Origin of the sequence: Burkholderia sp. SRS-W-2-2016, from assembly GCF_001931485.1 — a bacterium.
GTDB lineage: Bacteria > Pseudomonadota > Gammaproteobacteria > Burkholderiales > Burkholderiaceae > Paraburkholderia.
Map to the genome: position 1 here is coordinate 1 of NZ_MSDV01000002.1, position 40,592 is coordinate 40,592.

The 40,592-nt window shown below is 63.0% G+C and carries 35 protein-coding genes and 1 tRNA gene; 24 read left to right on the forward strand and 12 right to left on the reverse strand.

All coding sequences use genetic code 11. The annotated features are described in order from the left end of the window. Positions 1-164: 164 nt before the first annotated feature. Both BTH42_RS00350 and eutC read left to right on the forward strand, forming a co-directional pair. Positions 165-1,559, forward strand: coding sequence for an ethanolamine ammonia-lyase subunit EutB (locus BTH42_RS00350; RefSeq protein ID WP_075294742.1), 1,395 nt, complete (start codon positions 165-167; stop codon positions 1,557-1,559). Next, positions 1,556-2,380: an ethanolamine ammonia-lyase subunit EutC gene (gene eutC / locus BTH42_RS00355; protein WP_075294743.1), complete on the forward strand. Its 825-nt coding sequence runs from the start codon at positions 1,556-1,558 to the stop codon at positions 2,378-2,380. The genes BTH42_RS00350 and eutC overlap by 4 nt, the downstream gene beginning before the upstream one ends. Before the next feature lie 14 nt (positions 2,381-2,394). Here eutC and BTH42_RS00360 read toward each other — a convergent pair whose 3' ends face one another. Next, entirely contained in the window at positions 2,395-4,488 is a 2,094-nt protein-coding gene (locus BTH42_RS00360) for a heavy metal translocating P-type ATPase (protein WP_075294773.1), read from the reverse strand. 108 nt (positions 4,489-4,596) lie between these two features. Between BTH42_RS00360 and BTH42_RS34585 the strand changes: the two genes are divergently transcribed. From BTH42_RS34585 to BTH42_RS00395, 7 genes are all read left to right on the forward strand, one after another. Continuing rightward, the gene (locus BTH42_RS34585) at positions 4,597-4,926 is read left to right on the forward strand and encodes a hypothetical protein (RefSeq protein ID WP_075294744.1); all 330 of its coding nucleotides are present in this window, start codon (positions 4,597-4,599) and stop codon (positions 4,924-4,926) included. A gap of 50 nt (positions 4,927-4,976) precedes the next feature. Next, a complete protein-coding gene (gene cadR, locus BTH42_RS00370; protein ID WP_075294745.1) occupies positions 4,977-5,408 on the forward strand; it encodes a Cd(II)/Pb(II)-responsive transcriptional regulator in 432 nt (143 codons plus the stop codon). Positions 5,409-5,588: 180 nt separating this feature from the next. Further along, complete coding sequence (locus BTH42_RS00375; protein ID WP_075294746.1) at positions 5,589-5,789, forward strand: hypothetical protein; 201 nt, start codon at positions 5,589-5,591, stop codon at positions 5,787-5,789. A gap of 23 nt (positions 5,790-5,812) precedes the next feature. Beyond that, positions 5,813-7,228, forward strand: a complete 1,416-nt coding sequence (gene dbpA / locus BTH42_RS00380; protein WP_075294747.1) for an ATP-dependent RNA helicase DbpA — start codon at positions 5,813-5,815, stop codon at positions 7,226-7,228. A 351-nt stretch (positions 7,229-7,579) separates the two neighbouring features. Continuing rightward, positions 7,580-8,734 (forward strand): pyridoxal phosphate-dependent aminotransferase, encoded by a 1,155-nt coding sequence (locus BTH42_RS00385; protein ID WP_075294748.1) that lies wholly within the window; start codon positions 7,580-7,582, stop codon positions 8,732-8,734. A gap of 161 nt (positions 8,735-8,895) precedes the next feature. Beyond that, entirely contained in the window at positions 8,896-9,690 is a 795-nt protein-coding gene (locus BTH42_RS00390; RefSeq protein WP_075294749.1) for an ABC transporter substrate-binding protein, read from the forward strand. A gap of 153 nt (positions 9,691-9,843) precedes the next feature. Continuing rightward, on the forward strand, positions 9,844-10,731 hold the full coding sequence (locus BTH42_RS00395) for an AraC family transcriptional regulator (RefSeq protein WP_075294750.1): 888 nt from the start codon (positions 9,844-9,846) through the stop codon (positions 10,729-10,731). Here the strand turns inward: BTH42_RS00395 and BTH42_RS00400 are convergent. Beyond that, on the reverse strand, positions 10,728-11,315 hold the full coding sequence (locus BTH42_RS00400; RefSeq protein ID WP_075294774.1) for a LysE family translocator: 588 nt from the start codon (positions 11,313-11,315) through the stop codon (positions 10,728-10,730). The genes BTH42_RS00395 and BTH42_RS00400 overlap by 4 nt on opposite strands. 349 nt (positions 11,316-11,664) lie before the next feature. Here BTH42_RS00400 and BTH42_RS00405 point away from each other — a divergent pair, with 349 nt between their 5' ends. Continuing rightward, positions 11,665-13,176: a sensor domain-containing diguanylate cyclase gene (locus BTH42_RS00405; protein ID WP_083654633.1), complete on the forward strand. Its 1,512-nt coding sequence runs from the start codon at positions 11,665-11,667 to the stop codon at positions 13,174-13,176. A gap of 3 nt (positions 13,177-13,179) precedes the next feature. Here BTH42_RS00405 and BTH42_RS00410 read toward each other — a convergent pair whose 3' ends face one another. From BTH42_RS00410 to BTH42_RS00420, 3 genes are all read right to left on the reverse strand, one after another. Next, the gene (locus BTH42_RS00410; protein WP_075294751.1) at positions 13,180-13,488 is read right to left on the reverse strand and encodes a helix-turn-helix domain-containing protein; all 309 of its coding nucleotides are present in this window, start codon (positions 13,486-13,488) and stop codon (positions 13,180-13,182) included. 1 nt (position 13,489) lies between these two features. Further along, a complete protein-coding gene (locus BTH42_RS00415; protein WP_075294752.1) occupies positions 13,490-14,767 on the reverse strand; it encodes a type II toxin-antitoxin system HipA family toxin in 1,278 nt (425 codons plus the stop codon). A gap of 203 nt (positions 14,768-14,970) precedes the next feature. After that, positions 14,971-15,046, reverse strand: a tRNA-Lys gene (locus BTH42_RS00420). 204 nt (positions 15,047-15,250) lie between these two features. On the opposite strand from BTH42_RS00420, the gene BTH42_RS00425 reads away from it, so the two are divergent. After that, positions 15,251-15,655, forward strand: a complete 405-nt coding sequence (locus BTH42_RS00425; protein ID WP_075294753.1) for a PaaI family thioesterase — start codon at positions 15,251-15,253, stop codon at positions 15,653-15,655. A gap of 111 nt (positions 15,656-15,766) precedes the next feature. Further along, on the forward strand, positions 15,767-16,642 hold the full coding sequence (locus BTH42_RS00430) for a patatin-like phospholipase family protein (protein WP_075294754.1): 876 nt from the start codon (positions 15,767-15,769) through the stop codon (positions 16,640-16,642). Positions 16,643-16,768: 126 nt separating this feature from the next. Here the strand turns inward: BTH42_RS00430 and BTH42_RS00435 are convergent, their stop codons facing one another. Beyond that, positions 16,769-17,782: a D-2-hydroxyacid dehydrogenase family protein gene (locus BTH42_RS00435; protein ID WP_075294776.1), complete on the reverse strand. Its 1,014-nt coding sequence runs from the start codon at positions 17,780-17,782 to the stop codon at positions 16,769-16,771. A gap of 394 nt (positions 17,783-18,176) precedes the next feature. Here BTH42_RS00435 and BTH42_RS00440 point away from each other — a divergent pair, with 394 nt between their 5' ends. Next, on the forward strand, positions 18,177-20,033 hold the full coding sequence (locus BTH42_RS00440) for a phosphoenolpyruvate carboxykinase (GTP) (RefSeq protein ID WP_075294755.1): 1,857 nt from the start codon (positions 18,177-18,179) through the stop codon (positions 20,031-20,033). A gap of 342 nt (positions 20,034-20,375) precedes the next feature. Further along, positions 20,376-21,476 (forward strand): LysR family transcriptional regulator, encoded by a 1,101-nt coding sequence (locus tag BTH42_RS00445; protein WP_075294756.1) that lies wholly within the window; start codon positions 20,376-20,378, stop codon positions 21,474-21,476. Positions 21,477-21,597: 121 nt separating this feature from the next. Here the strand turns inward: BTH42_RS00445 and BTH42_RS00450 are convergent, their stop codons facing one another. From BTH42_RS00450 to dprA, 3 genes are all read right to left on the reverse strand, one after another. Next, complete coding sequence (locus BTH42_RS00450; protein WP_075294757.1) at positions 21,598-24,276, reverse strand: DNA topoisomerase III; 2,679 nt, start codon at positions 24,274-24,276, stop codon at positions 21,598-21,600. A gap of 301 nt (positions 24,277-24,577) precedes the next feature. Further along, positions 24,578-24,955, reverse strand: a complete 378-nt coding sequence (locus BTH42_RS00455; RefSeq protein WP_075294758.1) for a thioredoxin family protein — start codon at positions 24,953-24,955, stop codon at positions 24,578-24,580. A 101-nt stretch (positions 24,956-25,056) separates the two neighbouring features. Beyond that, the gene (dprA, locus tag BTH42_RS00460; protein ID WP_075294759.1) at positions 25,057-26,409 is read right to left on the reverse strand and encodes a DNA-processing protein DprA; all 1,353 of its coding nucleotides are present in this window, start codon (positions 26,407-26,409) and stop codon (positions 25,057-25,059) included. A gap of 247 nt (positions 26,410-26,656) precedes the next feature. Between dprA and def the strand changes: the two genes are divergently transcribed. From def to BTH42_RS00510, 10 genes are all read left to right on the forward strand, one after another. Next, positions 26,657-27,160 (forward strand): peptide deformylase, encoded by a 504-nt coding sequence (def, locus tag BTH42_RS00465; RefSeq protein ID WP_075294760.1) that lies wholly within the window; start codon positions 26,657-26,659, stop codon positions 27,158-27,160. 32 nt (positions 27,161-27,192) lie between these two features. Beyond that, positions 27,193-28,188: a methionyl-tRNA formyltransferase gene (fmt, locus tag BTH42_RS00470; protein WP_075294761.1), complete on the forward strand. Its 996-nt coding sequence runs from the start codon at positions 27,193-27,195 to the stop codon at positions 28,186-28,188. Positions 28,189-28,303: 115 nt separating this feature from the next. After that, on the forward strand, positions 28,304-28,951 hold the full coding sequence (locus BTH42_RS00475) for a LysE family translocator (protein WP_075294762.1): 648 nt from the start codon (positions 28,304-28,306) through the stop codon (positions 28,949-28,951). A gap of 107 nt (positions 28,952-29,058) precedes the next feature. Next, positions 29,059-29,916 carry a zinc metalloprotease HtpX gene (gene htpX / locus BTH42_RS00480; RefSeq protein WP_075294763.1) on the forward strand — a complete coding sequence of 286 codons (858 nt, stop codon included), beginning with the start codon at positions 29,059-29,061 and terminating at the stop codon, positions 29,914-29,916. Between the two features lie 177 nt (positions 29,917-30,093). Then, a complete protein-coding gene (locus tag BTH42_RS00485) occupies positions 30,094-31,674 on the forward strand; it encodes an integrase arm-type DNA-binding domain-containing protein (RefSeq protein WP_075294764.1) in 1,581 nt (526 codons plus the stop codon). A gap of 377 nt (positions 31,675-32,051) precedes the next feature. Continuing rightward, positions 32,052-32,705: a hypothetical protein gene (locus tag BTH42_RS00490; protein ID WP_075294765.1), complete on the forward strand. Its 654-nt coding sequence runs from the start codon at positions 32,052-32,054 to the stop codon at positions 32,703-32,705. Between the two features lie 58 nt (positions 32,706-32,763). Further along, positions 32,764-33,135 carry a hypothetical protein gene (locus BTH42_RS00495; protein ID WP_075294766.1) on the forward strand — a complete coding sequence of 124 codons (372 nt, stop codon included), beginning with the start codon at positions 32,764-32,766 and terminating at the stop codon, positions 33,133-33,135. Between the two features lie 13 nt (positions 33,136-33,148). Next, the gene (locus BTH42_RS00500) at positions 33,149-33,463 is read left to right on the forward strand and encodes a hypothetical protein (protein WP_075294767.1); all 315 of its coding nucleotides are present in this window, start codon (positions 33,149-33,151) and stop codon (positions 33,461-33,463) included. After that, a complete protein-coding gene (locus BTH42_RS00505) occupies positions 33,456-33,638 on the forward strand; it encodes a hypothetical protein (RefSeq protein WP_075294768.1) in 183 nt (60 codons plus the stop codon). Before BTH42_RS00500 ends, BTH42_RS00505 begins: the two co-directional genes overlap by 8 nt. Positions 33,639-33,792: 154 nt before the next feature. After that, on the forward strand, positions 33,793-34,029 hold the full coding sequence (locus BTH42_RS00510) for a hypothetical protein (RefSeq protein WP_075294769.1): 237 nt from the start codon (positions 33,793-33,795) through the stop codon (positions 34,027-34,029). A gap of 65 nt (positions 34,030-34,094) precedes the next feature. Here BTH42_RS00510 and BTH42_RS00515 read toward each other — a convergent pair whose 3' ends face one another. From BTH42_RS00515 to BTH42_RS00525, 3 genes are read right to left on the reverse strand one after another with little or no spacing between them, the layout of a single operon-like run. After that, positions 34,095-35,321, reverse strand: a complete 1,227-nt coding sequence (locus BTH42_RS00515; protein WP_075294770.1) for a GIY-YIG nuclease family protein — start codon at positions 35,319-35,321, stop codon at positions 34,095-34,097. Then, positions 35,308-37,422, reverse strand: a complete 2,115-nt coding sequence (locus BTH42_RS00520; protein ID WP_075294771.1) for a DEAD/DEAH box helicase — start codon at positions 37,420-37,422, stop codon at positions 35,308-35,310. Before BTH42_RS00520 ends, BTH42_RS00515 begins: the two co-directional genes overlap by 14 nt. Then, positions 37,419-40,268 (reverse strand): DNA methyltransferase, encoded by a 2,850-nt coding sequence (locus BTH42_RS00525; RefSeq protein ID WP_075294772.1) that lies wholly within the window; start codon positions 40,266-40,268, stop codon positions 37,419-37,421. Before BTH42_RS00525 ends, BTH42_RS00520 begins: the two co-directional genes overlap by 4 nt. Positions 40,269-40,592 lie beyond the last annotated feature (324 nt).

A 40,592-nucleotide genomic window follows, 5' to 3' on the forward strand; every position in this document is an offset into this window, starting at 1 on the left:
CCAAAACCCCCACCCGCATGACACCCCCGCCATTCGGCGTTATCGTGTGATCCACAACCAGGCACACAAGCGCAGAAGCACCCCGGGCACAAAAGCACACCCCGGCCACACCTCACCCGCAGTCCCCATTCCCCGCGTCCCCGCGAAGCAATGGAGCCTCAAACATGAGCTACACCGAGTCGATCGGCAGCCGCACCTACCGCTTCGCCGATCTGAAGACCCTGCTGGCGAAGGCCAGTCCACCGCGTTCCGGCGATCAGCTCGCGGGCCTCGCGGCCGCGAGCGAAGAGGAGCGCGTCGCCGCGAAGATGGCGCTCGCCGAGGTCCCGCTGCGCACCTTCCTGAACGAAGCGCTGATCCCCTACGAGAGCGATGAAGTCACCCGCCTGATCATCGACGATCACTCGCCCCAGGCGTTCGCCGAAATCGCGCATCTGACGGTCGGCGAGTTCCGCAACTGGCTGCTGAGCAGCACGACCGACACCGACGCACTCACCCGCATCACCCACGGCCTCACGCCGGAAATGGTCGCGGCGGTCTCGAAGCTGATGCGCAACCAGGACCTGATCGCGGCCGCGCGTAAACGTCCGGTGATCACGCGCTTTCGCAACACGGTTGGGTTACCGGGCCGCATGTCGGTGCGTCTGCAGCCGAATCATCCGACCGACGACGTCAAAGGCATCGCCGCGTCGATGCTCGACGGCCTGATGTACGGCTGCGGCGACGCGCTGATCGGCATCAATCCCGCGAGCGACAATCTCGCCGCGATCACGAAGCTGCTGCTGATGATCGACGAATTCCGCCAGCGCTATCAGGTGCCGACGCAATCGTGCGTGCTCACCCACGTGACGAGCACGCTCGCCGCGATCGAAAAAGGCGCGCCGGTCGATCTGGTGTTTCAGTCGATCGCGGGCACCGAGAAAGCGAACGCGAGCTTCGGCATTTCGCTGGCACTCCTGAACGAAGCGCACGAGGCGGGGCTGTCGCTCAAGCGCGGCAGCGTCGGCGACAACCTGATGTATTTCGAAACGGGGCAGGGTAGCGCGTTGTCGGCGGATGCGCATTCCGGCGTCGATCAGCAGACCTGCGAGGCGCGCGCGTATGCTGTCGCGCGCAAGTTCAAGCCGTTTCTGGTGAACACGGTGGTCGGTTTCATCGGCCCCGAGTATCTGTACGACGGCAAGCAGATCACCCGCGCGGGTCTCGAGGATCACTTCTGCGGCAAGCTGCTCGGCGTGCCGATGGGCTGCGATATCTGCTACACCAACCACGCGGAAGCGGATCAGGACGACATGGACAATCTGCTGACGCTGCTCGGCGTCGCGGGCGTCAATTTCATCATGGGCGTGCCCGGCGCCGACGACGTGATGCTCAACTATCAAAGCACCTCGTTCCATGACGCGCTGTACGTGCGCGACGTGCTCGGCTTGCGGCGCGCGCCCGAGTTCGAGGAATGGCTGGAGTCGATGCGGATCATCGATGCCCGCGGCGCGTTGCTCGGCGCGTCCGCGCAGCAACCGCTGCTCGAAGGCGCGCAAGACTGGATGGGCATCGCATGAACGACTCGCTCGATAAAGATCCGTGGAACGCGCTAAGGCGGTTTACCCAGGCGCGGATTGCACTGGGCCGCGCGGGCAACAGTCTGCCGACCGCGCCGCTCCTCGCATTCGATCTCGCGCATGCGCAGGCGCGCGACGCGGTGCATCATCCGCTCGATGCTCAGGCGCTGCACGAAGCGTTACGCGCGCAAGGGTTCGAATCGATCGATGTGCATAGCGCGGCGCCGGATCGGGAGCATTATTTGCGGCGGCCGGATCTGGGGCGGCGGCTGTCGGATGAGAGTCGCGAGGCGCTCGCGCAAAGGCAAATTCAAACGCCTGGGAATGCCAACGATGTGGTGTTCGTGATCGGCGATGGTCTGTCGGCGTTCGCCGCGTCGAAGCAGGCGATTCCGTTGCTGCTGGCAGTGCGGCCGAAGCTCAGAGATTGGAACATCGGCCCGGTAGTAGTCGCGAGGCAGGCACGCGTCGCGCTCGGCGATGAAATCGGTGAATTGCTGAACGCGAAGTTCGTCGTGATGCTGATCGGCGAGCGGCCGGGTTTGAGTTCGCCGGATAGCCTCGGCATCTACATCACGTACGCACCGAAAACGGGTTGCAGCGACGCGCAGCGCAACTGCATTTCGAACGTGCGTCCCGAAGGGCTCGACTATCCGTTGGCCGCGCACAAGCTGCACTATCTGCTGACGCAGGCGCGCAAGCTTGGGTTAACCGGTGTCGGTTTGAAAGACGACAGCGATGCGTTGCTAGAAAACGTCCCGACAACGCCGGCGTTGGACATTGAGCCAACTCCAGATGCGAAGAAGAGGGCGACGCCGTAAACCGTCGCCCGCGCTTACTTCCGCAACAACCTCAACCCATTGCCCACCACCAGCAAACTCGCGCCGACATCCGCAAACACCGCCATCCACATCGTGCCGAGGCCCATCAGCGTCAGCACGAGAAACACGCTCTTGATCCCGAGCGCGAGCGCGATGTTCTGCACCAGCACCACATGCGTCGCCTTCGAGAGCCGGATGAACGCCGGAATCTTGCGCAGGTCGTCGTCCATCAAAGCGACGTCGGCGGTTTCGATCGCGGTGCCGGTGCCCATCGCGCCCATCGCGAAGCCGATGTCGGCGCGCGCGAGCGCGGGCGCGTCGTTGATGCCGTCGCCGACCATCCCGACCGTCGCGCCATCGGCCGACCATCCCGCCACGACCTCGAGTTTGTCTTCCGGCAACTGATCGCCGCGCGCTTCATCGACGCCGACCTGGCGCGCGATTGCGTCGGCGGTGTGGCGGTTGTCGCCGGTCAGCATCGCGGTGCCGACGCCGAGCTGCCGCAATTCGGCGACCGCGGCGCGGCTCGTGTCCTTCACCGTGTCGGCGACCGCGAACAGCGCCAGAACGCGTCGCGCGTCGGCGAGCATCACGACGGTTTGGCCTTGCTGTTCGAGCGCGTCGAGCCGCGCTTCGAGTTGCGGCGAGCAGCGGCCGAGTTCTTCGATCAGCCGATGATTGCCGAGCCAGTAGGCAGCGCCGTCGATGTCGCCGCGCAAGCCGCGGCCGAGCAGAGCTTCGAATGCGTCGACGGGCAGGTGCTCGATGCCATCGTTGTTAGCGGCTGTCGCAATCGCCATCGACACCGGATGATCGGAGCGGCCCGCGAGGCTGGCAGCGAGCGTGCGGTAGTTAGCTGCCTCCGCACCCACGTCAGCAGCAGCACCAACCGCCTCGAACCCCACCAACACCGGCTTGCCATGCGTAATCGTCCCGGTCTTATCGAGCGCGAGCCGGCTGAGCTTGCGACCCTGTTCGAGGTAAACGCCGCCCTTGATCAAAATCCCCTTGCGCGCGGCAGCCGCGAGTCCGCTAACGATCGTCACCGGCGTCGAAATCACCAGCGCGCACGGACACGCGATCACCAGCAGCACAAGCGCCTTGTAGACCCACTCATGCCACGCCCCGCCGAACAGCAGCGGCGGCAGCAACGCAACCGCGAGCGCGACCGCGAACACGATCGGCGTATAAACCCGCGCGAATTGATCGACGAAGCGCTGCGTCGGCGCCTTCGACCCCTGCGCCTCCTCGACCGCGTGGATGATGCGCGCGAGCGTCGTATTGCCCGCCGCGGCCGTCACCCGATAGTCGAACGAGCCGCTCTGGTTGATCGTGCCGGCGAACACCGCGTCGCCGACGGTTTTGTCGATCGGCAGGCTTTCGCCGGTGATCGGCGCCTGATCGACGCTCGACCGGCCCGCGACGATCTCGCCATCGAGCGCGATCCGCTCGCCCGGCTTCACGCGCACCAAAGCGCCGAGAGCGATCGCGTCGACCCGCATGGTTGACCACGTCCCGTCGGGCTGCTGCACGCTCGCCTGTTCGGGCGTGAGCTTCATCAAGCCTTCGATCGCGTTGCGCGCCCGGTCGAGCGATTTCGCCTCGATCAGTTCGGCGATCGTGAACAGCACCATCACCATCGCCGCTTCGGGCCACTGGCCGAGCAGCGCCGCGCCGGTCACCGCGATGCTCATCAGCGCGTTGATGTTCAGGTTCAGGTTGCGCAGCGCGACCCAGCCCTTGCGATAGGTCGTGAGCCCGCAGGTGGCGATCGCGACGATCGCCAGACCCGCCACCAGCCAGGCGGGGGCGCCGAGCCAGCCAGCGGCCTCTGAGCCCGCCGCGACGACGCCGGCGACGATCAGGGGCCACCAAGGCTTCGACGGCGCGCTGGAGGCGGCTGAGGGCGCGCCGGATGCATCGACGGTGTTAGTGCCCACTTCAGGCGTGAAATCGAGCGAGCGCAGCGCGGCGAGCACCGGTTCGAGCGCATCGGGCGCGTGGACGACGGTCAGCACCCGCTGGATCAGGTTGAAATCCATGCTGCGCACGGCCGGCATGCGGCCGAGCTTCTTGCGGATCAGTGCTTCCTCGGTCGGGCAGTCCATCTGCATGATGCGGATCGCGGTGCGCAGATCGTCGCCGACCGCTTCGGAGCGGGGGAGTGCGAGCGGGATCGGCGCGGCGGCTGAAGCGCCGCAGCAGGCGTCTTCGGCGTGGCTGTGCGCGTGGTCATGACCGTGGGCGGAGTGGTCGTGGCTGTGGTCGTGGTCGTCGTCGGAGCGGCGGGATTCGTGGTCACATTGGCCGTGGTCGTGGTCAGAATGACCATGATCGTGACCGCAGCAGTGCTGGTGCCCGTCGCCGGGCTCGTGTCCGCGTTCCGCCTCATGTCCGTCGGCGCCTTCACGTCCGTGAGCATGCCCACACTCGTGTCCACGCCCCCGACCATCCCCCGGCGCGTAACTTTCCCCCGTTTCCAGGCGTTCAACTTTCGGGCGGCGAACATCGGTCATAGTGGCTTCCTCGTGCAATTTGTGGTCTAGTAAACACCTTGAAGCCACTACAAGGTCAAGGCCGCGTGGAGGAAAGGTTCATGAAAATCGGCGAACTGGCGAAAATCGCCCATTGCACGACGGAAACGATCCGTTTCTACGAAAAAGAGCGCCTGCTGCCCGAGGCGGAGCGCACCGAAGCCAATTACCGCAGTTACACGGCCAAGCACGTCGAGCGCCTGCGTTTCATCCGCAACTGTCGCGCGCTCGACATGACCCACGACGAAATCCGCGCATTGCTGCGTCTGACCGACGCGCCGGCGAACGGCTGCGGCGGCATCAACGTGCTGATCGACGAGCACATCGCCCACGTCGACACGCGCATCGAAGAACTGCAACAGCTGAAAGCGCAACTGACCACGCTGCGCGACCAATGCCATGGCGACCATCAGGTCGAGGACTGCGGGATCGTCCACGGCCTGACCGACATGGATGTGGCCGTGCCGCGTCCCCGTCATACGCACCTCGGCTGACAGCCGCGGCGAGCGTTACGCACGGCGGGCACAGCGAGCCGTGGCCGCGCTTCACCGCGTGCGAGCATCCGAAGTAGTCACAGGCCGGCGACGTGTAGCAGCAGTTACCCCTTACCAGGCAAGACCGCGCATGCGGCCTTGCCACCCGATCATCGAAAGCATTCCAGTTGGAGAATCAACGTGTTCACCTGTAGAAACCAGTCCTGCGGCGCGCAGTGGGAGCAATCCGACGTCGTCATCAAGAACGAAGGCCAGGGGCTGCTGTTCCGCTGCCCGCTGTGCGGCGCGCGCAATTACGTCGAGCGTTTCGACGGCGACGACGGCGCGGTGCTGTACGAACAGCTGCCCGGCCGCCCCGATCAGGGCCCGATGGCCGAGTAACCGCGATTCCCGACCAATACCCTATGAACAGCCCCTCCACCGGTCCCGCGTCCAGCGGCGCCGCATTCAGCGAACTGCCGCTGCCGCCCGCGACGATCGCGAACCTGACCCAGCTCGGCTACCTCGAGATGACGCCGATCCAGGCCGCGAGCCTGCCGATCGCGCTCGCCGGCCAGGACCTGATCGCCCAGGCGAAAACCGGCAGCGGCAAGACCGCGGCGTTTTCGCTGGCGCTGCTCGCGCGGCTCGATTCGCGCAACTTCGACACGCAGGCGATGGTGCTGTGTCCGACCCGCGAACTCGCCGATCAGGTCACCCAGGAAATCCGCCGTCTCGCGCGCGCCGAAGAAAACATCAAGGTGCTGACGCTGTGCGGCGGCACGCCGATGCGGCCGCAAACGGCCAGCCTCGAGCACGGCGCGCACATCGTGGTCGGCACGCCGGGCCGCATCATGGATCACCTCGAGCGCGGCACGCTGGTGTTGCGCTCGCTGAACACGCTGGTGCTCGACGAAGCCGACCGCATGCTCGACATGGGTTTCTTCGACGACATCGCGAAGGTCGCCCGGCAATGCCCGAAAGAGCGCCAGACGCTGCTGTTTTCGGCGACCTACCCCGAAGGCATCGCGAAGCTGAGCCAGCAATTCCTGCGCAATCCGAAGGAAATCAAGCTGGCCGAGCGGCACGACGACAGCAAGATCCGTCAGCGCTTCTATGAAGTGAGCGAGGACGAACGTCTGCACGCGGTCGGTCTGCTGCTCGATCACTACCGTCCGGTCAGCACGATCGCGTTCTGCAACACCAAGCAGCAGTGCCGCGATTTGCTCGACGTGCTGCGCGCGCAGGGCTTTCATGCGCTCGCGCTGCATGGCGAGCTCGATCAGCGCGAGCGCGATCAGGTGCTGATCCAGTTCGCGAACCGCAGTTGCTCGGTGCTGGTCGCAACCGACGTCGCCGCGCGCGGCCTCGACATCGCGCAACTCGAAGCGGTGATCAACGTCGACGTGACGCCGGATCCGGAAGTGCATGTGCACCGCATCGGCCGCACTGGTCGTGCCGATCAGGACGGCTGGGCGCTGAGTCTCGCGAGCATGGACGAGATGGGGCGCGTCGGCGGTATCGAACAGGCGCAGAAGCGCGACGTCGAATGGCACAAGCTCGCCGAACTGAAGGCGGCCAGCAACGAACCGCTGCTGCCGCCGATGGAAACGCTGCAGATTCTCGGCGGCCGCAAGGACAAGATCCGTCCGGGCGACGTGCTCGGCGCGCTGACCGGCGATGCCGGCTTCGCGGGTTCGCAGATCGGCAAGATCAACGTGACCGATATGTCGACTTACGTCGCGGTGGAGCGCAGCATCGCGCGCGAGGCGGTGCGCCGGCTCAGCGCGGGCAAGCTGAAGGGCCGCAAGGTCAAGGTCCGGTTGATGGACGATCTGTGATCGGCGACAGCAAGTCCCGGACTTTGGGGCTTGATTGAGGCACGATGAACAGCGAAACGGCCGCCCAGTGCGGCCGTTTTCTTTTCCGGTAAAAGCTGCGCATCACATTCCTTCATACCTCAGGGGTTGGCGAATTTCTCCTGAAGCTCTCTATGTCCCCGCAAACCGCGACCCGGACGGCTAGGCCCGGGCTCCGGTGGCTTCACGCGAGCCATGAACAAAACGCATGCCGCGCATGACAAAGTTTCGATTGCGACCGCGAATTGGCTGATGCTTAATCACCCCACTGGAAAGACCGCCTCGTAGTCGCCGCCGTCGCGGCCGCTGCCGGCGAAGAAACGGAGAAAGCTTATGCAGAGCGCCACGCAAGCCCGCTCGAAACTGCCGGATGTCGGCACCACGATTTTTACCGTGATCGGCCAACTGGCCGCGCAACACGATGCTTTGAACCTGTCGCAAGGCGCGCCGAATTTCGCGCCGGACCCGAAGCTCGTCGACGGCGTCGCGCAGGCAATGCGCGACGGCCACAACCAGTACGCGCCGATGGCCGGCATCGCCACGCTGCGCGAAGCGCTCGCCGAGAAGGTCGAGACGCTGTACGGCGTGCGCTACGACCCGGCCAGCGAAGTGACCGTGATCGCGAGCGCCAGCGAAGGGCTCTATTCGACGATCAGCGCGCTCGTGCATCCGGGCGATGAAGTGATCTACTTCGAGCCGTCGTTCGACAGCTACGCGCCGATCGTCCGTCTGCAAGGCGCGACGCCGGTGCCGATCAAGCTGTCGCTGAACGACTTCCGCGTGAACTGGGACGAAGTGTCCGCGGCGATCACGCCGAAGACGCGCATGATCATCGTCAATACGCCGCACAACCCGACCGCGACGATTTTCAGCGACGCCGATATCGAGCGCCTGAAAGCGGTCACGCGCGGCACCGACATCGTGATTCTGTCCGACGAGGTCTACGAGCACGTCGTGTTCGACGGCGCGAAGCATCAGAGCATGGCCTGTCATGCGGAGCTGGCCGAGCGCAGCGTGATCGTGTCGTCGTTCGGCAAGTCGTATCACGTGACCGGCTGGCGGGTCGGCTATTGCCTCGCACCGGCTGCGCTGATGGACGAGATCCGCAAGGTCCACCAGTTCATGGTGTTTTCCGCCGATACGCCGATGCAGTACGCGTTCGCCGATGCGCTCGCCAATCGCGACAGTTACCTCGGGCTGTCCGCGTTCTATCAGCAGAAACGCGACCTGCTCGCCAACGCGCTGCGCGAATCGCGCTTCGAACTGTTGCCGAGCGAAGGCAGCTTCTTTATGCTCGCGCGCTTCCGCGGTTTCTCGGACGAAAGCGACAGCGATTTCGTGCTGCGCCTGATTCGCGATGCGCGAGTCGCGACGATTCCGCTGTCGGCGTTCTACACCGACGGTACGGATTCCGGATTGATTCGCCTGAGCTTCTCGAAGGACGACGCGACGCTGCTCGAAGGCGCGCGACGTTTGTGCGAGATCTGAGCGCACGCCGATGATCCGCTGAAGGCTTCTTTATGGAGCCGTAAAAAGCGGCATTTTTGAACGCAGTATGATCGTCGCAGCGTGATTCGTCCGGGTGGGCGGATACGTGCGACGACGTATTCGAAGTCATTGAAGTACTCGAAGAAAGTGGGAGACCCGTTATGAAGTTGCTGCATTCTGTGTTGGCGCTGGCCTGTGCATGCGCGTCGTTGACTGCGTCGTTTTCCGCGAGCGCGGCCGAACCCGCCACGTTGCGTTTCGGCCTCGAAGCGCAGTACCCGCCGTTCGAATCGAAAGGCCCGAACGGCGAGTTGCAAGGACTCGATATCGACGTCGGCAATGCGGTCTGCAAGGCCGCGCATATGACCTGCAAGTGGGTCGAAACCTCGTTCGACGGGCTGATCCCGGCGCTGCAGGGCCGCAAGTTCGACGCGATCAATTCGGCGATGAACGCAACCGAGCAGCGCCGTCAGGCGATCGATTTCACGACGGTCGTCTATCGCGTGCCGAGCCAACTGATCGCGCGCCGCGACAGCGGTCTGCAACCGACGCCCGCAGGTTTGAAGGGCAAGCGCGTCGGCGTGTTGCAGGGCTCGATTCAGGAAACCTTCGCGAAGGTTCATTGGGAACCGGCTGGCGTGGTCGTGCTGCCGTATCAGGATCAGAACCAGGTCTATACCGATCTGACCGCGGGCCGTCTCGACGGCACGCTGGTGCTCGCGCCTGCCGGGCAAACCGGTTTTCTGTCGAAGCCCGAAGGCAAGGACTACGCGTTCGTCGGTCAGCCGGTGCGTGACGACAAGATTCTCGGCAGCGGCATCGCCTACGGGATTCGCAAGGGCGACACCGCGCTGCGCGATCAGCTGAACGCGGCGATCGCGAAGGTGCAGGCCGACGGCACCGTGAAGACGCTGGCCGCGAAATATCTCGGCAATATCGATGTGAGCGCGAAGTAAGCGCGTAGCGTGGTTGGACGGTGACGGGCGGCGTCGTTTGCGAACGACGCCGCCCGTTTGCTTGTTGTGCCCGCGTTTGACGACTACGATATGTGGGCTTCGCGATGATGGTGCAGGTGAGAGCGAAGCGGACTGATCGAGCGGAGAGGGCGGATGAGCGAGACGACTGAAGCGGTGGCCACTGCCGCGAACGAAGCGACAACGAATGCCGCCCGCGCACGCGTGCAATCCGCGTCCGCGCCGCGCTTCTGGCGCAGCGACGCGCTGCCGTTCATCGAAGCGCGCTCCATCGAAGACGGCCGCAAGGTCTGCTATGCGAAGCATTCGCACGAAACGTTTTCGATCGGCGCGGTGACCGGCGGCCACAGTGTCTATCTGAACCGCCACGCGCGCGAATGGATCGGCGCCGGCGCGGTCGTGATGATGAATCCGGACGATGTGCACGCCTGCAACCCGGTGGCCGGCGAACGCTGGTCGTATCGGATGCTGCATGTGGACGTCGCGTGGTTCACAAAATTGCAGCATGAACTCGGCTTCAACGAGAACCACGCGTTTCGCGCGTTCTCGCAGATCATGACGCTCGATGCCGCGCTGTTCGACGGCCTGAACCGGCTGTGCGCGATCCTCGCCGACGATCGCGCCGACACGCTGCGCAAGGAAAGCGCGGCGGTCACGTTTTTCTCGGACGCGCAGCAAAAACTGAATCCGGCGCGCGAGTTGCCGGAGCATGACGCGAGCGCGCAGCTCGCGCGCGCGGCCGAATTTATCGCTGAAAACTGCACGCGCGCGCTGAAACTCGACGACGTGTGCAAGGCCGCCGACCTGTCGGCATCGCATCTGATTCGCGCGTTCAAGCAGCGCTACGGGATGACGCCGCACGCGTATCTGATCAATCGACGCATCCAGTACAGCCGCGCGCAATTGCGGCGCGGCCGACTGATCGCCGACGTCGCGCTCGACGCCGGCTTCGCCGATCAGGCGCATTTGCAGCGCACCTTCAAGCGGCTGGTGGCGGCTACGCCGGGGCAGTATCGCCGCTAATCGATCAGCAGATAAACCGCGCTCGCAGCCAGCAGCGCTGCCATCACCCGATTGAACACCCTGACCCGTTTCGCTTCGCGCAAATGCTTGCGCAGAAACGTGCCGGCGTACGCCCAACTCGCGATCGACAGATAGCAGATCACGAAATACAGCGCGGCGAATTGCCAGACGATGCGGCCGTCGCCATTGGCCGCATACGCGCCCATCCCGGCCAGCGACGCGAGCCACGCCTTCGGATTAAGCCACTGCATCGCCGCGCCATGCGCGAACGACGGCCCGCGCGCCGGTTTGTCGGCGCTGAGCTGACCATTATCGACAGCGAGTTTGCCGGCCATATAGAGCAGAAAACCGACCCCCGCCCATTTGACGACATCGATCAGATCCGGAAAACGCGCGAGCAATTGATGCAGGCCGAGGCCGATCAATAGCAGCAATAACGTAAAGCCGACCGTCGCGCCGGTCACGTGCCGCAGACTCGCGGCGAGCCCATGCTGGGCGCCGGCACTGAGCGCGACGATGTTCACCGGGCCGGGTGAAATGGAACAGGCGAGCGCGAAGGCTGCCATCGAAAGTAATGCGGTCATCGGATGCCTCGAATCGTAAATGAGCGAATAGCTCGCGAGGCCCAACGTTAGCGAGGCGGCGACAGCGTGTATTGAAGGAAATTGCTCGGGCGAAAAAGAGCGGTTGAAACGGGTGACGGGTTTTAACTTCGCGAATTACGCAAACGTTACCGGGGGATTTGATTTTTAGATTATCCGGTAAATATTGCCATTTGAAAACTATGACATGCCCCTATAAAGCGGACGATTATTTTCCCGTTAAACAGCTTATCGCTCGTCGATGCGACGCCGTTGTCGTTCAATCGCTTGCACGGCAACCTGCACGACGGCCTCCGGCGAACGGAGGCATGGAGCAATAAACGTAGAGCACATGACCGAGAAGAGAACGACGCTGCTGCGCGGGGTGGTCGCGGTGGCGGGCAGATTGCGAATACGCCGCTATGGCGTGATTTACGCGGGCTGCGGCGTGGTGCTGGCGATGCTCGCGCTGTGCGGCTATTCGCTGTATCAGAGCCGCGAGGATGCGATTGCGCGCGCGCTCGATTCGTCGCGCGATGTCGCAACGATCACCGAGCGCGATATCGCGCGCAATTTCGAGCTGTACGCGCTGTCGCTGCAGGCGGTCGCCGATGGTCTCGCGCGGCCCGGCGTGCTCGATTCGCCGCGCCTGCGGCGCGAGATCCTGTTCGACCGCGCGGCCACCGGACAATACGTCGGCGCGATGGTCGTGATCGATGCGCAGGGCAACGTCGTGATGGACTCGGAGAGCGACGTGCCGCACGGCGGCAATCTGGCCGATCGCGAGTACTTCCAGGTTCATCGCGACAACGCCGGACTCGGGCTCGATGTCAGCGCGCCATATGACTCGCGACTGCGGGCCGGCTCGCGCAGTGTCGCGTTGAGCCGGCGACTGTCGCGGCTCGATGGTTCGTTCGCGGGCATCATCGCGCTCGGCGTCGATCAGGAATACTTCGCAAGCCTGTTCGCCGATCTGCGGATCGGCCAGCATGGCTCGGTGTCGATCATCCGGACGGACGGCACGATCATCGTGCGACGGCCCGACAATCGACACGCGAGCGGACTCGACATCAGCGACACGGCGTTTTTCCGGCAGCTGGGTGGTAAAGACGAGGGCAGCTTCGTCGCGATTTCGCCGCTCGATGGCGTCGAGCGGCTTTACTCGTTCAAACGGATTCCGCAACTGCCGCTGCTGGTGCTGGTCGCGGAATCGACCGCCGATATCTACGCGAGCTGGTGGCGGCGCGCGCTGACGATCGGCTCGCTGATGCTGATCTTCGGGATCGGCGTGGTCGCGTTATCGGCGCGGCTCGGCGCCGAGTTGCGGCGGCGACAGCGGGTGGAGCGCGAACTCGAACGGCTCGCCGGCACCGATGGGCTCACTGGCCTGTACAACCGTCGCGCGCTGTGCGAAACACTCGACCGCGAATGGCTGCGCGCGCGGCGCACGGGCAGTGTGCTGTCGCTGCTGTTCGTCGATATCGATCACTTCAAGGCGTACAACGACACCTATGGCCATCAGGCCGGGGATGCCGCGTTGATCGCGGTGGCGGCTTGTATCCGCCGGGTGATTCAGCGGCCGGGCGATCGCGTCGGCCGGTATGGCGGCGAGGAGTTCGTCGTGGTGCTGCCGGAAACCGATGCGGCGGGCGCTACGGTGGTGGCCGAGAACATGCGCGCGGCGATCGGCGAGCTGGGGATCGTGCACGTGGGGTGCGAGTTCGGGCACGTGACGGTCAGCATCGGCGTGACCACGTGGCGGCCGGATCTGCAGACGGATGTCAGCGTAGTGATCCGGGCGGCCGATAAGGCGTTGTATTCGGCGAAGGCGGGTGGCAGGAATATGGTCGCGCGGGCGGTTTGATCGTTACGAGTCCGAGGGCGGCGGAGCGGGTTCTTTCTTTCGGATCGGCACGAGGCCGACTTTCAGGCCGAAGAGTTTCGCGATGGTGTTGAGCGAGTCGACGGTCGGATTGCCGGTTCCGCGCTCGATGTCCTGGATGACGCGGCGGCTGACGCCGCGATGCTCGGCGAATTCCGCTTGAGTCAGGCCGGTCATCTGGCGCATTGCTTTCATCGCTTCGGGAATGGTCATGTCGCCCTGGCTGATCCTGTCATAGAAAGCGCGGCGCAGCGCGTTCTGCTCTTCGCGGGTGGGTCGAATCCGGCGGGGCATGCTAGGCCTCTAATGGTTTAAGGGCTTTCAGTTGTCGCGTCTGCGTATCGATGGACTGCGTCAGGAACTCGATGATGTCGTGATCGACACCCTGCGTAGCCATCGTATCGGGCAGGCGTTCGATTTGTTCTGCGAAGCGATTCAACTCCGCTGCGAGCGTCTGGCGTTCGGGCTCGGGTACGGGCAGCGCCGCGAGTACATCGGCCCAGTCCGTCAGTTCCGCGCGGGTGTCCGGCCGATACCACCTGAGTGCCCGTGGAATCAACGCGGGATCGAGGTACATCGGTGCGAAGTCGAACAGGGGCGTGAGTTGGACTTTGCCGTCGACCAGTTGCACGGCTGTATTGCGCGCGTGATTGTCCGTGTTGCGCATCGCCAGATTGAGTACGTCGCGCTTGATGAATTCGAGCGTTTCGCCGGCTGGGTTACTGACTACCTTGCGGATCCCGGCAACGACTTCGAACAGACTTGGGCGCGAGTCAAAGCCGCGGAGCCCCAGAATGGATGCCGCGCTTTCCTGATGAACGCGTGTGACTTTGCCGTTCCGAACAATCCGGTCGAAGCGCGGAATCAGCAGGACGTCGCCGTGAAGCGCCGGCAAATCCGCATGAACGCGGATACCGAGCGCGGCGGCCACCCGCATGTATGCCGCTTCGTTGTGCAGGACTTTTGCATCGGCGGGGCTGCTGCCGCGCGGCAGTTTGGCGATCAGATGCTGGGCGGCTTCGGCGTCGGGCAATACGGCATCGCCATGCAGCAGGCCGGCGTGGTCTCGGGTTAGCAGATACTTCGGCGCCGCGCCTTGAACACCCGTGGTGCCGGTGCCGAGCATTCCGTGCAGAAACATTCTTTCCGCGAAATCCGTGCTGCGCATGACGACTTCGTCGATCGTCATTCTGGGCAGGCCACGCGCATCCGCGTGTCGCTCGACGTGCGCGTCGAAGTAGTTGACGGCTTCGGCGATGCGGAGCCGGCCGATCGGATTGAGCGCGCCCGCACAGATCAGCGGGAAATCGGCGTCGGGGCCATCCGGGAGGTCCAGCTCGCCCAGCAGGAAACGACGGCCGGCCCCTTGTGGGACGAGGTCATAGACGAACGCAGGTAGGGTCGAGGCGGCGCGGATTTCCAGATCGACCGGCTCGGCCAGAGATACCGCGGCGTTCGGGTGATCGATGGCGTGCTCGATCAGGTAATTCCACTGGCAAAGACCGCTGTTGAGTTCGATCTGCGCGCAGTCGACCCATTGGTCGTTGAGGAATATTTGCAGGGTGCAATCCATGAGGCGGCTCCTTGTGCCTCATAAATGTAGCATAACGTCCCGACTGACCGCCTATACGCTTCTTATAAGTGTTTTTTTGAGCGAAGCGACGCTCGATGGGCTTTGGCGCTGGTTTCGTGATTACGCTTCGCTTGCGTCGACAATTTGTCACGACCCAAAGCAAAAAGCCCGGTCAGCTTTCGCTAACCGGGCTTCGTAATGCTTGGTGGGGCGTGAGTGACTCGAACACTCGACCTACGGATTAAGAGTCCGCTGCTCTACCAACTGAGCTAACGCCCCCAACAGAAGCGAGATTATGCAGTAACTTTTCGAGATTGCCAAGCCCTTTTAGCAAATTTATTAAAAAATCCAAATCGCTCGGGCTGGAGCCTTCCCTCGACAACGCCGCCGTCCCGAAACCTTCGACGCGTCCAATCGTCCCGGTATGATGTCGCGGACATCACGCCGCGCGAAGCGTCGCGCGGCTTTCGACCGGGGATTGCGATGGATGACAAAGAGGTTAACGAGCTGCTCGAACGCGTCCTCGCGCCATGGGTCCAGGCGCTGACGCTAAAGCCGGTCAAGGTCGACGACGAAGGCGTGACGCTGCGCCTGCCGTTTTCCGGCGACTGGCGTCATTCGGGCGGGATGATCAGCGGTCAGGTGTTCATGGCCGCCGCGGATACCGCGATGGTCGTCGCGATCACCGCCGCGCTCGGCGGCTTCAAGCCGATGAGCACGGTGTCGCTGAACATCAACTTCATGCGCGCGGTCCGCAAGGGCGACGTGCTGATCAAGGCGCGCGTGCTGCGCATGGGCCGCCATCTGGTGTTCGGCGAAGTCGAATTGTTCGACGACGGCGGCAACATGGCCGTCCAGGCCACCACGACGTACGCGCTGCTCGAATAAGCCTCGGCTCGCCCGGCGCACCCGCGGCATCCGCAGACAATGCGAAACCAGGCCACCGAGCCACCCAAGCAACCACCCAACAGCCGACAAAAAGGACGCAAGGAAAGCAGCATGTTCGATCAGGTCGTATTCGCCGGCGGCGGCAACCGCTGCTGGTGGCAGGCGGGTTTCTGGGATGTCGTGCAGCCGCAGCTCGATATCCGTCCGCGCGTGATCACCGGCATCTCGGCCGGCGCGGCCACCGCGTGCATGCTCTACACGCGCGATTCCGACTGGGTCATGCGCTATTACGAAGAAGCGCTGCGCCACAACAAGCGCAACGCGTACTGGGGCAACCTGCTGCGCGGCGAATCGGTATTTCCGCACTACCGGATCTATCGACAGGCGCTGCTCGACATCTACGGCGACAAGTTTTCGAAGCTCGAACGTGCGCCGGAGATCCGCATCGGCGTGTCGCACCTTCCGCGCTGGCTCGGCGCACGCAGCGCGGTCGCGGCGGGACTGATCGCGTACAACGTCGAAAAATACGTACGCAAGACGCTGCATCCGACCTTGGGTCGCAAGCTCGGCTTTCATCCGGAATTCGTGCGCGCGCAGGATTGCGCGAGCGTCGATGAACTCGCCGACCTGATCCTGCAATCGTCGAGTACGCCGCCGTTCACGCCGGTTCTGCGGCGCAATGGCCGGCCGGTGCTGGACGGCGGGATGGTCGATAACGTGCCGGTCGACGCGCTCGACGCCGACACACCCGGCAACGTTCTGGTGATGGTCACGCGGCTCTATCCGCGGCCGCAGATGTTCGTCGTGCCGCACGGGGTGCAGCAACGGTTGTATGTGCAACCGTCGCGCAAGGTGCCGATTTCGAGTTGGGATTACACGAGCCCCTCGCAGATGGTCCACGCGTACAACCTAGGTCGCGCGGACGGCGAGGTGTTCGTCGAGCGCATCCCTGCGCTGCTGGAGGCGGGGGCGCACGAAGCGCGTTGAAGCTTCGGATTGCAGCGACAGTCTGCAGGTTTTAGAAGACGGTCGAACCTGACGACCGCCACAGGACCTCGCTGCAAGTTGCCGGCGAAGCAACCACAAGATTCCCGCCCGCCGGCCACCTGCTACTTACCGCCGCCGTCCACCCTGCAGCGCTTCCGGATTCGCGACGCTCGCGGTATCGCCCGCATCGAACGCCAGAATGTTGTTGAACGCCGCGGCGAAGTACAGCTCGTAGCTCTCGCGTTCCACATAGCCGATGTGCGGCGTGCAGATCACGTTTTCCATTCGCAGCAGGCTGTAGCCTTGCAGGATCGGCTCGCTTTCATAAACGTCGATCGCGACCATCCCCGGACGGTTGTGCGACAGCGCGTTCACCAGCGCGTTTTCTTCGAGCAGTTCGGCCCGGCTCGTGTTCACGAGCAGCGCGGTCGGCTTCATGCGCATCAGATCGTCCTGCTTGACGATGCCGCGCGTGTCGTCGTGCAGACGCAGATGCAGCGACAGTACGTCGCTGGTCTCGAACAGCTGCTCACGGCTTTCCGCGACGCCATAACCATCGGTGCGCGCGGCTTCACGCGAATGCTCGCGGCCCCACACCAGCACGTTCATCCCGAACGCCTTGCCATAACCGGCGAGGAGGCGGCCGATCTTGCCGTAACCCCAGATCCCCAGCGTCTGACCGCGCAGCACCTGGCCCAGACCGAAGTTCGGCGGCAGCGCGGAAGTCTTCAGCCCCGACTGCTGCCAGGCACCTTGCTTAAGGTTTGCCACGTATTGCGGAATCCGCCGCTGAGCGGCCATGATGAGTGCCCACGTCAGTTCGGCGGGCGCGATCGGCGAGCCGGTGCCTTCGAGCACGGCGACGCCGCGTTCGGTACAGGCGGCCAGGTCGATGTGAGTACCAGCCTTGCCGGTCTGGCTGATCATGCGCAGACGCGGCAGCTTGTCGAGCAGTTGCGAGGTGATGCGAGTGCGTTCGCGGATCAGCACGAGGGCGTCGACTTCGGACAGACGGCTCGCAAGTTGACCGAGGCCGCGCACGGTATTGTTGAAAACTTTTACCTCGTGGTCGGCAAGCAATTGAAAGCAGTCGAGCTTGCGAACGGCGTCCTGGTAATCGTCGAGGATGGCAATCTTCATGGTATGTAATTTGCGGCGCACCGCCATGGTGCGAACTGAATGTTATGCTCTCTGTCCCATCATGTGGCTTAGGTCACACGGTGGTTTCGCTGGATGCCTTAACGTTGAAGCTGTCGCACAAAAGAACGGCAGCGCTACGTGAAGGCGAATTGAGAACGTTTTTAGCAGTTTGTTACGTGTTGAGGCAAGCCGCTTTACACAAGGTTGCAGAAGCCTTGCCTGAAGCGCGCCTCCGCGAGACGAGCTGTATGGCCCAGGACGATCTGCACAATCGTGAGTTGGCAGTGAACTCGACATCGATCGACACGCTAACACGCTGAATTGAATGCCTCTCGCATGCAGCGTCCCAGGGCTTGTACCGTTTTTCCATTGCTTTCAGAACGGAGACAAGTCGATGAATCATCCCTCGTTTGAAGGGCAGCCTGTTATTCAGGCGCCTGAATGGGTCAAACACCGCAAGTTGATCGACTGGGTCCAGCGCGTCGCCGCGTTGACCAAGCCGGAACAAGTGGTCTGGTGTGACGGCTCGCAGGAAGAATACGACCGCCTGTGCGCGCAGATGGTCGAAGCGGGCACGATGAAAAAACTCAATCCCGCCAAGCGTCCCAACTCCTACCTCGCCTGCTCGGATCCCTCCGACGTCGCCCGCGTCGAAGACCGCACCTTCATCTGCTCGCAACGAGCCGAAGACGCAGGCCCCACCAACAACTGGATCGCCCCGGCCGAAATGCGCTCGACGCTGGACGGTCTGTTCGACGGCGCAATGCGCGGCCGCACGATGTACGTGGTGCCGTTCTCGATGGGCCCGCTCGGTTCGCCGATCGCGCACATCGGCGTTGAACTGAGCGATAGCCCGTACGTCGCGACCAACATGCGCATCATGACGCGCATGGGTCGCAAGGTGTATGACGTGCTCGGCGAAGACGGCGAGTTCGTGCCGTGCGTGCACTCGGTCGGCGCGCCGCTCGCGGCCGGCGAGCAAGACGTCGCGTGGCCGTGCAACAAGACCAAGTACATCGTCCATTTCCCTGAATCGCGCGAAATCTGGAGCTTCGGCTCGGGCTACGGCGGCAACGCGCTGCTCGGCAAGAAGTGCTTCGCGCTGCGCATCGCATCGACGATGGGCCGCGACGAAGGCTGGCTCGCCGAACACATGCTGATCCTCGGCGTGACGTCGCCGGAAGGGCGCAAGCACCACGTCGCGGCGGCGTTCCCGTCGGCCTGCGGCAAGACCAACTTCGCGATGCTGATCCCGCCGGCGGGTCTGAACGGCTGGAAGATCTCGACGATCGGCGACGACATCGCATGGATCAAGCCGGGCAAGGACGGCCGCCTGTACGCGATTAACCCGGAAGCGGGCTACTTCGGCGTCGCGCCTGGCACCAGCGAAAAGACCAACTTCAACGCGCTCGCCACGTTGAAGGAAAACGTGATCTTCACGAACGTCGCGCTGACGGACGACGGCGACGTCTGGTGGGAAGGCATGACGGACGAGGCGCCCGCGCACCTGATCGACTGGCAGGGCCAGGACTGGACCCCGGCGATCGCGAAGGAAACCGGCCGCAAGGCTGCGCATCCGAACGCGCGCTTCACGGCGCCGGCTTCGCAGTGCCCGTCGATCGACGCGGACTGGGAAAACCCGGCGGGCGTCGCGATCGATGCGTTCATCTTCGGCGGCCGTCGCTCGACCACCGTGCCGCTCGTCACCGAAGCGCGCAACTGGGTTGAAGGCGTCTATATGGCGGCGACGATGGGCTCGGAAACGACCGCGGCCGCAGCCGGCCAGCAGGGCGTGGTGCGCCGCGATCCGTTCGCGATGCTGCCGTTCTGCGGCTACAACATGAGCGACTACTTCAACCACTGGCTGAAGACCGGTGAGCGTCTGGAGCAACTGAACGCGAAGCTGCCGAAAATCTTCTGCGTGAACTGGTTCCGCAAGGGCACCGACGGCAAGTTCGTATGGCCGGGCTTCGGCGAGAACATGCGCGTGCTGAGCTGGATGGTCGGCCGTATCGAAGGCTCGGCCAAGGGTGAAGAGCACGCGTTCGGCGTGTCGCCGCACTATGACGACATCGACTGGAGCGGCCTGAACTTCAGCCGCGAACAGTTCGAGCAGGTCATTTCGGTCGACGACGCTGCATGGCGCGACGAGCTCGCACTGCACGCGGAGCTGTTTGACACGCTGCAACAAGGCCTCCCGCCGGCGCTGACGCACGCGAAGCGCGCGTTGGAGGAAAAGCTCACGGCCTGATCATGTGAGTGGTCACTTCGCATGCAAAGCCGCCTTCGGGCGGCTTTTTGCTTTTGGGGCTCGATGGAACGGGATTTTTTCGGTTTCGGAAATGCCGGGAAAGCCTTTGCATCTGTTCGAACAAAAAAGACAGTGCAAGGTGCGGCGCAGCAGATTGTTTTAATTTTTGGAATAATTTCAGTTCAGAGCCCGCTTAATTCCGCGCAGTCCTACCAAATTTGACAATATTTCGGATTTTGGGGGCAACTTCTGCACGAAATTGCGAGTCGTAGGAGAATCCCAGGTTCGCTTCACTGGTTTTCACTAATTGTCAGGAAGCAGTAACACGGCAGGAGTTGTCCTATGGATCATTTGCAGTCGATGCGAGTTTTCGTCAAAGTGGCGGATCTCGGCAGTTTTGCCCGCGCTGCGAGCGCGATGGATATTTCCAATGCAGTCGCCACCCGTCACGTTGCCGACCTCGAGGGTCGCCTTGGTACGCGACTGCTCAACCGCACCACCCGCAGCTTGTCGCTGACCGAATCCGGTCAGGTCTATCTCGAGCGCGCCCGTCAGATTCTCGATGAACTGGAAGACGTCGAGCAGATGGTGGTCGCGCGCAATCACGAACCGGTCGGTACGCTGCGCATCGTCGCGCCCGTCGTGTTCGGGCTGCATAACCTCGCGCCCGTGCTGCAAACGTACGCGGAGCGCTATCCGAAAGTCATTCCGGACGTCACGCTGGTCGATCGCCAGGTGGATCTGGTCGAAGAAGGTTTCGACGTCGGCGTCGTCATTGCGCGGCAGATGCGCAGCGCCAGCATCGTCACGCGGCGCCTGACCACCGGCTGCATGACCGTGTGCGCAACGCCCGACTACCTCGAAAAGCACGGCACGCCGACGCGTCCCGAACATCTGCTCGAGCATTCGTGTCTGAGCCTGCCGTCCGAATACTGGGGCGACGAGCGCGTGTTCACGGGGCCGGACGGTGAGGTGCGGGTGCGGCCGTCGAACGTGATCGTCGCGAACAACACCGAAATGCTGCGGCAGTTCGCGCTGCTCGGGATGGGCATCGCGATTCTGCCGAGCTACCTGATCGGCCGCGACATGACCCGTGGCCGGCTGGTGCGGCTGCTGGGCGATTACCGTTTGCCGCAGGTCGAGATCAACATCGCGTATCCGAGCCGCCGTCACTTGCCGGCCAAGGTGCGTACGTTCATCGACCATCTGGTCGAGCACTTCAACCAGACGCCGAACAGCGTGCTTGGCGAGCAGTGGATCAAGGGCGACGGCAGCGAGCGGCTCGCGCAGGCGGGCGCCTTCGACTCCACCGAACCGCGTGCGCCGGAAGCGTTCGACGGTGCCGAGCCGCTGTCGCGTTTGCTCGACAGCGAGCTGTCGCCGGTTGCGAAGCCGGTGGCGAAAACGACTCGTACCCGGCCGACGGCTTTGTCGCCGCTGTAAGTCGCCGGATGCTGGAGCCCGCGTCGCATAAGGCGGGCGGAAATTAAAAAAGGCGCAGTCACTTCAAGTGACTGCGCCTTTTTCGTGGGCGGGTGGCGAAGCGCCGGGCCGCGCCCCCAGCTTAAGAGCCGGTTTTACGCGCCGCGGTCTTCTTCGCCGGTGCCTTCCTGGCCGCTGTCTTCGCAGCAGGAGCCTTTTTCGCCGCTACCTTCTTCGCGGCCGGCTCTTCCTTCACTGCGACCGCGGTATCGCCGTCGTCCGATTCAGGCATCGCCTTGGCCGCCGAGCGAGCCGCCGAAGTCTTGGCAGCAGCGGTCTTCGCCGCGGTTTTACCCGCTGCCGGTTCCTTCTTCTCGAACTCGAAGCCGATCTTGCCGTCGTTCTGCTTGACGAGGAATGCCTTGAAGTTACGGCCCGTACGCGACGACTTGAAGTTCGTCAGCAGATCGGTGCGGCCTTCTTCCAGCAGTTTGGCCATCTGCTCGCGGGCGATTTCCTGCTGCAGGATCACCTTGCCGGAGCGGAAGTCGCAGGTTTTCGGATTGGCGACCGAGTTCTCGCACACATAGCTCATGCCGTGCTCGAACACGCGGCCCTTGCACTTCGGGCACGCGCCGACCGGTTGCTGATCGGAGAAATCGGGCGGTTCGCCGTCTTCGCCGGCGGCATCCTGGCCGAAGTCGAATTCGAGCTTATAGTTCTTGATCTCGTCGTCGAGCGAGAGCTTCAGGATCGCCGAGAACGGCCGGCCCATCTTGCTGCGGAAACCCGACAGCGGTCCGATCGTTTTGTTCTGCAGCAGCTCTTCGACTTCCGGGATTTCGAACTGACGGCCGCCCGGAATCTTCGAGATCGAGAACTCGCACTTCGAGCACGCGAAGCGCCGGTAGTTTTCCTTCACCTGGCCGCCGCAATTCGGGCAAGGTGTTTCTAACGTCGCGTAATCGCCTGGGATCGTGTCCGAATCGTATTCCTTCGCGCGCTTGACGATGGTCTGCGTCATGCGCGCGATTTCCTGCATGAACGCATCGCGCGGCAGGTTGCCGCGCTCCATCTGCGACAGCTTGTATTCCCACTCGCCGGTCAGCTCGGGCGCGGTCAGTTCCTTTACGCCGAGGCCGCGCAGCAGCGTCATCAGCTGGAACGCCTTGGCGGCCGGGATCAGGTCGCGGCCTTCGCGGATCAGATACTTTTCCGTCAGCAGACCTTCGATGATCGCCGCGCGCGTCGCCGGCGTGCCGAGACCCTTGGCCGCCATCGCTTCACGCAGTTCGTCGTCTTCGACCAGTTTGCCCGCGCCTTCCATCGCCGACAGCAGCGTCGCTTCGTTGTAGCGTGCGGGCGGCTTGGTGACCAGTTGCTGGGCGGCGATCTTGTCGGTCTTGACCTTTTCGTCCTTCTGCACCGGCACGAGATTCGCGTCGTCGCCGCTGGTTTCGCGGCCGTAGATCTGCAGCCAGCCCGGTTCGACCAGCACCTTGCCTTCGGTCTTGAAGTGATGACCGACGACTTCGGTGATGCGCGTCGTCACGCGATATTCGGCGGCCGGGAAGAACACCGCGAGGAAGCGCTTGACCACGAGGTCATAGAGCTTCTGTTCCGGCTCGGACAGGTTCTTCGGCGCCTGCAGCGTCGGGATGATTGCGAAGTGGTCGCTGATCTTCGAGTTGTCGAAGATGCGCTTGTTCGGCTTCACCCAGCCCTTGTCGAGCACCTGCTTCGCGAACGGCAGATAGTTGTTGCTCTCCTTGAGCATGCCGAGCGTCTGCTTGACCGTATCCAGATAGTCTTCCGGCAGCGCGCGCGCGTCGGTTCGCGGATAGGTCAGCACCTTGTGCTTTTCGTACAGCGCCTGCGCGAGACCGAGCGTGTTCTTCGCCGAGAAGCCGAAGCGGCCGTTGGCCTCACGCTGCAGGCTGGTCAGGTCGAACAGCGCCGGCGACAGTTGCGTGGACGGCTTCGACTCTTCGCTCACCGTGCCGAGCTGGCCACGGCAGGCCGCGACGATCGTCTCGGCCGCGGGCAGCGCCCACAGCCGCGAATCGCGCTTTTCCGGGTCGAACTCGTCGCGCTTGAATTTCGGGTCGTACCAGCGGCCTTCGTAGAAACCGCCCGCGCAGACGAACTCGGCCTTCACTTCCCAGTAGTCGCGCGGCACGAAGCGGCGAATCTTCTCTTCGCGCTCGACCACGATCGACAGCGTCGGCGTCTGCACCCGCCCGACCGTGGTCAGGAAGAAGCCGCCGCCCTTGCTGTTGAACGCGGTCATCGCGCGCGTGCCGTTGATGCCGACCAGCCAGTCCGCTTCCGAGCGGCAGCGCGCCGCGTCGGCGAGCGGCTGCATCTCTTCGTCGCTGCGCAGACGGGCGAAGCCGTCGCGGATCGAGCCGGCCGTCATCGACTGCAGCCACAGCCGTTGCACCGGCTGCTTCGCTTTCGCGTGCTGCGCGATCAGGCGGAAAATCAGTTCGCCCTCGCGCCCCGCGTCGCATGCGTTGATCAGACGGTCGATGTCCTTGCGCTTGATCAGCTTGGTCAGCACCTTCAGGCGCGACTCGCTCTTGGCGATCGGATTCAGATCGAAATGCGGCGGAATGACGGGCAGGTTGGCGAAGCTCCACTTGCCGCGCTTGACTTCGTAGTCGTCGGGCGCGGCGATTTCCAGCAGATGGCCCACTGCCGAGGAAAGGACGTAATCGTCGCTTTCGTAGTATTCGTCATGCTTGGTAAAGCCGCCCAAAGCGCGCGCGATGTCGTTCGCGACGGAAGGCTTTTCGGCGATGATCAGTGCTTTGGACATGACTCGATGTGAGGTTGGTAGATCCGGGTGGGTGGCCTTGCGCTCGCCCAAATGGCGCGCGATGCTCGTTTGCGACCTGTTTCGACCCATTAACGACCGCTTTATAGCACAAGGCGCGAAGCGGTCGTGTCAACTCTTTTGAAAGCGCGCCATCATAAGTGCGTGCCGCGCGGTTGATCAAGCTGCTGCAAACGCCGCTGGTGAAGCGCCGCGCCGGCTGCGTCGTCGTTCCCGGGCAGCCCTGCCGCAACGCGCGTCACGCGTTATCCCGCGATCGCCGCGCGGCGCGCGAAGGCCGCCGTCAGGCGACCGCCAGCGCCGGTCGCAGCTTCGGCGCGCCGGTCACGCCGGGCAGTGCGGTCAGGTCCGACAACATCCGCTCCACGATCGATACCTGCGGCAAAACCGTACCGAAAAAACGTGTCGTCACCGAGTCTTCGATCAGGATGGTCGGGAAATTCTCTACGTCCAGATCGTCGAAGCGGTCCGCATGGGTTTCGATGTCGATCCACGCGAAACAGACCTCCGGATGCCGCTCGGCGAGCCGGTTGAACGCGTCCCGGTACTCGCGACAGGTACCGCACCACTCCGCGCACAGACAGGCCACGAACAGCGTGCCGGGCTCGTTGACGCGCTCGGCGATCCGGTCATGGTCGGTGTCGAGGTTCAGCGCGGGCATGGGACGGTTTCCTTGTGTACGGTATCGGGTGCTTTGGCGCGAATGTAGCATGGCCGGTCCCGAAGAGTGGCCAATCTCCATTGACTTAGCGCAAGCGCGGTTCACTCATGATGGGCACGGACGAAGCGGCCGCCGGGCAGCAGCGTGACCTCGCCGGCGAGTTCGAGTTGCAGCAGCGTCGCGTGCAACGCGGCGTCCTCCATCTCGGTGCGGGCGGCGAGAATTTCAAGCGAGGTCGGCGAATGGCCGAGCGCGGCTAGCAGGCGCTCGGCTTCGGGGGCGAGCGCGGGCGCTGCACGCGCAGCAGAGGAGGGCTGCTCTGCTAACGCCGAAGTGGACCGGAGCGGCTCCGCAAACGCCGGGGCGGACCCAGCAGGTTTCTCGAACTCCGCGGTGGACGGAGTTGGTTCCGCGAACGTCGTGGTGGTCGATCCGGCTGGCCGTGGCGTTGCCGCGACGGATGAGGACCTAAGCTCGCCCGGGCGCGAGCGCCGCGCACCGCCGGCTTCCGGCCGACCACACCGCTTCAACGGCCGCTGCGCCTCTGCCGTCGCCCGCCTCGCGAACCCAAGCTCCTCCAGCACCTCATCCGGAGTTTCCACCAGCCGCGCCCCCTGCTTGATCATCCGATGACACCCGCGCGCCAGCGGCGCGTGAATCGACCCGGGCAGCGCGAACACATCGCGCCCCATCTCGTTGGCGAGCCGCGCGGTGATCAGCGAGCCCGAGCGCATCGCCGCCTCGACGACCACGACCCCGCTGACCAGCCCGGCAATCAGCCGGTTGCGCTGCGGAAAATTGGCGGCGCGCGCCGGCGTGCCGAGCGGCCATTCGGAGACGATCGCGCCTTGCGCGGCGATCTGCTTCGCGAGCGCGTGATGCACGGCCGGATACACGAGGTCCGCGCCAGTGCCGATCACCGCGACGGTCGCGCCGATGCCTTCGAGGCCGCCCAGGTGCGCGGCGCCGTCGATGCCGAGCGCGAGCCCCGACACGATCGTCACCCCCGCCATCGACAGCTCGCGCGCGAACCGCCGCGCGTCCTCGAGACCCTGCGGCGTCGCGCTGCGGCTGCCGACCAGCGCGACCGCCGGCGTGTGCAGCACGTCGAGCCGGCCCTTTATATATAGCAGCGGCGGCGGATCGGGCATCGTCAGCAGCGCGGGCGGATAGGCGGGGTCGTCGAGCGTGACGATCTGATTGCCCGGCAACTCGCGCCACGCGAGCACCGCGTCGAGTTGGGCGTCGAAAGCCGCGCCCGCCGGCGTCAGCGCCGCGCGCGCGGCGGCCTCGCCGGCAACCTCGGCGAGCACCTCCGGTGGTCGCTCGAAAATCGCTTCCGGTAGCCCGAACGTGCTCAGCAGCAGCCGCAGCGCGGCGGGCCTGAGCCCCGGCGCGAGCGACAGTCGCAGCCAGGCGGCCAGTTCGACACGGGTTGCGGGCAACGCATGCATGCAGATCGCTCCTCTGGCGAGGCCTGCGGTCAGACCGTCACCATGCTAGAATTTTCATCATCCGAAATAACTGCTGCGCCGCGCCGGTTCGCGCGGGCTCGTCGTCGGGCGCTCGAGTCGAAGCGTGTTGAATCGAACCGGTTCGACATCATCTATCCTCTGCGTATCACGACGGGCTCACAAGCTGGCCAAACGGCCAACGCGAGCCTTCCCAGGCCTCGCGGCGTCAAAAAACACACTCGAAATCATGGCTTTACTGAACATTCTCAATTACCCGGACAAACGGCTGCACAAGGTGGCGAAGCCGGTCGCGGAAGTCAACGACCGCATCCGCCGTCTCGTCGCCGACATGGCCGAGACCATGTACGGCGCGCCCGGCGTCGGTCTCGCCGCGACCCAGGTCGACGTGCATGAGCGCGTGATCGTGATCGACGTGTCGGAAACGCACGACGAGTTGCTCGCGTTCATCAACCCGGAAATCGTCTGGTCGAGCAACGAGAAGAAGCTCTCGGAAGAGGGTTGTCTGTCGGTGCCGGGCATCTATGACAACGTCGAGCGCGCCGAGAAAGTTCGTGTGCGCGCGCTGAACGAAAAGGGCGAAACCTTCGAGATCGATTGCGAAGGGCTGCTCGCCGTGTGTATCCAGCATGAAATGGATCACCTGATGGGCCGCGTGTTCGTCGAGTACCTGTCGCCGCTCAAGCAGACCCGCATCAAGAGCAGGATGAAGAAGCTCGCCCACGCGATGTAACGCGCGTTCACCTTGCCTATCGCTGTCCATTCATGAGTCATTCGTTGCGCGTCATCTTCGCCGGTACGCCGGAATTCGCCGCGGCCGCGCTGGCCGCGATTCATCGCGCCGGTTTTTCGGTGCCGCTGGTGCTGACCCAGCCGGACCGGCCCGCCGGCCGCGGCATGAAACTGCAGGCGAGCCCGGTCAAGCGCTACGCGCAGGAGCATGGGCTGGCGGTCGCGCAGCCCACCTCGCTGCGCCGCGCCGGTAAATATCCGGAGGAAGCCGCAGCCGCGATCGAACAACTGCGCGCGACGCCGCACGACGTGATGGTGGTTGCCGCGTACGGGCTGATCCTGCCGCAGGAAGTGCTCGATATTCCGCGCCACGGCTGCATCAATATTCACGCGTCGCTGCTGCCGCGCTGGCGCGGCGCCGCGCCGATCCATCGCGCGATCGAGGCGGGCGACGCGCAAACCGGCATCACGCTGATGCAGATGGACGCCGGCCTCGACACCGGCGCGATGATCTCCGAAGTGCGCACCCCGATCGCCGCCGACGACACCACCGCGACGCTGCACGACCGCCTCGCCGAGGACGGCGCGCAGCTGATCGTCGATGCGCTGATCGAACTCGAACGCAGCGGCAAGCTCGCGTCGACGCCGCAGCCGGCCGACGGCGTGACCTACGCCGAAAAAATCGCCAAGCACGAAGCGGCGCTCGACTGGCGCCGGCCGGCCGACGCGCTGGCCCGTCAGGTGCGCGCGTTCGATCCGTTCCCGGGCGGCGCGGGCACGCTCGAAGACGGCAGCATCGTGAAGATCTGGGCCGCCGCAGCGGTGGCCGCGCCGGCTGCCGCCGCGGGCGACGCGCCCGGCACGATCACCGAGGTTTCGCCCGAAGGCGTGATCGTGGCCTGCGGCGAACGCGCATTGCGTCTGACGCAATTGCAGAAACCCGGCGGCAAACGCCTGCCGGTGCGTGAATTTCTCGCCGGTTCGACGCTCGTCGCCGGCCAGCGTTTCCAACTTCCGGTAGCAGGATAAGCGCGGCGCGGGCGGCTGAACATCGACCGTTCGGCCGAGCTTGACGGCACCCGCCAAGCCCCCGCCGCGCGTTAGAATCCTCCATGCAACAGGCACAGTTTCGAGGGTTCATCACATGTTCGGCATCGTCCATTTCGAGTTTTTCGTCGTCGCGGTTTTTCTTCTGAACGTCACCCCGGGGCCGGATACGGCCTATATCGTCGGGCGCAGCGTCGCGCAGGGCCGCGGCGCGGGCCTGATGTCGGCGCTCGGCATTTCGGCGGGCTGCTGCATTCATTCGCTGGCTTGCGCGTTCGGCCTGACCGCGCTGCTGGCCGCGTCGGCAACGGCATTCACGGTGATCAAATTCGTCGGCGCGATGTATCTGATCTATCTGGGCGTGCGCCTGATTTTCTCGAAGCCGGCCGACGACGTCCCGGCCGGCGACACCCGCGCGTCGTCCTCGTCCGCGCCGAAGTCGCTGCGCCAGCTGTTCCTGCAAGGTTTCTGGACCAACGTGCTGAACCCGAAGGTGGTGCTGTTCTTCGTGTCGTTCTTCCCGCAGTTCGTCGCGACCGGCAGCGAGCACAAGACTTTCGCGTTCCTCACGCTCGGCGCGGTGTTCGTCGTGATGAGCATGCTCTGGAACAGCTTCGTCGCGTGGATCGCGGGCAGCGTCACGCAACGCTTTTCGGGCAAGCCGACGGTCAAGCGCTGGCTCGACCGCGGTGTCGGCAGCGCGTTCGTCGGCCTCGGCATCAAGCTGGCAACCACGTCGCGCTGATTGAATTTTCCCGTCCCGCCCATATCTAACATTTCGCTTACAATCTCGGCCGCCGCGATCGCGCGGCGTGGAGACGAAGCCCACGTTTGGGGCAAGGAGTTGCAGACATGTTCAATTGGGTAAAAACCGGGATGCTGATGGCCGCCATCACGGGCCTGTTCATCGTGATCGGCGGGATGATCGGCGGCTCGCGCGGCATGATGCTCGCGTTCATCATTGCCCTCGGGATGAATTTCTTCTCGTACTGGTTTTCCGACAAGATGGTTCTGCGCATGTACAACGCGCAGGAAGTCGACGAAAACAGTGCGCCGCAGTTCTATCGGATGGTGCGCGAGCTGGCCACGCGCGCCAATCTGCCGATGCCGCGCGTCTACCTGATCAACGAAGACGCGCCGAACGCGTTCGCGACCGGCCGCAATCCGGAGCATGCGGCCGTCGCGGCGACCACCGGCATTCTGCGAGTGCTGTCCGAGCGCGAAATGCGCGGTGTGATGGCGCACGAACTCGCGCACGTGAAGCACCGCGACATTCTGATCTCGACGATTTCGGCGACGATGGCCGGCGCGATTTCCGCTTTGGCGAACTTCGCGATGTTCTTCGGCGGCCGCGACGAAAACGGCCGTCCGGCGAACCCGATCGCGAGCATCGCGGTCGCGCTGCTCGCGCCGATCGCCGGTGCGCTGATCCAGATGGCGATTTCGCGCGCGCGTGAATTCGAAGCCGACCGTGGCGGCGCGCAGATTTCCGGCGACCCGCAGGCGTTGGCATCGGCGCTCGACAAGATTCATCGCTACGCGAGCGGCATCCCGTTCCCGACCGCGGAGGCGCATCCGGCCACCGCGCAGATGATGATCATGAATCCCTTGAGTGGCGGTGGTATCGCCAACCTGTTTAGCACTCACCCGGCCACCGAAGAACGCGTCGTAAGATTGATGGAAATGGCGCGTACTGGGCGTTTCGAGTGATTCGATGGGTTATTCCAGCGCTTCAAAACTGATCCGGTCGCCCACCCGCAAGGCGACCGCATCCGGCGGAAGTAACCGGTTCTGACCGGGTAGGGAAGGATACGCGGGGGATACGCGGCAACATGATGATTGCGTATCCCCGTATCCTACGGGCTGGCCCACCCTCACGCCCGCCTCATGCCATCGCCCACCGCCGCCGGCAAAGTCCCGTTCACAGAAAAGACCATCGACGCCATGCGTCGCCTGCCGTTCGGGCAGAAGCCCGTGGGGCTCGACGCGGACGGCAGGCTCGTCACGGAACCCGTGCCCAACGACGCCCGGGACTACTTCATCCGCGACGCGTCAACGCCAGGCTTTGCCCTGCGCCGGTACCGCACCGGGATTCAGACGTGGTACTGCGAGCGCAAACTGGCCGGGCGGGTTTGCCGGTTCGTCTGCGGTGACTACCGCACAACCAGCCTGGGACAAGCCCGCAAGAACGCGCTGACCGCGCTGGCGAAGATGCGCCAGGGCATCGACCCGAACCACGAAGTCGAGGCGAACACGCAGAAAACGATCGAACGGGACAAGGAGCGCCGGCTGACGTTCGGACTCATGCTCGAACGTGACGCCGAGAGGCGGTCGGCCGAAAACGCAGCCGAAGGCAAAGGCGACACGAAAAACACAGCGCGGGATCGTCAGAACACGATCAACGTGATCCAGAAACAGCCCATCTGGTCAAAGCCTGTCGCAGACGTGACGACCGATGCGCTGGCCGCGCTCATCGCCGGGGTGCGCAAGAAGCACGGCGACTCGACGGCGATCAAAGTCTGGCGATACAGCCGGGCCGCGTTCGGGCGTCTGCCGAGCACCGAAGCCCCGGACGTTCACGTGTTCGACGAGTTTTTGAAGAGCCACGACACGGCCCTGCCGAAGCCCAAGCGCTCGCAGCGCTACCTCGCGACCAACGACGAGTCGGGCGAAGCCTGGTTGCGGTTCATCGCGGCCCAGCGCAACGCCGAAACGGCGGTCAAGACCGGCCACCCGTGGACCCGGTCGGTGATGGCAGACGCGATCATCACCACATTGTGCCTGGGGTTCCGCAAGATGGAAGCATTGGCGCTGCGGGTCGAGGACGTGAACTTCGAAAAACGGTGGATACGCGTCACCGAGGACCGGGCCAAAAACAAGCGCGTGCACTACGCGCCATTGTGCCCGGGCCTGGAAGCCCTCTTGCGTGAGCGCATCGCGGCCAACGCGGCACCCCGCGGCCGGGACGTGGAACGCGCCAAGCGCGGCGTACCGATCCCCGTGAGCGAGTACGTGTTCCCGACCGAACGACGGACGGCCAAGAGCGGGCACATTCAAGGCGTCCAGTCCCTGCTCGACCTCGCCAGCGAGCAGTCCGGCACTTACGTGTCCCTGCACGACCTGCGGCGCTCGTACGGCGGGGAAATGTACAGCCTCATCGTCGGCGGCGACGCCTCGACCCGGGCCGACACGCGCTTAGTCAAACAAGCGCTCAACCACGTCGCCGAAGAAGACACCGAAATAACGCTGTCGTACGTCAACATCGACGCTCGGATCAACGCCCTGCGCCCGGCGGCCGAGGCCCATGAGCGCAAGATTTTCGGGCTTTGCGGCATCCCCGTGCCGGGCGTGGCCCCGGTGCCCGCGAACGACGCCACGGCGCTGCTCGACGCGCTCAAAGCCCGGGCAGCGGACGATCCGGCGCTGCTCGACCAACTGCGCGTCATCGTCGGCACCCTTCAGGCCTGATCAATCCCCTACGGAGCATAGGGGATTGACCTGGTGAAACGGGAGGAAACGACCGGGAACGATCGGAACTCGCCGGTTGTTCCAGGAGCGCCCAAAGCCTCGAAAAAAACGCTTGTACGGCCCCATCCCGGGCGCGTACAGTTCATTTCACCGCGACGCCCACCAGCGACGCCGCGGGGCTGGCAGAGCAGCGCCAGCGCGCCGTGAGGCGCACCCACGCGACTCGGATTTGGGCGAACGCAAGCCCAGCAGCCGGCGGCCTGTGCACGGGCCGGCGGTCGTAACCGTAGCACCTCTAGTTGGTCGAGAGGCAAAAGCACCACCTTAAACCGTGGTGTCCCTTTGCCTTTCACGCGACCAACTCTCAGGAGAGTGCTATGAAATACCGTAACCCCCACGACGCTTCCAACGAAAAAACCCGCAAGGCGTTGCTGGCCGAGTGTTTTCCGTTCCCCATCGTCTACTCGCTGATCACCTGCCTGCCGGTCGAGGCCATCTTTTGGATCGCCCTGCCGTTTCCGTTGCGCATGGCGGTCGTTCAAGCCCTCATGAAGTTCGACGAAAGCCTGCCCGTGGCCCGCGAGGGCACGATCGCGTACGGCCTGCTGACGCTCGCAACGCCGGACCTTGACGAGGCCGAACGCCGCGCCATGTACCTGCACCGCTCCAAGCGTTGCGCCAAGAACCGCCACGACCTCGTGGCTACGCTGGCTCGGGCCGAGCACCGGGCGCAGGACACCATCGACCTCGCCGTCGCCGCATGGGCGGCGGAGGGCCAGCCCTTGACCGATGAAACCCCGGTGCTCACCGGCTTTCAGTTCATGCTGTTGGCGGTTGACCTGAAAGGGCGTGGCGATTTCGACGTGTTCCCGATGTTGAGCGCGATCCTGAACATCGCAGGCTTGCCCGACGACAGCATTCAAAGCGAGACGATCGACGCCAAGGCCGTGGCCTATGGCGATCAGATCGGGTTCGACTGCCGCGTTGACACCCCGTCCTATGCCGCGTCGGCCGGCACCAACTTGCACTGATACGTTTGTTTGTATGTTTGTTTGATACCACCTATCACATCATTTAGGAATACTACATATGAGCATCAACCACGCAACGAACGAAGCCCTCAACGCACTGGTCGCATTGGGCCGTGATGCCGCGCAGCGCGCGATCGCCGCCGAGCGTGCGTACAGCGAAGCGCAGGACGAATGGATCGCCGACTGGATCGATGAGAACGCCGACGACCCGGACGATGACGACGAGCGCGACAGCCTCCATGAACACGCGCAGGAAACCGACGCGTACGAGGCGTTTTGCGACCGGGCGCGCATCGACATCGCCGCCGAGCACGGCATCGAGGCCGAGGTGCTGGACCACGCCATCGCGCTGATGAACGACGGCGACGACGCGCTGGCTTTGCTCGACCAACGCCGCGCCGAACTGTGCGCCGCCCACCACCTCGCCTAATCAGGAGCCTGCCATGACCAAAAACACCGCCCGCACCGCGTTCGCGTGGCTGCCTGCAGAGGCGCGCGCCGCGCTCGTGGCCGAGGTCGAACGGACCTTCGACGAGGCCAAGGCCACCATCGCAGCGTTCATCAATCAAGCCGACTGCGACGACGGCGACGAGACCGACCGCGATTTTATGAACCGTTACGGCTATCCGCGCTCTTGGGACGACGAGGTACCGCAGCCGCGGCAGCGCCCAACGCCGGCCGGCGCGATCGAGGCGATGCTGCGCAGCACAGCGTGCTCGTCGGACGAACTGCTTTTCGAGGGCTTGACCGATGACTGATTTCCAACGCTGGCTGATCGAAGTTTGGGACGGCCCGGTGACGCACGAGGCCGTCAACTGGAACGGTCCGCAGATGTATCGGACGTACCTGGAGGTCTGCCGTGATGAAACGCAGGCCATGACCGGCACCGAGTTCTACCACCGCCTCTGGTCGCTGGCCGGGGGCGGTGCTTGACGCCGTAACCGTCAAGCACGAAAAAGAAGTGCAGCACTAGCGCCACGGCGCTCACACGCGACCCGCCGGGAGGCAAGCCCGACACACCGCCCGTTCGTCGGGGCCGTTCGTCCAAACCTGGGCGAACGTCTCAACCCAGCGAACGGAGAGCAGCATGACGACGAAGCATTACAGCAACGACAAAGACGTGAACGCGGCGGTTGCCAACCTCGTGAGAGGCGGCTGGACCGTCCAGGCTAAAGGTCGCAGCAAGCACCCAAAACTCATAGCCCCCAACGGGTACAGGATGGCTTTTCCGTTGACACCGAGCGACTGGCGAGCGCTGCGCAACCTGCGCCGGGACGCCGACCGGCTGGCAGCCCTGCCGGCGGTTGCGGCTAAACGCCTCTGACACTGAACACAATCAAGGGTGTCGCAGATAGCAGAAGAGCGCCCGTTCAGCGGGCGCCCCCGTCTTTACCGGCTCACCAGCTTGCCGGACTCCCGATCATAGACCTTGTTCAAAATCGTGCCGTCCAGGATGCTTTGCACCGCTTCGTCGATGATGGGTAAGGGCACCAAAAACCATTCACGAGGTTTGACCGGCTTTCCAAAGCGGTCGAGGATTTCCAGGTCTAGTTGGGCGCTCCCAAAAATCCTGTGGATCAGATATTCAACCTTGGACCGGTCGACGCCGGACAGTTTGTAGGTGGTAACGACTTCCACCTTACCGAGCAGGTAGGTCGCATCGTTCTCGGCATCCGCGATTCTCGTCTCGACCTTGCCGCCCGTCACGCCAATCTTGTGAATGACCTGGCGGTACGGGGCGATACGCGGATCGTTGGAAAGCGAGCGCAGCACGTAAATGGTGCCACTTTGCACGTCGTCGTGGTCCCACTCGCCGCTGAACAGCGGTCCCATGTCTTTCTTCCGAAGACGGCGCGGCGTGTCGTCGCGGTAGAGCGCTTTTTGGAACGAACGCTGCAACAGATCGCTTTCGGTCTCGTTGTCGTAGATGACACGAAGCCGCGCGTCCGGCCGGTCGGTGACGGACGTTTTGATTTCGTCCCCCATGTCGGCGATGTAGGCGATCTGCCCGTTCAGGATGTAGAAGTCGCCTTGCTGGATGCTTTCCAACTTGATTTCAGCATCCTGTGCAAACGGCAGCGCTTCCCACGTGCCTTCTCTCAGCCCGACCTTGGCTTCGTCGAACAGGTGCTTGAACTGGTCGAAATCGATGCACGGCGTGCGATCAGCGATCTGTTCGGCTGCGGCCTTTTCCGCGGCCGATCGGACATGTCGAAGCACCGTGATGTCGTCGTCGCTCTTTGCTTCAACCCCAAGTTCTGCAAGCAGGTCGTCGTCTCCAAGTTGATCGAGATCGACGGGGGCCGGGGCTGGAGACGACGCAAGCAGGCCTTGGGTGTCAATGGTCGCAAGCAGCGTCAGAGCGGCCGTGTTGCGGCGCAGTTGGTCCAGGCGAACCGCATACAGGCGCTCGAAGATGTCGAGGTCTTCGCCGTGACGAGGCGCGTGACCGTGCTGCTCGACGAAGCGCTGGATTTCCTCGAACCCGGCGATGATGCGCTCTTCCTGGGCCGTACGACCACCTGTTACTTCGACCTCAACCGAGATGCCCAACTGCTCAAGCAGGTCGTCGTCGGACACATCGTCCTCTACCGGGCTTTTTTTACGCGTTGCCATTGCCTTCCTTCCTCTTCTCGGCAGCCTTGAAGCGGGCAAGAACCGCAATGCCCTCTGCCATGCGCTTCTCCCACGGATCGGCGGCGTTGATGTCCGGCAGGCGACCACGCTCATGCTTGAACGCGAGCGCCCGTTTCGCCAGGTCGCGCGCCTCTTCGATCGGGATGTTGATCTTGCGCGCCGCGATTACGGCTTGCACCTGCTTCAAGGTTTTCTCGTCCATCGCCTTCGCAAGAATCGCGTAGGCGGTATCGAACGGATTGATCCGGTCGATCAGGTCGATGTCCAGTTCCTTGACGCTCATCGCAAACTGCTTCACCCCTTCAATGAGGGCAAGGTTTGCTTTCGGCGTGCCGTCGTCGTCCGCACCGGTTGCTTCATCGGCGGCAAGCATTTCGACCTGCTTGGCCTTTTGCGTGAAGGCCAGTGCAGCGACCGCGTACTGGCGCACGGCCTCCTGATCGTCCTCTTCCAGGTGTGGGTACTTCTCGCGCACGATCTTTCCCATTTGAAGGATCGTCAGTTCCTCGGGAATCGTGTTGTCGTGGTCAAACAAACCGCGTTCGAGCGTCTTGCTGTTCTGCACGAACGAGGCGAGCACTTCGTTGATGTCCTCGCGGCAGATGCGCGCAGCTTCCTCGGACTTCGCATCGACCAGACCTTTGACCTCGACGTGCACACGTCCGTCATCGTGGTTCACGCCGATGTTGAGTTGGCCGTCCTTGTAGCCGTCGGGGCCGTAGTCGAAACCTGGTTGCTCGCCAGCATTCTTGGGGGTGAACTCGAAGCGTGGGGCCAAGACCTGCTCCATGAGTAAGCTTGCGGCGATCGCCTTCAACGTATCGTTGATCGCGTCGGCCACCATATCCTCGGACGCGTCCGGTTCAGCGATGAGGTTCGTGAAGCGTGCGCATTCCTTGCCCGGTGCGTCGCGGGTGGCACGACCGATGATTTGAACGATTTCGGTCAGGCTGTTGCGGTAGCCGATGGTCAGCGCATGCTCGCACCAAATCCAGTCGAAGCCTTCCTTCGCCATGCCGAGCGCGATGATGATGTCCACGTGATCTCGGTTGTTTTTCTGCTTCGGGTCTTTTAACGCGGACAGAACAGCAGAGCGGCCGTCGCCGTCGTCCACCAGATCGGCGACCTTGATCACACGGCCCTCGGGCAACTGGACCAGATGAAAGCCAGTTTCGGGATCGGTGCCTCTCCAGGTGCCAAGACTGTCCATGATCTCCTCGACCTCTCTGTGCTTCCTTTTGAGGCTCTCGCGTGAGTTGACGTTCGGGATGTGCACAATCGTTTTCAACGACGGATCGAGCACACCCGTGATCGAGTCCAGGTACGGGCCGGTGTAAAAGTAATAGCCGATGTCGAGCGACTTCAGGTACTCATAGCCGTTCAACTGCTCGTAATAGGTGAACGTCACCGTCTCGAAGCGCGCTTCGTCGTCAGGTGCGAGCACGGCTTCAGCGTCGCCGCGGAAATACGATCCGGTCATGGCGACCATGTGTAACTTGTTCCGCTGAATCAACTCGGTCAACTGCCGCCCCAGGATGTTGTCCTGGTCGCTGCTGACGTGGTGGAACTCGTCCACCGCGATCAACCGATCGTCGAACGCGGCCGGCCCAAGTTCCTGATAGGCAAACCGGAACGTGGCGTGCGTGCAAACAAGCACCTTGTCGTCGGTGGTAAGGAACTCGCCGACGGCTTTGACCTTGGACGGAGCCACCCTGACGTCGTCAGCGCCGGGCGCGTTGCACAAGTTCCATTGCGGCTTCACAACCCAATCGGCGAAGAAGCCGTACTTGGACAGCGGCTCGTTGACAAAACTGCCCCCGATCGAGCGCTCGGGCACCACGATCAACGCCTGCTTGATACCCTGGTTCGCCAGTTTGTCGAGCGCGATGAACATCAACGCGCGCGACTTTCCCGAGGCCGGCGGCGACTTGATCAACAGGTATTGCTCGCCCCGTTTGGCGTAGGCACGTTCCTGCATGGGACGCATACCCAGCGCGTTCGACTTGCTGGACGCCCCTGTCCGATGCGTCTTGATGGTAACAGTTGGAATCGAATACCGTTTGGTCTCTTCGTTGCTCATTGCGCGGTCTCCCGTGCTCGAATGGTTTTCTTGGCCGGCTTCGCTTCCGCCGCAGTCATCTTCGTGTACAGGTCAAACAGTTTTTCCAGTCGTTCGGTGTCGTTGCGAAACCGGCGTCCGATGTAGACGCGTTCAAGCACTTCGTCATTTCGTTCATGGGTGCGACGCAAATCCTCCGGCATGTTGTCCGGGTCGTAAAGATCTGCGATCGTCGCCGGGAAGTGCGCTTCTCGAGCAAGCAGGATGTTCTCCGCACATTCGGTCAGATCGGCTTTGTTCTGCTCCGTGAGTGCAGGGATCGGGAAGGTGTTCCAACCCAGTGTGTTCGAGTAGCGAAAATCCGTTTTGATCTTGCCGCAAACTGTTGCAATCCAAAGGAGATGGAGCTTCGAAACCAACAGCGCCATAGTCCATATCTCGGCACCGAATACGCCGAAGGCTCCGTCGGCGACGATGGCACCAGCTTGAAAATATGAGATAGGCAAATACTCGCGTCGCTCAGATGAGTGACGCGGGACTAGGATCACGGTTTCATTATCGCGTTGCCGGACTTGCTGGAAAGCGTACGGAGTCGCGGCACCATCTTTCGTTAGTTCCTTGGAGCTTTCTGATCGCATCTTGATAACTTCATCAGTGCGACTCTTGATCAACGGTATGGTCATCGCATCCGCGGACTCTCGGTCTTTGATCCATAGGCAATATCTAAAGTCGCCGTGGATCGTGTCTTCTGTTCCAATAAACGGTCGAATATACGAGGCCGTACGAGAATCCTTGTGCACAAAATCTCGTGCTTCCTCTGGGGAGAGAATGAGGTGGCCGCCATCAGCAGGTTTACTTCCATTGGTCATTTCTTTGATTTGAGAAATGACGCTGGATCGTGCGCCAACATAAACATCACGGTACGGGATTAGATAGGCATTGATATTGTCAACGTCGCGACGTTTGATCCCATCAACACCCAAGTCCTCATATAGGGCGACGCTCCCAGGCGATTTCCGAGCCAATCCAACGATTACGACTGTAACGCCTGCGTTGTTTGCCGCGAGATTTGCCCACTTGAACGAAGTGTATGCGAAATTTATTCGCAAGGATTCGCCCAGGATCAGGGGCCAAAGACGCGAGACTTGCTCTCCCTGCATAACGGAGTTAGTGCTAACGAAAGCACACGCAGACTGTGTGGCTTTTGCATATTTGGAAAACTGCATGAACCAGCCGGAGACGTAATCCAAAGACTTCCAGCTAGATGTTTCGTTAGCAAATAGAGCTTCAAGGTCGGCTTTTCGACTTTCCGCCTCTCGTTTTAGGCGTTCCTTCGTTGCTGCGCTTGCACCTTTCGGCGGTTTAACCGTGGCGCCAACATATGGCGGATTTCCGCAGATGTAAGTCTCACCACCTTCGTTCGCGAAGTCGATTTCGGACTGGTCGAGTGGCGTCTGGAAGAGATCATCCGCGACGACCTTTACGCCCGTCCCGGTTGGTGGGCAAAGCGCCAACCAATCCATCCGGAGAGCATTCCCACAGGTGATCCAGTTCTCCGCTTGGAGCGGCAGGAAGTCTTGCACCGCCTGCATTTGACCGCGGTACAGAACGTCGCACTGGTATTCAGCGATGATGAGTGCAAGGCGGGCAATCTCTGCCGGAAAATTGCGGAGTTCGATGCCCCGGAAGTTGGTCAAGGGGATAACGGACTTCAGATCTGCTTGCTCTCCTCGACGCTGATTGATTTCGGCCTCTATTTCGCGCATCTGCTTATACGCAATGACCAGGAAGTTGCCCGAACCGCACGCCGGATCGAACACGCGAATGCGCGCCATGCGTTTGCGCAGGTTCAGCAACTTCGCTTTGTTATCGCCCGCGGCTTCCAGCTGCGCACGCAAATCGTCAAGGAACAGGGGGTTGAGCACCTTCAGGATGTTCGGCACGCTCGTGTAGTGCATACCGAGGGAGCCTCGTTCCTCGTCGTCGGCGACCGCTTGGATCATTGACCCGAAGATGTCTGGATTGATTTCGTGCCAATCCAGTTGGCCGGCGTGGAGCAAGTACGTGCGCGCCATGCGCGTGAAGCGCGGTACCTCGTTGCTACCGCCGAACAGGCCACCGTTCACATACGGGAAGGCATCGGCCCATCCTGGGATTTTTGCTTCTGCACGTGCGTTACCCTTGGTCGGTACGTTCATCGCGTGGAAGAGTGTGCTGATCACGTCGTGGGCATTGCCCGACGCCGCATCGCTCATCCGATCGACGGTCTTCGTGAACAGGCCGTTGCGGCTGAAAATCCCCGTGTCTTCGGCGAAGAAACAGAAAATCAGGCGGCCCATGAAGTGATTCATGTCCTGCCGACGCTCGTCCGTAGTCCAATCGGGATTCTCGCGTAGCAGTTCCAAATAGAGTTTGTTCAGTCGGCCGGTTGCGCGAACGTCGATCGCGCTGTCCTTGATTTCCTTGATCGTCGAGATGCCCGCGAGCGGCAGGAAGAAGCCGAAATGGCCGGCGAACTTTGCGTACTCGCAGGCGATCGTCTCGCCGTTCGCCATTTCCTCGGCTTCGAGGGTGTCGCCGTCCGTGGCCAAGATGAACTTGACCTTACCCTTCTTGGTTTCCGGGCTCGCTCGCAGCACATTGAGCGTCGCATTAACCTGGCCGGAAGTGCAGGTAGCGAGGTGGATGTGACTGCGTTGTAGAACGCCGCCTGGAACATCCGATTTGTTGGTGTCGCCTTTGCGGAGGCGGGCGATCGTGGTGTCTCTGTTCCCGAAGGCAGCGAGGAAGGCGTAAGGAAAATCCTCAGCGTTAAATGGCGCTTCGGCCAAGTCGGAGACAGCGGCCTCGATTTCGACTGCATTCATGTGTGTGGTCTGGAAATTTTTGCCTACTATTATGCCCGGGCTTATGTCAAAGATGGATCGGGTTCGGGCCGTGGCGACCGATCCAAGCAGCTTTGATCGTCATTGGCAAGAGTCCGCATCGAAGCCCCGCCATTTCGGCATGCAGCATAGCCGTGCGATGCCCGCGTTTTTGCTTGCGCGCGAAGCGGATGCCGAAGGCTCGCCGGCGTCAGCGGGTCGGCCGGGCGGCGCAGCCGGCCAGGTTTGGGTTGCGCGGCAGCGAGCCGTTTCCTCCCACCCCTCCCACCCTGGAAAAACAAGGTGGGAGGTCGGATGGGAGCGGAA

Bases quoted from the DNA above. Each gene is read 5' to 3' on its own strand.
- BTH42_RS00350 (WP_075294742.1), top strand. From the start codon at position 165: ATGAGCTACACCGAGTCGATCGGCAGCCGCACCTACCGCTTCGCCGAT.
- eutC (WP_075294743.1), top strand. From the start codon at position 1,556: ATGAACGACTCGCTCGATAAAGATCCGTGGAACGCGCTAAGGCGGTTT.
- BTH42_RS00360 (WP_075294773.1), bottom strand. From the start codon at position 4,488: ATGGACTGCCCGACCGAGGAAGCACTGATCCGCAAGAAGCTCGGCCGC.
- cadR (WP_075294745.1), top strand. From the start codon at position 4,977: ATGAAAATCGGCGAACTGGCGAAAATCGCCCATTGCACGACGGAAACG.
- dbpA (WP_075294747.1), top strand. From the start codon at position 5,813: ATGAACAGCCCCTCCACCGGTCCCGCGTCCAGCGGCGCCGCATTCAGC.
- BTH42_RS00385 (WP_075294748.1), top strand. From the start codon at position 7,580: ATGCAGAGCGCCACGCAAGCCCGCTCGAAACTGCCGGATGTCGGCACC.
- BTH42_RS00390 (WP_075294749.1), top strand. From the start codon at position 8,896: ATGAAGTTGCTGCATTCTGTGTTGGCGCTGGCCTGTGCATGCGCGTCG.
- BTH42_RS00395 (WP_075294750.1), top strand. From the start codon at position 9,844: ATGAGCGAGACGACTGAAGCGGTGGCCACTGCCGCGAACGAAGCGACA.
- BTH42_RS00400 (WP_075294774.1), bottom strand. From the start codon at position 11,315: ATGACCGCATTACTTTCGATGGCAGCCTTCGCGCTCGCCTGTTCCATT.
- BTH42_RS00405 (WP_083654633.1), top strand. From the start codon at position 11,665: ATGACCGAGAAGAGAACGACGCTGCTGCGCGGGGTGGTCGCGGTGGCG.
- BTH42_RS00410 (WP_075294751.1), bottom strand. From the start codon at position 13,488: ATGCCCCGCCGGATTCGACCCACCCGCGAAGAGCAGAACGCGCTGCGC.
- BTH42_RS00415 (WP_075294752.1), bottom strand. From the start codon at position 14,767: ATGGATTGCACCCTGCAAATATTCCTCAACGACCAATGGGTCGACTGC.
- BTH42_RS00425 (WP_075294753.1), top strand. From the start codon at position 15,251: ATGGATGACAAAGAGGTTAACGAGCTGCTCGAACGCGTCCTCGCGCCA.
- BTH42_RS00430 (WP_075294754.1), top strand. From the start codon at position 15,767: ATGTTCGATCAGGTCGTATTCGCCGGCGGCGGCAACCGCTGCTGGTGG.
- BTH42_RS00435 (WP_075294776.1), bottom strand. From the start codon at position 17,782: ATGAAGATTGCCATCCTCGACGATTACCAGGACGCCGTTCGCAAGCTC.
- BTH42_RS00440 (WP_075294755.1), top strand. From the start codon at position 18,177: ATGAATCATCCCTCGTTTGAAGGGCAGCCTGTTATTCAGGCGCCTGAA.
- BTH42_RS00445 (WP_075294756.1), top strand. From the start codon at position 20,376: ATGGATCATTTGCAGTCGATGCGAGTTTTCGTCAAAGTGGCGGATCTC.
- BTH42_RS00450 (WP_075294757.1), bottom strand. From the start codon at position 24,276: ATGTCCAAAGCACTGATCATCGCCGAAAAGCCTTCCGTCGCGAACGAC.
- BTH42_RS00455 (WP_075294758.1), bottom strand. From the start codon at position 24,955: ATGCCCGCGCTGAACCTCGACACCGACCATGACCGGATCGCCGAGCGC.
- dprA (WP_075294759.1), bottom strand. From the start codon at position 26,409: ATGCATGCGTTGCCCGCAACCCGTGTCGAACTGGCCGCCTGGCTGCGA.
- def (WP_075294760.1), top strand. From the start codon at position 26,657: ATGGCTTTACTGAACATTCTCAATTACCCGGACAAACGGCTGCACAAG.
- fmt (WP_075294761.1), top strand. From the start codon at position 27,193: ATGAGTCATTCGTTGCGCGTCATCTTCGCCGGTACGCCGGAATTCGCC.
- BTH42_RS00475 (WP_075294762.1), top strand. From the start codon at position 28,304: ATGTTCGGCATCGTCCATTTCGAGTTTTTCGTCGTCGCGGTTTTTCTT.
- htpX (WP_075294763.1), top strand. From the start codon at position 29,059: ATGTTCAATTGGGTAAAAACCGGGATGCTGATGGCCGCCATCACGGGC.
- BTH42_RS00485 (WP_075294764.1), top strand. From the start codon at position 30,094: ATGCCATCGCCCACCGCCGCCGGCAAAGTCCCGTTCACAGAAAAGACC.
- BTH42_RS00490 (WP_075294765.1), top strand. From the start codon at position 32,052: ATGAAATACCGTAACCCCCACGACGCTTCCAACGAAAAAACCCGCAAG.
- BTH42_RS00495 (WP_075294766.1), top strand. From the start codon at position 32,764: ATGAGCATCAACCACGCAACGAACGAAGCCCTCAACGCACTGGTCGCA.
- BTH42_RS00500 (WP_075294767.1), top strand. From the start codon at position 33,149: ATGACCAAAAACACCGCCCGCACCGCGTTCGCGTGGCTGCCTGCAGAG.
- BTH42_RS00505 (WP_075294768.1), top strand. From the start codon at position 33,456: ATGACTGATTTCCAACGCTGGCTGATCGAAGTTTGGGACGGCCCGGTG.
- BTH42_RS00510 (WP_075294769.1), top strand. From the start codon at position 33,793: ATGACGACGAAGCATTACAGCAACGACAAAGACGTGAACGCGGCGGTT.
- BTH42_RS00515 (WP_075294770.1), bottom strand. From the start codon at position 35,321: ATGGCAACGCGTAAAAAAAGCCCGGTAGAGGACGATGTGTCCGACGAC.
- BTH42_RS00520 (WP_075294771.1), bottom strand. From the start codon at position 37,422: ATGAGCAACGAAGAGACCAAACGGTATTCGATTCCAACTGTTACCATC.
- BTH42_RS00525 (WP_075294772.1), bottom strand. From the start codon at position 40,268: ATGAATGCAGTCGAAATCGAGGCCGCTGTCTCCGACTTGGCCGAAGCG.